55 protein-coding genes and 1 riboswitch (2 of these 56 only partly in view) are annotated in these 55,690 nt (G+C 68.8%); of the genes, 14 read left to right on the top strand and 41 right to left on the bottom strand.

Going from position 1 to position 55,690, the window contains the following annotated elements; genetic code table 11:
* The 5 genes in view from TSB10P1A_RS08480 to thiD are tightly spaced (at most 3 nt apart) and all read right to left on the bottom strand, a layout consistent with a single transcriptional unit that may run on beyond the window.
* Positions 1 to 228: the start of a thiamine phosphate synthase gene (locus TSB10P1A_RS08480; RefSeq protein WP_186387475.1), read on the bottom strand. 375 nt of this gene lie to the left of the window's left edge; the window shows 228 of its 603 coding nt (coding positions 1-228); its start codon is at positions 226 to 228; its stop codon lies off the left edge, out of view.
* Positions 225 to 998: a thiazole synthase gene (locus tag TSB10P1A_RS08475; protein ID WP_186387474.1), complete on the bottom strand. Its 774-nt coding sequence runs from the start codon at positions 996 to 998 to the stop codon at positions 225 to 227. The genes TSB10P1A_RS08480 and TSB10P1A_RS08475 overlap by 4 nt, the downstream gene beginning before the upstream one ends.
* A gap of 3 nt (positions 999 to 1,001) precedes the next feature.
* Positions 1,002 to 1,199: a sulfur carrier protein ThiS gene (thiS, locus tag TSB10P1A_RS08470; protein WP_097175695.1), complete on the bottom strand. Its 198-nt coding sequence runs from the start codon at positions 1,197 to 1,199 to the stop codon at positions 1,002 to 1,004.
* Positions 1,168 to 2,178: a glycine oxidase ThiO gene (gene thiO, locus TSB10P1A_RS08465; protein WP_186387473.1), complete on the bottom strand. Its 1,011-nt coding sequence runs from the start codon at positions 2,176 to 2,178 to the stop codon at positions 1,168 to 1,170. Before thiO ends, thiS begins: the two co-directional genes overlap by 32 nt.
* Positions 2,175 to 3,047, bottom strand: a complete 873-nt coding sequence (thiD, locus tag TSB10P1A_RS08460; RefSeq protein WP_371515080.1) for a bifunctional hydroxymethylpyrimidine kinase/phosphomethylpyrimidine kinase — start codon at positions 3,045 to 3,047, stop codon at positions 2,175 to 2,177. Before thiD ends, thiO begins: the two co-directional genes overlap by 4 nt.
* A 130-nt stretch (positions 3,048 to 3,177) precedes the next feature.
* A riboswitch (TPP riboswitch) is annotated at positions 3,178 to 3,281 on the bottom strand.
* Positions 3,282 to 3,422: 141 nt separating this feature from the next.
* Here thiD and TSB10P1A_RS08455 point away from each other — a divergent pair.
* Both TSB10P1A_RS08455 and TSB10P1A_RS08450 read left to right on the top strand, forming a co-directional pair.
* Positions 3,423 to 3,668 carry a type II toxin-antitoxin system VapB family antitoxin gene (locus TSB10P1A_RS08455; RefSeq protein WP_186387472.1) on the top strand — a complete coding sequence of 82 codons (246 nt, stop codon included), beginning with the start codon at positions 3,423 to 3,425 and terminating at the stop codon, positions 3,666 to 3,668.
* Complete coding sequence (locus tag TSB10P1A_RS08450) at positions 3,665 to 4,096, top strand: type II toxin-antitoxin system VapC family toxin (protein WP_244293050.1); 432 nt, start codon at positions 3,665 to 3,667, stop codon at positions 4,094 to 4,096. Before TSB10P1A_RS08455 ends, TSB10P1A_RS08450 begins: the two co-directional genes overlap by 4 nt.
* 11 nt (positions 4,097 to 4,107) lie before the next feature.
* On the opposite strand, the gene TSB10P1A_RS08445 is transcribed toward TSB10P1A_RS08450, so the two are convergent.
* The 13 genes from TSB10P1A_RS08445 to TSB10P1A_RS08385 form a co-directional block, all read right to left on the bottom strand.
* Positions 4,108 to 5,472: an HlyD family type I secretion periplasmic adaptor subunit gene (locus TSB10P1A_RS08445; protein ID WP_208984778.1), complete on the bottom strand. Its 1,365-nt coding sequence runs from the start codon at positions 5,470 to 5,472 to the stop codon at positions 4,108 to 4,110.
* Position 5,473: 1 nt separating this feature from the next.
* Positions 5,474 to 7,156 (bottom strand): type I secretion system permease/ATPase, encoded by a 1,683-nt coding sequence (locus tag TSB10P1A_RS08440; protein WP_208987045.1) that lies wholly within the window; start codon positions 7,154 to 7,156, stop codon positions 5,474 to 5,476.
* A gap of 180 nt (positions 7,157 to 7,336) precedes the next feature.
* Positions 7,337 to 10,357 (bottom strand): AMP-binding protein, encoded by a 3,021-nt coding sequence (locus TSB10P1A_RS08435; RefSeq protein WP_186387470.1) that lies wholly within the window; start codon positions 10,355 to 10,357, stop codon positions 7,337 to 7,339.
* A 323-nt stretch (positions 10,358 to 10,680) separates the two neighbouring features.
* The gene (locus tag TSB10P1A_RS08430) at positions 10,681 to 11,625 is read right to left on the bottom strand and encodes a Pnap_2097 family protein (protein ID WP_256376455.1); all 945 of its coding nucleotides are present in this window, start codon (positions 11,623 to 11,625) and stop codon (positions 10,681 to 10,683) included.
* A 57-nt stretch (positions 11,626 to 11,682) separates the two neighbouring features.
* Positions 11,683 to 12,492, bottom strand: coding sequence for a class II aldolase/adducin family protein (locus TSB10P1A_RS08425; protein WP_186387468.1), 810 nt, complete (start codon positions 12,490 to 12,492; stop codon positions 11,683 to 11,685).
* Between the two features lie 64 nt (positions 12,493 to 12,556).
* Entirely contained in the window at positions 12,557 to 13,582 is a 1,026-nt protein-coding gene (locus tag TSB10P1A_RS08420; protein WP_186387467.1) for a TauD/TfdA family dioxygenase, read from the bottom strand.
* A gap of 38 nt (positions 13,583 to 13,620) precedes the next feature.
* The gene (locus tag TSB10P1A_RS08415) at positions 13,621 to 14,046 is read right to left on the bottom strand and encodes a PaaI family thioesterase (protein ID WP_186387466.1); all 426 of its coding nucleotides are present in this window, start codon (positions 14,044 to 14,046) and stop codon (positions 13,621 to 13,623) included.
* An 82-nt stretch (positions 14,047 to 14,128) separates the two neighbouring features.
* Positions 14,129 to 15,928, bottom strand: coding sequence for a fatty acyl-AMP ligase (locus TSB10P1A_RS08410; RefSeq protein ID WP_186387465.1), 1,800 nt, complete (start codon positions 15,926 to 15,928; stop codon positions 14,129 to 14,131).
* A complete protein-coding gene (locus TSB10P1A_RS08405; protein WP_186387464.1) occupies positions 15,904 to 16,734 on the bottom strand; it encodes a thioesterase II family protein in 831 nt (276 codons plus the stop codon). The genes TSB10P1A_RS08410 and TSB10P1A_RS08405 overlap by 25 nt, the downstream gene beginning before the upstream one ends.
* Complete coding sequence (locus TSB10P1A_RS08400; RefSeq protein WP_186387463.1) at positions 16,731 to 18,023, bottom strand: cytochrome P450; 1,293 nt, start codon at positions 18,021 to 18,023, stop codon at positions 16,731 to 16,733. The genes TSB10P1A_RS08405 and TSB10P1A_RS08400 overlap by 4 nt, the downstream gene beginning before the upstream one ends.
* A 124-nt stretch (positions 18,024 to 18,147) precedes the next feature.
* The gene (locus TSB10P1A_RS08395) at positions 18,148 to 19,035 is read right to left on the bottom strand and encodes a cyclopropane-fatty-acyl-phospholipid synthase family protein (protein WP_186387462.1); all 888 of its coding nucleotides are present in this window, start codon (positions 19,033 to 19,035) and stop codon (positions 18,148 to 18,150) included.
* A 10-nt stretch (positions 19,036 to 19,045) separates the two neighbouring features.
* Positions 19,046 to 19,333 carry an acyl carrier protein gene (locus TSB10P1A_RS08390; protein ID WP_186387461.1) on the bottom strand — a complete coding sequence of 96 codons (288 nt, stop codon included), beginning with the start codon at positions 19,331 to 19,333 and terminating at the stop codon, positions 19,046 to 19,048.
* Positions 19,334 to 19,365: 32 nt separating this feature from the next.
* Complete coding sequence (locus tag TSB10P1A_RS08385) at positions 19,366 to 20,343, bottom strand: acyl-CoA desaturase (RefSeq protein ID WP_244293042.1); 978 nt, start codon at positions 20,341 to 20,343, stop codon at positions 19,366 to 19,368.
* Between the two features lie 350 nt (positions 20,344 to 20,693).
* On the opposite strand from TSB10P1A_RS08385, the gene TSB10P1A_RS08380 reads away from it, so the two are divergent.
* On the top strand, positions 20,694 to 21,317 hold the full coding sequence (locus tag TSB10P1A_RS08380; RefSeq protein ID WP_186387460.1) for a LysE family translocator: 624 nt from the start codon (positions 20,694 to 20,696) through the stop codon (positions 21,315 to 21,317).
* A gap of 108 nt (positions 21,318 to 21,425) precedes the next feature.
* Here the strand turns inward: TSB10P1A_RS08380 and hypE are convergent, their stop codons facing one another.
* The 21 genes from hypE to cbbR all read right to left on the bottom strand — a co-directional run bounded on the left by hypE (position 21,426) and on the right by cbbR (position 42,378).
* Positions 21,426 to 22,448 carry a hydrogenase expression/formation protein HypE gene (gene hypE, locus TSB10P1A_RS08375; protein ID WP_186387459.1) on the bottom strand — a complete coding sequence of 341 codons (1,023 nt, stop codon included), beginning with the start codon at positions 22,446 to 22,448 and terminating at the stop codon, positions 21,426 to 21,428.
* 47 nt (positions 22,449 to 22,495) lie between these two features.
* Positions 22,496 to 23,632 (bottom strand): hydrogenase formation protein HypD, encoded by a 1,137-nt coding sequence (gene hypD / locus TSB10P1A_RS08370; protein ID WP_186387458.1) that lies wholly within the window; start codon positions 23,630 to 23,632, stop codon positions 22,496 to 22,498.
* Positions 23,629 to 23,919, bottom strand: a complete 291-nt coding sequence (locus TSB10P1A_RS08365; RefSeq protein ID WP_186387457.1) for a HypC/HybG/HupF family hydrogenase formation chaperone — start codon at positions 23,917 to 23,919, stop codon at positions 23,629 to 23,631. The genes hypD and TSB10P1A_RS08365 overlap by 4 nt, the downstream gene beginning before the upstream one ends.
* Before the next feature lie 3 nt (positions 23,920 to 23,922).
* Positions 23,923 to 25,410, bottom strand: coding sequence for a sigma-54 dependent transcriptional regulator (locus tag TSB10P1A_RS08360; RefSeq protein WP_186387456.1), 1,488 nt, complete (start codon positions 25,408 to 25,410; stop codon positions 23,923 to 23,925).
* A gap of 13 nt (positions 25,411 to 25,423) precedes the next feature.
* Positions 25,424 to 26,362, bottom strand: coding sequence for a hydrogenase nickel incorporation protein HypB (hypB, locus tag TSB10P1A_RS08355; protein ID WP_186387455.1), 939 nt, complete (start codon positions 26,360 to 26,362; stop codon positions 25,424 to 25,426).
* Positions 26,362 to 26,703, bottom strand: coding sequence for a hydrogenase maturation nickel metallochaperone HypA (gene hypA / locus TSB10P1A_RS08350; RefSeq protein ID WP_050474652.1), 342 nt, complete (start codon positions 26,701 to 26,703; stop codon positions 26,362 to 26,364). Before hypA ends, hypB begins: the two co-directional genes overlap by 1 nt.
* Positions 26,696 to 27,589: a HupK protein gene (locus TSB10P1A_RS08345; RefSeq protein WP_186387454.1), complete on the bottom strand. Its 894-nt coding sequence runs from the start codon at positions 27,587 to 27,589 to the stop codon at positions 26,696 to 26,698. The genes hypA and TSB10P1A_RS08345 overlap by 8 nt, the downstream gene beginning before the upstream one ends.
* Positions 27,589 to 28,446: a [NiFe]-hydrogenase assembly chaperone HybE gene (gene hybE / locus TSB10P1A_RS08340; protein ID WP_186387453.1), complete on the bottom strand. Its 858-nt coding sequence runs from the start codon at positions 28,444 to 28,446 to the stop codon at positions 27,589 to 27,591. Before hybE ends, TSB10P1A_RS08345 begins: the two co-directional genes overlap by 1 nt.
* Positions 28,443 to 29,279 (bottom strand): hydrogenase expression/formation protein, encoded by an 837-nt coding sequence (locus tag TSB10P1A_RS08335; protein WP_186387452.1) that lies wholly within the window; start codon positions 29,277 to 29,279, stop codon positions 28,443 to 28,445. The genes hybE and TSB10P1A_RS08335 overlap by 4 nt, the downstream gene beginning before the upstream one ends.
* Complete coding sequence (locus TSB10P1A_RS08330; protein ID WP_186387451.1) at positions 29,276 to 29,707, bottom strand: hydrogenase accessory protein; 432 nt, start codon at positions 29,705 to 29,707, stop codon at positions 29,276 to 29,278. The genes TSB10P1A_RS08335 and TSB10P1A_RS08330 overlap by 4 nt, the downstream gene beginning before the upstream one ends.
* 5 nt (positions 29,708 to 29,712) lie before the next feature.
* The gene (locus TSB10P1A_RS08325) at positions 29,713 to 30,033 is read right to left on the bottom strand and encodes a HypC/HybG/HupF family hydrogenase formation chaperone (RefSeq protein ID WP_186387450.1); all 321 of its coding nucleotides are present in this window, start codon (positions 30,031 to 30,033) and stop codon (positions 29,713 to 29,715) included.
* Positions 30,033 to 30,650 (bottom strand): HyaD/HybD family hydrogenase maturation endopeptidase, encoded by a 618-nt coding sequence (locus tag TSB10P1A_RS08320; RefSeq protein WP_186387449.1) that lies wholly within the window; start codon positions 30,648 to 30,650, stop codon positions 30,033 to 30,035. Before TSB10P1A_RS08320 ends, TSB10P1A_RS08325 begins: the two co-directional genes overlap by 1 nt.
* Positions 30,651 to 30,919: 269 nt before the next feature.
* Positions 30,920 to 31,648, bottom strand: a complete 729-nt coding sequence (gene cybH, locus TSB10P1A_RS08315) for a Ni/Fe-hydrogenase, b-type cytochrome subunit (RefSeq protein ID WP_186387448.1) — start codon at positions 31,646 to 31,648, stop codon at positions 30,920 to 30,922.
* Positions 31,649 to 31,658: 10 nt separating this feature from the next.
* Positions 31,659 to 32,228, bottom strand: coding sequence for a HupE/UreJ family protein (locus tag TSB10P1A_RS08310; RefSeq protein WP_186387447.1), 570 nt, complete (start codon positions 32,226 to 32,228; stop codon positions 31,659 to 31,661).
* Between the two features lie 13 nt (positions 32,229 to 32,241).
* Positions 32,242 to 34,032, bottom strand: a complete 1,791-nt coding sequence (locus TSB10P1A_RS08305) for a nickel-dependent hydrogenase large subunit (RefSeq protein WP_186387446.1) — start codon at positions 34,030 to 34,032, stop codon at positions 32,242 to 32,244.
* 4 nt (positions 34,033 to 34,036) lie between these two features.
* On the bottom strand, positions 34,037 to 35,122 hold the full coding sequence (locus TSB10P1A_RS08300; RefSeq protein WP_186387445.1) for a hydrogenase small subunit: 1,086 nt from the start codon (positions 35,120 to 35,122) through the stop codon (positions 34,037 to 34,039).
* Positions 35,123 to 35,325: 203 nt separating this feature from the next.
* Positions 35,326 to 37,596: a carbamoyltransferase HypF gene (hypF, locus tag TSB10P1A_RS08295; RefSeq protein ID WP_186387444.1), complete on the bottom strand. Its 2,271-nt coding sequence runs from the start codon at positions 37,594 to 37,596 to the stop codon at positions 35,326 to 35,328.
* 18 nt (positions 37,597 to 37,614) lie between these two features.
* The gene (locus tag TSB10P1A_RS08290; protein ID WP_186387443.1) at positions 37,615 to 39,042 is read right to left on the bottom strand and encodes a nickel-dependent hydrogenase large subunit; all 1,428 of its coding nucleotides are present in this window, start codon (positions 39,040 to 39,042) and stop codon (positions 37,615 to 37,617) included.
* Positions 39,039 to 40,031, bottom strand: a complete 993-nt coding sequence (locus TSB10P1A_RS08285) for a HupU protein (protein ID WP_186387442.1) — start codon at positions 40,029 to 40,031, stop codon at positions 39,039 to 39,041. Before TSB10P1A_RS08285 ends, TSB10P1A_RS08290 begins: the two co-directional genes overlap by 4 nt.
* Complete coding sequence (locus TSB10P1A_RS08280) at positions 40,028 to 41,362, bottom strand: sensor histidine kinase (RefSeq protein WP_186387441.1); 1,335 nt, start codon at positions 41,360 to 41,362, stop codon at positions 40,028 to 40,030. The genes TSB10P1A_RS08285 and TSB10P1A_RS08280 overlap by 4 nt, the downstream gene beginning before the upstream one ends.
* Positions 41,363 to 41,430: 68 nt before the next feature.
* Positions 41,431 to 42,378 carry a LysR family regulator CbbR gene (gene cbbR, locus TSB10P1A_RS08275; RefSeq protein ID WP_186387440.1) on the bottom strand — a complete coding sequence of 316 codons (948 nt, stop codon included), beginning with the start codon at positions 42,376 to 42,378 and terminating at the stop codon, positions 41,431 to 41,433.
* Positions 42,379 to 42,476: 98 nt separating this feature from the next.
* Here cbbR and TSB10P1A_RS08270 point away from each other — a divergent pair, with 98 nt between their 5' ends.
* The 11 genes from TSB10P1A_RS08270 (at position 42,477) to TSB10P1A_RS08220 (ending at position 54,319) form a co-directional block, all read left to right on the top strand.
* A complete protein-coding gene (locus TSB10P1A_RS08270; RefSeq protein ID WP_186387439.1) occupies positions 42,477 to 43,487 on the top strand; it encodes a class 1 fructose-bisphosphatase in 1,011 nt (336 codons plus the stop codon).
* Positions 43,488 to 43,493: 6 nt separating this feature from the next.
* A complete protein-coding gene (locus TSB10P1A_RS08265) occupies positions 43,494 to 44,366 on the top strand; it encodes a phosphoribulokinase (RefSeq protein WP_186387438.1) in 873 nt (290 codons plus the stop codon).
* A 43-nt stretch (positions 44,367 to 44,409) separates the two neighbouring features.
* Positions 44,410 to 46,389 carry a transketolase gene (tkt, locus tag TSB10P1A_RS08260; protein WP_186387437.1) on the top strand — a complete coding sequence of 660 codons (1,980 nt, stop codon included), beginning with the start codon at positions 44,410 to 44,412 and terminating at the stop codon, positions 46,387 to 46,389.
* 87 nt (positions 46,390 to 46,476) lie between these two features.
* Positions 46,477 to 47,670 (top strand): phosphoglycerate kinase, encoded by a 1,194-nt coding sequence (gene pgk, locus TSB10P1A_RS08255; protein ID WP_244293041.1) that lies wholly within the window; start codon positions 46,477 to 46,479, stop codon positions 47,668 to 47,670.
* Positions 47,671 to 47,682: 12 nt separating this feature from the next.
* Positions 47,683 to 48,762, top strand: a complete 1,080-nt coding sequence (fba, locus tag TSB10P1A_RS08250) for a class II fructose-bisphosphate aldolase (RefSeq protein WP_186387435.1) — start codon at positions 47,683 to 47,685, stop codon at positions 48,760 to 48,762.
* A gap of 11 nt (positions 48,763 to 48,773) precedes the next feature.
* Positions 48,774 to 50,240: a form I ribulose bisphosphate carboxylase large subunit gene (locus TSB10P1A_RS08245; protein WP_186387503.1), complete on the top strand. Its 1,467-nt coding sequence runs from the start codon at positions 48,774 to 48,776 to the stop codon at positions 50,238 to 50,240.
* Between the two features lie 11 nt (positions 50,241 to 50,251).
* Entirely contained in the window at positions 50,252 to 50,641 is a 390-nt protein-coding gene (locus tag TSB10P1A_RS08240) for a ribulose bisphosphate carboxylase small subunit (RefSeq protein ID WP_186387434.1), read from the top strand.
* 86 nt (positions 50,642 to 50,727) lie between these two features.
* Entirely contained in the window at positions 50,728 to 51,666 is a 939-nt protein-coding gene (gene cbbX, locus TSB10P1A_RS08235; protein ID WP_186387433.1) for a CbbX protein, read from the top strand.
* Positions 51,663 to 52,367, top strand: coding sequence for a ribulose-phosphate 3-epimerase (gene rpe / locus TSB10P1A_RS08230; protein WP_186387432.1), 705 nt, complete (start codon positions 51,663 to 51,665; stop codon positions 52,365 to 52,367). Before cbbX ends, rpe begins: the two co-directional genes overlap by 4 nt.
* Positions 52,364 to 53,074: an HAD-IA family hydrolase gene (locus tag TSB10P1A_RS08225; protein ID WP_208987044.1), complete on the top strand. Its 711-nt coding sequence runs from the start codon at positions 52,364 to 52,366 to the stop codon at positions 53,072 to 53,074. Before rpe ends, TSB10P1A_RS08225 begins: the two co-directional genes overlap by 4 nt.
* Positions 53,075 to 53,248: 174 nt before the next feature.
* A complete protein-coding gene (locus tag TSB10P1A_RS08220; RefSeq protein ID WP_186387431.1) occupies positions 53,249 to 54,319 on the top strand; it encodes a D-alanine--D-alanine ligase family protein in 1,071 nt (356 codons plus the stop codon).
* A 207-nt stretch (positions 54,320 to 54,526) separates the two neighbouring features.
* Here the strand turns inward: TSB10P1A_RS08220 and TSB10P1A_RS08215 are convergent, their stop codons facing one another.
* Both TSB10P1A_RS08215 and TSB10P1A_RS08210 read right to left on the bottom strand, forming a co-directional pair.
* Positions 54,527 to 55,345, bottom strand: a complete 819-nt coding sequence (locus tag TSB10P1A_RS08215) for a metallophosphoesterase (protein WP_186387430.1) — start codon at positions 55,343 to 55,345, stop codon at positions 54,527 to 54,529.
* Positions 55,346 to 55,355: 10 nt separating this feature from the next.
* Positions 55,356 to 55,690, bottom strand: partial view of an HAD family phosphatase gene (locus TSB10P1A_RS08210; RefSeq protein WP_186387429.1) — the 3' portion only. It continues 352 nt past the right edge of the window; only the last 335 of its 687 coding nucleotides appear in the window; its start codon lies off the right edge, out of view — the gene reads right to left on this strand; the stop codon is at positions 55,356 to 55,358.

Below are 55,690 nucleotides of genomic sequence, written 5' to 3'. Positions count from 1 at the left end.
ATGGACGAAGCGGCAGCCCTCGTCGATGGCGAGTTGCCAATAGTCGTTGACCACCAGCAGGCAGTCATGCGCAAGGCAGGTCGCCTCGGCGGCGCGGATCTCAGCGCGCAGCTCCGCCGTGCTGCGGTCCTTGATCCGCAATTGCACGAGACGCACGCCGAGCGGCACGAGGCGGTCGATCCAGGCGGCGCTGTCGACGATGGGATAGAAGCGGTCGAGGGCGGTCATTCGAGAAATGCCTTTCCGAGCACCGGCGTGGAGGGGGCGGCCATGTCGCGCGGCTCCATCGCCCCGGCCGCAAAGGCAAGGCGGCCGGCCTCCACGGCCTTGGCGAAGGCGCTCGCCATGGCGACCGGATCGCCGGCCTTGGCGACCGCCGTGTTGAGCAGCACCGCGTCATAGCCGAGTTCCATGGCGGCGGCGGCATGGGAGGGCACGCCGAGGCCGGCGTCGACCACCAGCGGCACGTTCGGGAAATGCGCGCGCAGCGAGCGCAGGCCATAGACATTGTTGAGCCCGCGGGCCGAGCCGATGGGCGCCCCCCAGGGCATCAGGACCTCGCAGCCGGCCTCGATGAGCCGCTCGGCGACGCCGAGATCCTCGGTGCAATAGGGGAACACCTGGAACCCCTCGCCGGAGAGGATACGCGCCGCCTCGACCAGGCCGAACACATCGGGGGCCAGCGTCTCGGCATCGTTGATGACCTCGAGCTTGATCCAGGGCGTGCCGAAGACCTCTCGCGCCATCTTCGCCGTGGTCACCGCCTCGCGTACCGAATGGCAACCGGCGGTATTGGGCAGGACGCGGACGCCGAGGTCGCGGATGAAGCCCCAGAAGTCCTGCCCCGCGCGGCCGGAGCCGGACTCGCGCCGCAGCGACACGGTGACGATGTCGCAGCCGCTGGCGCGCACCGCCTCGGCCATGATCGCCGGGGAGGGATAGAGCGCGGTGCCGAGCAGCAGCGGGCTTTCGACGGTTTCGCCGTAGAAGACGGGCATGGGTCAGCCTCCCTGCATGGGGGCGAGGATCTCGACCCGGTCGCCGTCGCGCACCTGCGTGTCGGCGCGCTCCTCGGCCGGCACGAAATCGCCGTTGAGGGCGGTGGCGACGATGGCGTCGCCATAGTCGAGCGCCTCGAGGATCGCGGCCAGCGACCCCGGCGCAAGCTCAAGCGGAGCGCCGTTGACGGTTATGGCCATGGAAGAACTCCGGTTCGGTTTCAGGTTCGAGAAGCAGGGCCGCGACCTGCTGCGCCAGTGCCGGCGACAGCAGGTAGCCGTGGCGATAGGTGCCGTTGGCGCGCAGGATGCGGCCGTCGCGCAACAGGCGCGGCAGGTTGTCGGGGAAGGCCGGCCGCGCATCGACGCCGGTCTCCAGGATCTCGGCCTCGGCAAAGGCGGGGGTGAGCGTATAGGCGGAGCCGAGCAGTTCCATCATCGAGCGGGCGGTGATGCGCCAGCGCTCGCTGCTCTCGATCATGGTGGCGCCGACCATGAACACCCCCTCGCCGCGCGGCACCACATAAAGCGGGATGCGCGGGTGCAGCAGGCGCACGGGCCGCGACAGCGCAACGTCCGGCGCATGCAGCACCAGCATCTCGCCCTTGACGCCGCGCAGTTCCGGCACATCGGCCGCAGCGCCAAGGCCGCGGCAGTCGATCACTTGATCGCCCGGCGCATCCTGCGGCAGCATGTCCGTGTTGAAGCGCAGGTCGGCGCCGAGCCCTTGCAGCCGGGCGACGAGATCAGCGAGCGCCCGGCGCGGATCGAGGTGACCTTCGCCGGCAAAGAACAGACCCTGACGGAAGCGGCCCGCAAGGTCCGGCTCCAGTTCGGCGATGCGCGCGCCGTCGACGCTCTCGTGCCCCTCGGTCAGGCGGGCGAAGCGGCGCAGGTCCGCCGTGTCGCGCGGCGGGGCGACGACGAGGCTGCCGTTGAGGACGACGCCGCCGACGCGCTGCGACCACCAGGCGATGGCGTCGCGGCCGAGCCGGACCACCGGCTCCTCGGCGCTCTCGCCCTCACACCAGGGGGCGAGCATGCCGCCCGCCCACCAGGAGCAGGAGGCAGGGCCCGGTGCCTCGGCACGCTCGAACAGGATGACCTCCTGCCCGCGCTCGGCGAGCACGGTGGCAACGCAGAGGCCGACGACGCCGCCGCCGATGACGGAGATCTTCATCGCGCCTCCTCCCGCCACAGGGCATGGAAATGGTGCACCGGACCATGGCCCGAGCCGACATGCAGCGTGTCGGCCGCCGCGATCGCCGCATGCAGCCAGGAATGCGCTTCGGCGACGGCCGCCGCGAGCGGCAGGCCCCTCGCGAGCCCGGCGGCAATCGCCGAAGACAGCGTGCAGCCGGTGCCGTGGGTGTTGCGGGTCTCGATCCGCTGCGACGTGAAGGCGCGCGGCGGCTCGCCGGCAGCAAGCAGCAGGTCGGTGCACTGCGCCCCTTCGCCGTGCCCGCCCTTCATCAGGACGGCGGCCGGCCCGAGCGCCAGCAGGGCACGGCCCTGCCTTTCGGCCTCCGCCGGATCGCGCACCGGCGCCTCGCCGAGCAGGCTCGCGGCTTCCGGCAGGTTCGGCGTGATCACGGTGGCGCGGGGCAGCAACTGCTCCTTCAAGGCGGCGATCGCCTCCCCGCGCAGCAGCTTGGCGCCGGACTTGGCGACGATGACCGGATCGAGCACCACCGGCCCGGCATAATCGGCGAGCGCGGCGGCGACACAGGCGACGATCTCCGGCGAGGACAGCATGCCGATCTTCACCGCGCCGACGTCGAGATCGTCGAGAACGGCGGCGATCTGGCCGGCGACCACGTCGAGCGGCACGTCGTGGATATGCGTCACCGCGCGGGTGTTCTGCGCGGTGATCGCGGTGATGACGCTGGCGCCATAGACACCGAGCGCGGAGAAGGTCTTGAGGTCCGCCTGGATGCCGGCGCCGCCGCTGCTGTCGGAGCCGGCGATGGTCAGCGCAATGGCGGGGGCAATGGCCGCCCCTCTGCCCGCGCCGCCTGCGGCATGGTCCGGTTTCGTGTTGCTGGCCACGACGTTCCCGCTCGTGCTGGGCGCGCGCCCGGACAAGGGGAACGACGCCTGCGTCAAAGACACGATCCGGACAGCGGTTTTCGGGAGACGGATGGCCGCGATCTTGCGGCAAGGCCCGGCCTTGCGGCCGTTCGGGCTTGCATTCGTTCCCTACGCCGGCATGACCCGGATCAGGTTCAGTGGGTTGACGCGTTGCGCGTCTCTCAGCCGGTCAGGGCACCCCAACGAATTTTGCGGCACGATAGGAGGGAAGGACGGGGACGTCAAGCGGGCTCGAACGACGCGAAAATGGCATCGCAAACCGCTACGGCAGTTGTATATTCAAGGTGGATATACAATAGTGTCTCCTGGCGAGACCATCTGCCGGAGGCTTCGATGCCGCTCTACATTCGCGATGACGGTGTTGCCGCCCTTGCCGAGGAACTGGCGAAACTGACCAACGCCCCGAGCAAGACGGAAGCCGTTCGAACCGCCCTGCGCCACGAAATCGCCAGGCGGCGCAAGTCCGTGCCGCTGGCCGAAAGACTGGCGGAGCTGCAGGACCGGGCGAGCCGGCTGGGATTGCCCAATCCCGACTTCGACATGAAACGCTTCAGCGACGAGATGTGGGACGAGGACTGATGTTCGTCGACGCATCGGCCATCGTCGCCGTCCTCAACCAGGAGACCGGCTGGGAGCGGATTGCCCAGCGCATGGCCGACAGTCCGAGCCTGTTGCTGGCCTCCCCGCTCGTGCGGTTCGAGGCGGTTCTCGCGCTGGCGCGCGCCGCATCACGCGACAGAGGCGTCCAGCAGCGCTCCGATGCCGAAATGATCGCCGCCGCGCGGGACCTTGTCGACGACTTCCTGTCCGAAATCGGAGCAACCGAGGTTCCCATCACCCGCGAGATCGGAGAAGCGGCCCTTCTGGCGGCTGCGGCCTATGGAAAGTTGGTCGGCCATCCGGCGGCCCTCAACTTCGGCGACTGCTTCTCGCATGCCTGCGCCAGGGTCCACGGCACTGCCCTGCTCTACAAGGGTGAAGACTTTGCCCGAACCGATCTCGCCTGACCGGACCTCGCCTACCGCTCGCGCAGGGCGTGGGCGATCTGGTCGGTGACCGGGCGCACCAGATAGGAGAGGATCGTGCGCTCCTCGGTGGTGATGAAGGCTTCCGCCGGCATGCCGGGCACCAGCAGCCCGCCGTCGAGACGCGACAGTTCCTCGTCCGGAATGACCAGACGGACGATGTAATAGCGCGCGCCGGTGACGGCATCGCGGGCAAGGTCGGCGGAAATGGTGCGCACATGGGCGGCGAGTTCCGGCGTCGTGCGCTGGTCGAAGCCGGGGAAGCGGACGCGCGCCTGCTGTCCCGGCACGATCTGCGCGATGTCGCGCGGCTGCACCTGCGCCTCGATCACCAGAAGATCGCCCTGCGGCACGATCAACATCAGGGTCTCGCCGGAGGCGACGACGCCGCCGACCGTGTGCACGGCCAACTGGTGCACCGTCCCGGCATGCGGACTGCGGATCTCGACGCGGCGAAGCTGGTCCTCGGCGGCGATCTTCTGCTCCTCCAGCCGGGCGATGCGGGCGCGGGTGTCCTGCAACTGCTCCAGCACTTCGGCGCGGGACTGCTCGTCGATCTGCAGCATCAGGATGCGCCGCTCGCTGATCGCCTCGTTGACCTCGGCGATCTTGGCGACGAGCCCGCCATGCTCGCCCTGGAGGCGGGTGCGGTCCCGCTGCAGGGCGGTGACGCGGGCGCGGGCGACGAGACGCTTTTCGAGCAAGGCGGTGAGATCGACCAGTTCGTCCTCGATCAGGGCAATCTCCTCACCCTTGGCGGAAAGCTGCGAGTCCAGCCCCTCGATCTGGCTGCGATACTGGACGATCTGCTCGGCGAGCTGATCCTTGCGGCCGGCGATGGAGTTGCGCCGCGCCTGCATCAGGCTCGTCTGGCTCTCCTCGACCAGAGCCAACTGGTCGTCGTCGGCAAGGCCGCGGGCGCGCTCGTTGAAGGTGGCGACGTCAAGTCCGTCGCGCTCGGCGACAAGGCGGGCTTCCTGGGCATAGAGGTCGACGAGCTGGCGGGAGACCACGGCGAGATTGGCGCGGGTCACCGTGTCGTCGAGGCGCACGAGCAGGTCGCCGGCGGCGACGCGGTCGCCGTTCTCCACGGCGATCTCGCGGACGATCCCGCCTTCCTGATGCTGGATGCGGCGGACATTGCTCTCCACCACGACGGTGGCGGGCGCGACCACCGCCCCGGAAATCCGCGCCAGCGCCGCAAAGCCGCCGAAGCCGCCGACCAGTAGCACCGAGACCAGCAGCGCGGCCAGCAGATGGCGGCGCACGCTGCGGGTCAACTGGCGATCGACCGCGGAGGCGGTGCCTGACGCTGCGTTTGTCGTCCTGTCTGCCGCCCTGTCCATCGGGTGGGTCATCTCACGCCACCCCCGACTGCGGCACCGGGGCGACGACGCGCTTCAGCACCTCCTCCTTCGGCCCGAACGCGGCCATGCGCCCGTCGCGCAGGCACAGGACCTTGTCGACTGCGGCAATGGCGCTCGGCCGGTGGGCGATCACGACGACAATGCAACCGGCGGCGCGGATCTCGCGGATGGCTCTGGTCAACGCCGCTTCGCCGTCGGAATCGAGATTGGAGTTCGGCTCGTCCAGAACCACCAGGAAGGGCTTGCGGAACAGGGCTCGGGCCAGCGCGATGCGCTGCTGCTGCCCGCCCGACAGCATCATGCCTTCCGAGCCGATCAGCGTGTTGTAGCCCTCCGGCAGGCCGGTGACGAAGTCGTGGATGTCGGCCATGCGCGCGGCCTCGATCACCGCCTCGGCCTCCACATCGGGCTCGAAGCGGGCGATGTTCTCCGTCACCGTGCCGTCGAAGAGCTGCACGTCCTGCGGCAGGTAGCCGACGATGCGGCCACGGCGGGCCGGCGGCCATTGCGACAGTTCCGCGCCGTCGAGGCGCACCGCCCCGTGCAGCGGCGGCGCCAGGCCGACCAGGGCGCGGGCGAGCGTCGACTTGCCCGAACCGGAGGGGCCGATGATGCCGAGGCCGTCGCCGGCGGCAAGCTCGAAGGCGACCCCCTGCACCACCGGCCGGTTCATGCCGGCGGGGCCGCAGGCCAGGTGCTCGACAGTGAGCCCGCGCTGCGGCAGGGGCAGTTCCAGGCGCTCCATGTCGGCGTCGGCGAGCTTGGCGAAGACCTCGCGCAGGCGCCGGCGGCCGAGACGGGCGGCGGCGAAGGATCGCCAGTGGGCGACCGCCTGTTCCACCGGGGCGAGCGCACGGGAGGTGAGGATCGAACCGGCGATGACGACGCCCGGCGACACCTCGTGCAGGATGGCGAGCCAGGCGCCGAGGCCGAGCACCGCCGACTGCAACAGGAAGCGCACGGTCTTGATGGCAGTGGCGAAGAAGCCGGACCAGTCCTGCGCCCGGCGCTGTACGTCCAGGAAGGCCTCGTTCTCGCGCTCCCAGCGCTGCATCAGGGCGCCTTCCATCGCCATGGCGCCGAGCGCCTCGGCGTTGCGGCGGCCGGCTTCTTCCACCGCGGCGCGGCGGCTGGAGGCCCGCGCCGCCTCAGAGACCGGCTTGCGCGAGGTCGCCTCGTTGAGGCCGATCAGGATGCAGATCAGCACCGCGCCGCCGATGGCGAGCCAGCCGAGCAGCGGATGGAACAGAAAGAGCAGGGCGAAATAGACCGGCATCCACGGCAGGTCGAAGATCGCCGACGGGCCGGGGCCGGACATGAAGGTGCGGACCGCGTCGAGATCCTGCACCGGTCGCAGCTTTGCCGCGCCCGCGCCCAGGCGCAGCGGCAGCCGGCTGGAGACGATGAACGCGAGGCCCGACAGCCGCGCGTCGATGCGCTGGCCGATGCGCGAGAGGATGCGCGAGCGCAGGCCCTCCAGCAGGCCGAAGACGGCATAGAGCACAAGGGCGAAGCCGCTGATCACCAGGAGCGTGGGAACCGACCCGCTGGCGAGGACCCGGTCATAGACCTGCAGCATGTAGAGCGGGCCGGTCAGCATCAGCAGATTGACCAGCAGGCTGACCAGCGCGACACCGAACAGCGCTGAGCGCACCGCGCGGAAGACCCCGTCCACCGCCGTAGGGCCCGCAAGGGGATCCGTCCTCGATGTGTCCTTGCGCAAGTCTCAGTCCCGACCGCTGTGCATCACCTGATATCCGCTTGCCACGGCATCCTGCGGAAAACTAGCATTTTTCGCTGGCCCTGGGGCGATTAACGCGGTGCTCGGCAGGGATGCGCGGCGCTCCGGCCACCGTCAAACCCGCCGCACGGCGCAGAGGACCGCTTCCTGCGCTTGTGCCGCCTCCGCCAGTTCCTCCGCGATCGTCTCGCGCATGTGGCCGGCAATGGACCGGATATCGGCGTCGGAAAAGGCCTTGGAGCGGTAGAGGAACCGCAGCACGCAGCCGTCGCTATAGGTGCGGGCGAAGACCAGCGCCTCATGCGGCAGCGAGGCCCGGACGACCTGCGGGATCGCGTCGAGGGACAGGCCGGCCGGCATCGCCTCGCTGACGTCATAGCCGTCGAGCGCGAAGCTGATACCGGTGACCGGGTGGAGATGCGCGTCGTCCGGCTCGCCGATCAGGCGGGCGAGATCGCGGAAGCAGACATCCTGGTGCTCGCGGGCGGCCTCCAGCAGACGCGACAGGCCGGCGACGATGGCCGGCGTGCTCTGATCCGCCCCGTCGATCCGCAGCGGCACGGCGCTGAACAGCAGGCCCAGCGTGTCCAGCAGTTCGGGGCGGTAGCGCCCGTGGGTCGTCACCCGGATGATCAGGTCCGAGACACCGCAATGGGCGGCCATCGCCCGGTAGAAATGCGCCATCAGATAGGGAAAGACGCTGGCATTGAGCGCCCGGGCATGGGCCAGCAGGGCATCGTGATCGACGCCGAGCGGCACGGTGAGCATGCGTGCCGACAGGTTCTTCCGATCGAGGCCGGAGACGAAGCGCGGCATCGGCGGCGCGGCCGCGATCTGCGCATGCCAGAAGGCGGTGGCGCGGGCGCGGCTGTCGCCGGTCTCGGCGGTAAGGACCGAGCGGAACGACCCGCGCACCGGCACCGGCGCCCCGGCCAGCGCGTCCTCGATGTCGCGGCGAATATATTCGCGCGACATGCCGTCGCTGATGAGGTGGTGCATCGACAGGACGAGGCGGCCGGCACCCGACGGGCTGGTCAGCAGCAGGATCCGAAAGGGCCGCTCGCCGCCCAGATCGAAGGTCCGCTCGCCGAAGGCGGTGGAAAGCCGGTCGAACTCGGCATCGTCCGCCGCGACCTCCTCGAAATCGCCAGGACCGAAGCCGGTCGAAACCATGGTCTGCAGCAGCGTCTCGCCGTCGCGGCGGAAGCGCAGGTGGAAGCAGTCGTTGAGCTCGGTCAGGCGCAGCAGGACGCGCTTCAACCGCTCGGCCTCGGCGGCGCGGAACGGCATCTGCAGGATCATGTTGATGGCCGCGCCGAAAATGTCCTTGCAGAAGATGTCGAAGATCGTCTGCTGGCGGCTGGTGAGCGGCCGATAATCCTCTTCCGCCGCGTCCGGCAAGGCGGGGGCGCCGCCCGCATTCCCGTTGTCCGCAGTCTGGCGGAGCTGCCCGCCATTTTCGAGGAACCAGGCCGCAATCGCCCGCGGCGTGCCGGCCTCGTAGAAGCGCGGCTGAGGAATGGCGATGCCGAACGCGGTTTCCAGTTGCAGGGCGATCAGGCCGAACATCAGCGAATTGCCGCCAAGGCCGATGAAATCCGTATCGAGGCCGCAGGGCCGGCGCAGCACCTGCGAGATCACCTGCTGAACGTGACGCTCCGCCGGGTCGCCCTCACCCGTCTCGGCAAGGCCCGTCTGTTCCTCGGCAAGCGCCGCAGCCGCCTGCGCCGCGAGGGCTGCGCGGTCGACCTTGCCGTTCAAGGTGACGGGGAAACTCTCGATCCGCCGGTAAAGCGAGGGCATCACCGCCGGATGCAGGGCATCGGAGAGCCGCTCCCGCAGGGCCGGTTGCAGGTCCGGCGCGCCTTGCCAGAACAGGGCGAGCGTCTCGCCCGGCACCTCGGGCGGCGACAGCTTGACGGCAACCGCGCGCGTGACGCCCGCGCAAGCCTCGGCAAGGCGTTCCACCTCGCCGGCCTCGATGCGGATGCCGTTGATCTTCATCTGGGTGTCGAGGCGGCCGAGCAGGAAGAGATCGTCGCCGATAACCTCGCCCCGGTCTCCCGTGTGATAGGCGTACCAGCCCGGCCGGGCTTGCGGGAACGGATCGGCCGTCCCGTCACGGCGCCGGTAACCGTTGGTCAGGTAGGGCGACGCCAGCACGATCTCGCCGCTTTCGGCAAGGTCGAAGGACACGTCCTCGCCGATGGGACGGCCGACCGGATAGAGCGCGCCGCGCGTCGGGCAGCCTTCATCGATCAGGCGACAGAACTTCGCCATCGTGCCTTCCGAGGGGCCGTAGAGATTGTAGATGCGTCCGGCATAGCGGCGACGCAGAGCGGCAACGAGCGGCACCTTCAAAGGTTCGCCGGCAAAGAACAGGGCGCGGACGTCGAGCTGCGGCAGATCGCCGGAGGTCAGCCAGGCGGAAACGATGGAGGGCACCACATGGGCGATGTCGATCCCCTGCGCCGCCAGCCAGTGCCAGCCGGAAGCGATGTTGAACCCGGCCTCGACATCCGGAATGACCAGCGTGCCGCCGGTCACCAGCGGCAGCAAGAGGTCGCGATACATCACGTCGAAGGAGAGCGGCGTCAGCCAGGACACGCGCGGCGCGGTGCAGAAGCTGGCGACGAGGCCCGACTGCCAGGCCATGAAATGGTCGATGCCCTCCATCGTGCCCTCGATGGCCTTTGGCTCGCCGGTGGTGCCGGAGGTGAAGGCGATATAGGCCGCCTGACGCGCAGCGCGCGGCGCGATACCGCTCGAGGGATCCGGCAGCGGCACCTTGCCGTCGAGATCGGCGACAAGGGCGGCGATCTCCCGCTGGTCGCTCAAGCTGTCGCACCAGTCGAGCAGCGCCTGCTGGCGGGCGAGCGGCAGGCGCTCGTCGACGGGCACGGCGACATCGCCCGAGGCCATTGCGGCGAGAAGGCCGACGCCCGCCTCGATCGACGGGCGGCCGTTGATCCCGACAAGCCCGGGAGCGGAGCGGGCAAGGCCCTGGCGGCCGGCCCTGCGGATCGCCTCGTGCAGACCGGCATAGGTCAGTCGGCGCGGCCCCTCCTCCATCGCGACGCGGTCGCCCTGATCGAAGGCCAGTTCCTCGATCCGCCGCAGCACGGACTGTGTCATCAATATCTCCCACAGGGCGAGGCCGACCCACAGCCAGAACGGGACGAACGCAATATGGCCCGCAGCGGCCTGCCCGCTTCCGCCATCCGGACGGATTTGCCTTGAAACGGCATGAGCTTACAGAGTGTCCGCGGTTCGGTGGGACCAGGAGAGGGGTAGCACGACAACGTAGCGATGTAAAATTTGCAATGTGACAACCACGCAGGGAAATCGCGACTGACCGGACGCAAGATGGCGGGAGGCCGAGTACCCGAATACGCATGGCCGCGGGCCGCGCCGGCAATCTCCCAATGCCCTGTCCGGTCGCCCCGCCGGCGGTCGGCTCAGCCCGGGCAATCCGACCGGTCGCGGCACTCGACCTCCCGATGCGCAGGCGCGCGCCTCGAGCCGGCGACCTCGACGCGGCTGCGCACGCTCAGGACGTCGGCCATATGCTTGCCGTCGGTGGCGCGGGTGACACGGCCGCGATGGCGCCACAGCAGATCGTCGCGCTCGAAGTCGACGAGTTCGATGGAGATCGCCTCGCCGGGGTCGATGTTGGCGTGATAGGCGACGCTGCGCCAGCGGGTGATGGCGTTGCGGGCAAAGTCCGGATCGACGTTCCATTCCGCCCGGTCGACGAAGGCCGGCACATTGGCGAAATAGAGAAAGCCGGCGCCGTTGAAATCCTGCGAGGGACAGGGAAAGAAGAGCTGTGGCCGGTGATCGGCGGTGGCCGCAGCCCCGTCGTCCCAGATCCACAGGTTGCCGTCGACGCCCGACAGATCCGGTTTGCTGGCCTGCGAGACCGGCGGCAGACCCTGGATCTCGACCCGAACCACCGAGCGGTTCGAGGTCTGGCCGTTGCGATGCACGAAGACGGAGACCATGCGCACGATGCCGAGCAGCGCCCCGCCAATGCTGAGCCGGTGCTCGCTTTGCACCTGGGTGCGCGACAGGCGGAACAGGCTGGAGCGGATCACCAGCGTGTCGTTCTCCTTGGCAAGGTCGAAGCGCGCGCCCTCGATCCGCACCGAGCGGAAGGCGGCATAGACCGTGTGTCCCGCCTCGTCGTAGAAGTCGGGGAAGTCGTGCTCGGCCATGCGCGCAAGCTGGATCCAGTGGCGATGGCCCAGTTCCTTCAGCAACCAGGCTTCGGACAGGCCGCTGAAGGCCAGATGCGGCATGCCGAGATGGACCCGATGGGTACTCGCCCACCCTGCCGCCCGCTCCCGCTGGGACAGGGCCCCTGGACGGGTTGGGGGATTGTTTCTCTGTTGCAGTGACACGGGACCTGATCCTCCGCGATTTCGAGATCGGACTGTCTCGCCGACCACGGGCGCCGCCTATTCCAGCCGGTCGGTGCCGGTGTCCCTGGCCCAGAGCGGACCGCGGTCGCGCCGCACCTTGCGCATCATCGCGTCGAAGAGCTTGGCGGCGAAGGCATCGCCTGCGATCAGCTCTTCCGCCGCTGCCGCGCTGCGGTGGCGCACCTCGTCGGTGAGCGGGGTGTTGGCGCCGGGCAGCATGCCGGCCTGGCACTGGATCTCGGCCGCGCGCTGCGCGTTGTAGAGCAGCCAGAAGGTGCGCGGCACGTCGCGTTCGCCGACCGCGATGCCGTGGTTGCGCAGCACCAGGACGCTCTTGTCGCCGAGGCTCGCGACCATGCGCGGGCGCTCGTCGGCAAAGACCGTCACCCCCTCGAAGGCGTGATACCCGACCCGGCCGAAGAGCTGCGCCCCGTAGAAGTCGTCATAGGTGAAGCCGCCCTCCTTCAGCGCGATGGCCGAGATCGGCGTCGTGTGCGTGTGGGCGATGCAGTGGATGTCGTCGCGCGCCTCGTGGATCGCCCCGTGCAGGGCAAAGCCCGTCCGGTTGGCCGGATAGTCCGACGGCTCGACCAGGTTCCCCTCGACATCGACCTTGACGAGGTTGTCCGGGGTGATCTCCTCGTAGTGCAGGCCAAAGGGATTGACGAGGTAGTGACGGTCGGGGCCGGGCACGCGCAGCGAGATGTGGTTGAAGATCATCTCGGTCCAGCCGAGATAGGCGACGAGATGGTAGAACTCGGCAAGCTGCACGCGCAGCCGCCGCTCCTCGGCGGCGATCTCGTCCTGTGCCTCGCCGGACTTGGTGCTGGAAACCGTCTTCAGCATGGCTGTCTCCCGTTCGGATGGGGGCGGGTCCGGCGGACAGGCCACCGGGCCGCAGGCTCTCGTTTCAGTGGGCGTGCTGGATCAAGGCGGTGAGCACGCTGCGGTCGCCGGAAAAACGCTTGCGGCCATGCGCGACGAGGATGTTGTCGAGGACGAGCACGTCGCCCTTCCGCCACTGCACCGGCTTCTCGTTTTCCAGCAGCACGTCATAGATGTGCAGCACGTCCTCGGCCGAGATCTCGCTGCCATCGCCATAGCGCATGTGGTCGAGAAGCTGCGGCGCCTCCTCCAGCGCCCGCGCCAGCCGGTCGGCGGCCTCGGTGCGGCCGTCGAGCCGGGCCCATTTCAGCGCCGAGACGGGCGAGAAGATGTGGACCTGGTTGAACCAGACATCGTCGCCGGAGCGCGGATGCTGCCGGGTCGTCGGGCGCACCTCCTGCCAGAGCTGCATCGATCCGTCGTCGAGCCACTCGTAGCGCCAGCCGGACTTCGCCGCGACCTTCTCCGCCTCCTCGCGCCGGTCGGTGGCGAAGACCTCGTGCCAGGTCTTGGGCACGCCCGGCCGGGAGGCGACCTTCTCGGGCAGCGGCAGGTTGCGGCAGAGCTGGACACCGCCATGGGCCTCGAAGCGCTCGCGGACCTTCGGGTCGATCGCCCGGGTGATGGCGCGCATATCGCCGATGGTGGTCTGGCCACCCTCTTGCGGCGGACGCTCGCAGAAGAACGAGATCCGGTCCGGCGAATTGTCGGTGTAGGACATCTCCTGGTGCAGCGGGATCGAGTAGGAGCCGGGGATCTCGGTCGCGGTCATGATGCGGCCGTTGACGACCTTGCGCGGCGAGGTGCCGCCGACATAGTCCATCAGGTCGGGCGCGACCACGTCGAGCACCTTCTGATAGTCGCCGGAGGTGTGGACGCAATCGAACCCGCGCAGCAGGACGCCGCCGTTCTCGTCGAGCTGCGCGGAGATCCGGTCCTTGGCATCGGCCAGATAGGCCGTCAGCTCCGCAAGGCCGACCGGGGCACCGTCCGCGGGCGACCAGACCACGATCGGAATGTCGGGACCGAGAGTGCTTTCAACATGCTGCATGGCGCGAACTCCTGGTTGGGGTGGATCGGAAACTCGCTCTAAGGCTTGACCTGGAAGATCGTGGCGAGCGCGGTCGCCACCAGCTTCTTGCGCGAGCCGGCAAGGGCGTAGACATCGGCGCGGCAGACGGCATGGCGGCCGCCGTAGTGGAGCACCTGGCCGTGGCCGACGAGGGTCTGGCCGACGGCGGGCGCGAACATGTTCAGCTTGTATTCGGAGGTGACGACATCGCCGGCGACGGAGGCGGCCGCCCAGGCGCAGGCGCTGTCGGCCAGGAACCCGATGATCGCGCCGTGGCCGAAGCCGTGATGCTGGGTCAGTTCGCGGCGCATCGGGATGCTGATCTCGACCTCGCCGTGGCGATAGGTGTCGAGGCTCGCCCCGACCCAGATCGCAAACGGCGTCTTGCCGATCACCGCCGCGATCTCCTCGCGCGACATCACCGGCTGCTTGTCCTCCGACATGGTCCCGTCTCACCTCGCCTGGGTGCGAAGGTCGGGCGCCGCGGGCGGCCCCTCCCCCTCCTTCGCCTCATCGTCAGTTCCCTCAGTCGTCGCCGCTCACCGCCTTCGCGGGCTCGGTGTCGGAGGCCGGCGCCGCCCGCCTCATAAGGATCGCCAGCGTCTCGTCGAGATAGCGCTTGCGGGTTTCGGCCCGGCGGATCTTGCCGCTCGACGTCTTGGGGATGGAGCCCGGCTCCAGCAGGACGATCTTGTGGAAGGTCACGTCGGCCTCGCGCAGGATCTCCTGGCGGATCGCCCGCGTCGCCGCGTCGATGTCGATCGACTGGCGATTGCCCATCCGCACTTCCTGGGCGAGCACCAGCGTCTGGATGCCGCTGTCGGGGTCCTCGATCGCGAAGGCGGCGCCGGAATTGGTCTTGAGCCCCGGCCAGGCGCGCTCCGCCACATATTCGATGTCCTGCGGATAGACGTTGTGGCCGCGGACGATGATCAGGTCCTTGTGGCGGCCCGTCACATAGAGCTCGCCGTCGAGCACGAAGCCGAGATCGCCGGTGCGCAGGTAGCGCTCGCCGTCTTCCTCGCCGGCGATACGGGCATGGAAGGTGCGCTGCGAGACCTCCTCATTGTCGAAATAGCCGAGCGGCACATGCGGGCCGGCAACCCAGATCTCGCCGATCTCGCCATCGGGCATGGCGGCGAAAGTCTCCGGGTCGACGATGCGCAGCGTCTCGTCGCGCAGCGCCCGGCCGCAGCCGATCGCCTGCGTCTCGTCCTTCTCATCGATCGGCGCGAGGGCCGAGCCCCGCGCAAGGCCGGCGCGGCTGACCGGGCGCAGGATCGGCACCTCGGACCGGCTGCCGCCGGTGATCAGCAGCGTCGCCTCCGCCATGCCGAAGCAGGGATAGAAGGTCTGCGGGCGGAAGCCGATGCCGGCAAAGGCCTCGCTGAAACGCTGAAGCGTACCGGCGCGCACCGGCTCGGCGCTGTTGAAGGCGAGCTTCCAGGACGACAGGTCGAGCCCGGCATCGAGGATCAGGTCGCGGCGCTCGATACACAGGTCATAGGCGTAGTTCGGTCCGCCGCTGACCACCGCGCGATAGTCGCTGATCGCCTTCGGCCACAGCCAGGGCCGGTGGGCGAAGAGATTGGGCGACATCAGGATGCAGAACGTGCCGAGATAGAACGGCTCCAGCACGTTCGCGATCAGCCCCATGTCGTGATAGAGCGGCGCCCAGCCGACATAGGTCGGGCTGTCGTCATTGCCGAAGGCCTCGGCCATCATCTCCAGATTGGCGGCAAGATTGGCGTGGCTGACCATGACGCCGCGCGGCACCGAGGTGGAGCCGGACGTGTACTGGATGAAGGCGAGCTCGTGCGGCAGCGCCTCATGCGGGTCGGCCGTCGGCGCTGCGCCTGTCTCGTCGAGATCGATGGCGATGAAGGCGGCACCGCGATAGCTCGGCAGCGGGCTGAGCTGGGCATGGACCAGCGCGGCCTGGTCGAGATTGCTGAACACCACGGCGGCGGCCGCGTTCTCGGCGATGGCATGCACGGTGTTGCGCAGGCGCGCGCCCTTCAGCGGCACCATCGGCACCGGCACCACGCCGGCGAAATGGCAGGCGAAGAAGGCGACGACGAAGGCAAGGCCGGTCGGGAACATCAGGATCGCCCGGTCGCCGGGGCGGGTGTGCTGCCGCAGCCGCTGGCCGTAGATGCGCGCCAGCCGGTGCAGTTCGGCGTAGGTGAGCGCCTCCTGTTCGACATTCTCCGGCCCGAGATAGAGGAAGGCCCGGTCATCGGGCCGCGCGGCCGCATAGGCATCGAGAAGGCCCCACAGGGTGGGAACGCTGATGCTGCTCAGATCCCGGCTCTTGTCGAGCATGGTCTTACCTCCGGAACGGTGATGGGACGGGCGGGCATGCCGGTGGGGTCGAACTCGGCCCAGCGGGCCAGGGTCCTGACGAGGAGCGCCTCGAGGCGGCGCGTCCCGTCGGCATCGAAGAAATGCGCCCCGGGCAACTCGCCGCAGGTGAAATTGCCGGTGGTGTGGGCCGACCACTCGATGAGTTCGCGCAGCGACATGATCGGGTCGTCGACGCCCTTCACCGCCAGCATCGGACAATCGAGCGGCGGCTGGCCGGCATAGCGGTAGATGTCGGAGAGCCGCAGGTCGGCGCGGATCACCGGCAGCACCTGGCGCAGCCAGTCCTCCTTGCCGCGCATATGTGCCGGCACGCCGCCGAGGCGATGCAGAGCGGCGACGAGGTCGTCGTCGGGCAGGCTGAAGAGCTCGCCATGGCTCAGCTCGCAATGGGGCGCGCGGCGGCTGGCGACGACGAGACCGGCCGGCATCTCCTCACCGATCAGCCGCAGGAAGCGGGTCAGTTCGAAGGCGATCAGCGCACCCAAGCTGTGACCGTAGAAGACGAAAGGCCGCCGCGATCCGGCGCGCGATCGCAGGAAATTGCGGACGAGGCCGGGAACGAGCGCGCCGGCCCATTTCGGCAGGACGTCGCAGGTTTCCGCCGTGCGGCCGGGAAGCTGCACCCGGTGCAGGGCGACCTCGGCGGGAAACTTCGACTGCCAGGCGGCGAAGGAGTGGCGGCTGCCACCGGCATGGTGGAAGACGTAAAGGTCGACAGCGGCACGTGCCCGGTCGCTGGCAAAGATCTCCGCCTGCGCGCTCACGCCGTCCCCCGTTGGCTGGAGAAGCGGATATCGAGGCGCTCAGGGCCACGCAGGATCAGGCTGTTGGCCTGCCAGCGGCGCTCGGGATCGACCCGCTCAAGGTCGCCATAGCCGGCCATCAGCAGCTTGAGGAAGGCGGCGCCCTGGACGCGGGCGAGCAGACCGCCGAGGCAGGAATGCATGCCGAAGCCGAAGCCGATATGGGCCGTGCCCTTGCGGTCGAGACGCAACGCGTCCGCATCCTCGAACACCTCGCCGTCGCGATTGGCCGAGCCGAGGCAGAGCAGGATCTGCTCGCCGGCGGCAATGTCGATGCCGCCGACGGTGCAGTCCTCCACCGCAAGGCGCTTGGTGAACTGCAGCGGCGTCTCGTAGCGCGTCACCTCCTCGATCGCCGCCCGGATCGCGGCCTCGTCCTCGCCCAGGGCTTCGAACTGCTCGCGATGGTCGAGGATGGCATCGACGAGATTGCCGATGAGGCACTGGGTGGTCTCGGTGCCGGCGACGAAGGACATCACGCAGGCGAAGGCGATCTCCTCCTCGGTGAGGCCGGCGCCGTCGACCTGCGCCTCGCACAGGCGGGCGATGATCGTGTCCTTGCCCGACTTGCGGATGCGGGCCGCGTGCTCGGCGAAATAGCCGGTCAGCTCGCGCATGCTGCTGGCCGCTTTCTGGAAGGCGGCGCGGTTCATCATGCCGGGGTCGAGCAGGTAGCGCACGGCATGGACCTTCTCGGCAATGCCGGGGCGGGCCGCCTCCTCGACCGCCATCCAGTCGCACAGCACGTCGATCGGCAGCGGCGCGGCGATATCGGCCATGATATCGCAGCCGCCGCGCGCGGCATGGGCGGCGAGCAGCCGCTCGATCCGCTCTGTCAGGACCGGCAGGAGAGCGGCGATCGCCTCGTTGGAATAGGCCTGGTTGACCAGCCGGCGCAGTCGCATGTGCTCCGGATTGTCGGTGAAGACGATGGAGGTCTGCAGGAAGCGCAGCATCTGCCCGTAGTCCTCGAACCGCAGCCGGGCAGCCTGCTTGACCACCGTGTCGGGGATCAGGCGGACGCTGAACTTGCGGCTGCGCATGACGGCGAGCACGTCCTCATAGCGCGACAGGACCAAGGTGCCCTTGGTGCGCAGCACCGGCGCCTCGCGGCGCAGCCGCGCATAGACAGGATACGGGTCGGCGCGGAACGCCGGATCGAGCGGGTTGAAGACGATGTCCTGGCCGGCCGGCGCGCGGGCAGCGGCGCTGCCTGCACGGGGATCTGCTGCTGGGGCGGTGACGGTCATGACGCTGTTCCCTGATCCTGGACACGGGCAAGACGGAGACAAGGCGGGGGCGTCCGGCGGCACGGCTGGCGCCGCCGGTGGTGATGCCGATGCGGGCCGGCGAAGGACGCCGACCCGGCTCCCCTCACATCCTCGACAGTTCGGACACGGGCCGGTCGGTCGGGCGCAGCGAGATGCGCAGCAGCCCGATCTTGCCGGTGTAGAAGCCGATGGAGGTCTGCTTGAGATAGCGCTCGTAGCGCTCGGTGACGGTCTCGCCGACCAGCTTCACCGCCTCGTCGCGCCGCCGGCGCAGGTTGCGCGCCCAGGAATCGTAGGTGCGGGCATAATGCAGACGATGGTTGACCAGATAGGTCACCTCCATCACCCCGTCCGCCGCCGCGGCGATCTCGTCCAGCCGCGGCAGGTCGGCGGCCGGGAAGATCTCCTCGTTGATGAACTGGCTGGCTTCCTCGTTGCGCATGGTGCCGTAGACGAAGGTCTGCAGCGACATGCGCCCGCCCGGCGCCAGCCACGCGGCGCAGGTGGCGAAGAAGTCGCGATAGGTCGCGATCTTCACCTCGCGGCTGTCCTCGGGCTTGGCGAAATGCTCGAAGGCGCCGACGGAGATGATGCTGTCATAGGGCCGGTCCGGCTTGTGCTGGGTCCAGCTCTCCAGCCGCACCTCGATCTGCGGGATGCCGAAGCCGCGCACGTTGTCCGCCTGGTCCTCGCTGAGCGTCAGGCCGACGATCCGCTTGAGGCCGGAATAGCTGCTGGCCTTGCGCACCAGCGCACCCCAGCCGCAACCGACATCAAGCAGGGATTCCGCCCTCTCCACCCGTGCCTCGCGCAGGTGATGGTCGATCTTGCGCTGCTGGGCGGCGGCGAGCGTGTCGTCCTCGCCCTCCCACAGGGCGCTGGAATAGGTGAGCGATTCATCAAGCCACAGGCGGTAGAAGTCGCGGCTGACATCGTAGTGGTACTGGACAGCGGACATCGAGCCGCCGTAGTCGGGCTGTTCGGTCTTCATCGCCTGGCCCTCATCCTGCGGTGACGTGCTGGCGTTCGGCCTCGCGGGCGACGCCGGTGGCGATGTTGTCGAGCGTTTCCGCCTCGAACAGGATCGCGAGCGGGATCTCGACGCCGAGCCAGGTCTCCAGGTCCATCGCCAGCGCCGTGGTCAGGGCGGAGTCGAGGCCGAGGGAGTCGAGCCCGTCGCTGCCCTTGATCGATGCCTGGTCCATGCCGAGCACGTTGGAGATGTAGGTCTTGAGCCAGGCAAAGACGGCGGCCTCATCGACCTTTTCCGCAATCTGCACGTGATCCATGGAAACTCCTCCTCTTTCTTCGGTGCGCGGGGTCAGGCGCTGCGGATTTCCCGGCGCTTGATCTGCTCCTTCGACGGGACCTTGATGTCCCAGGCCTGACCGAGGAGAGCGAGCAAGCAGATGACCCAGTAGCCGGGATCGATGCGGTACCAGGCGAGCCCGAAGGACGCCGAGGCGGGAAAGGCGTGGTGGTTGTGATGCCAGGACTCGCCGAAGATGAAGGGGGCGAGCCAGCCGATATTGGTGCTCTGGTCGTCGGTGGCGAAGCGGCGCCGGCCGATCAGGTGGCAGAGCGAGTTGAGCGCGAAGATGCCCTGCTCGACCACGAACATGCGCACCATGCCGCCCCACAGGAAGCCCGTCAGCGCGCCCATCCAGCTCTGGGTGACGAGCCCGCCGATGGCGGTCGGGATCAGCAGGCCGAGCACGATCCAGGTGTAGTAGTGCCGGTTCACCCAGATGATCACGCGGTCCTTGAGCAGGTCCGGCGCGTAGTGGACGACATTGGGATAGGGATGCGCCACCATCCAGGTGAAATGCGCATGGATGAAGCCCTTCAGCTTCCCCTTCAGACCGCTGCCATGCAGGTTCGGCGAGTGCAGGTCGCCTTCCTGGTCGCCCAGTTCATGGTGCCTGCGGTGCATCGCCGTCCAGGAGATCACCCCACCCTGCCCGGCCATCGACCCGAAGATGCCGAGAGCCGCGCGAACCGGCGCCGAGGCCTTGAAGCTGCGATGGGTGAAGAGACGGTGATAGCCGATCGAGATGCCGAGCCCGCTCAGCGCCCAGAAAACGGCGAACAGCGTCAGATCCAGCACCGAGATCGGATGGAAGAACAGCAGCACGATCGCGCAGACGGTTCCGAAGATCGGCAACACGTCAAACAGGAAGAAGTGCATCCTTTGCATCTTGTGCAGATGCGGACTGTCGATGACCTTCTGGCGCGGCTGCCCGGGCAGTTGCGCCTCCAGGAACATCTCCTGAGCGATCTGTTCGCCTTTGTTCAACATGGCTCTTCCTCCAATCGCAGGCCGCGCTTCGCCGGAACGGACCGTCGGATGATCGGTAAAATCCAAGTATAGTCGTCGCCAATATCAAATAATTTGGCGGAAACATCGATCTATCACTTGTTATAAATTAGCATTATCAATATTCTTGACGAAATACTTTAAAAGTATCTTGTGAGTCACTTTGAATATGAAGGGCGTTTTCAGGATATATCCAGAGCGGCAACTGCGTAATTTTGTCGGGGCCTGATGGCGTCCTGCACAATCCACGCTTGCAAAATCCGACCGCGACACTGTAATGGGGCGCTCGCGCCTTCGCTGTCTTCCGGCCGGATCCAGAGACCCCATCGATCATGACACCCAATGAAGCCAACATGATCTCGGCGTTTGCGATCTATATCGTCGGGGCCGCGAGCCCCGGCCTCGGCAACATGACCATCGCCTCGGCCGCGATCAGCCAAGGCCGCCCGTCCGGCTTCGCGGTGATGGCCGGCGTCATGGCCGCAGGCCAGACCTGGGCGCTGCTCGCCGCCATCGGCCTGTCCTCGGTGCTGGTCACCCTCCCGGCCGCGATGATGGCGGTCGGGATCGTCGGCGGGGTCTATCTGGTCTGGCTGGCCTGGAAGACGCTTCGCAACTGGACGCCGTCGCGCGGACGGGACATGGGGCGCACGAGCCTTGCCGGACACTTCCGCCGCGGCTTTCTGATCCAGATCCTCAACCCCAAGGCCATTGTCGGCTGGATCCTGATCATCGCCGTCGGCGTGCGGCAGGGTTCGCCCTGGCATGCGCCGCTGGTGATCGTCCTCGGCTGCCTGGTTCTGGGGATCTGTATCTTCTCGGCCTATGTGCTGCTGTTCTCCTCGCGCATCCTGCAGCGGGAGGAGGTCGCCAACTCGGCCGGGTTCCGCTATCTGCTCACCGCCGTCTATGGACTGTCGGGCCTCTGGCTGATCGTCGACAGCATTCAGGCCTGAGCCGGCGCCCGCGCGCGATCTGCTCTGCCCGGCGCCAGGGCTTTCAGCAATCCGGTTGCTAGAGCATATTCTTGTCGATCAGGTGATTTCACCTGATCGGAAAGCGCTCTAGCAGATGCGCGGCAGTTGCTCGCCGACCAGCATGTCGACGATGCGCATCCCGCCAAAGGGCGTGGTCATGCGCACCTGCCCCGGGTGCGCGGCGCTCGCCCGGCCGATGGCGACCGCGCCGCGACCTTCCGGCCGTGCGCGCATGGCCGCAAGGGCGGCGGCGGCCTCCTCCTGCGGAACGAACAGGACAAGCGTTCCCTCATTGGCGAGATAGAGCGGGTCGAGCCCGAGGATCTCGCACATGCCGCGCACTTCCGCGCGCAGCGGCAGGGCCGTCTCCTCGATGACGATGCCGACGCCGGCCGCCGCCGCCATCTCGTTGAGCGCGGAGGCAAGGCCGCCACGGGTGCAGTCCCGCGCCGCGCGCGTTGCCGGCGCGGCGGCGATCACCGCCTCCATGAGATGGCCGAGGCCGGCACAGTCGGAGAGGATGTCGGTCGACAGGGCAAGGTCGCCGCGCGCCGCCAGGATTGCCGCACCATGGTCGCCGAGGACGCCGTTGACGATGGCGACATCGCCGGGCTGCAGGAGACTTGCGGCAAGCTCCCGCCCCGGCGGGATGACCCCGACCCCGGCCGTGGTGACGAAGACCCCGTCGGCCGCGCCGCGCCCCACGACCTTGGTGTCGCCGGTGACGATGCGCACGCCGGCCTTGTCCGCCTCCTCGGCCATCGCGGCGACGATGCGGCGCAGCAAGGCCACGTCCGTTCCCTCCTCGATGACGAAGGCCGCCGAAAGCCAGAGCGGCCGCGCACCGCCGACGGCAAGATCGTTGACCGTGCCGCAGACCGCCAGATGACCGATATTGCCGCCGGGAAATTCCAGCGGCGTGACGACAAAACTGTCCGTCGTGAAGGCGAGGCGGGCGCCCGGCTCGGCCAGGGCCGCATGGGTCAGGCGGGCCTGGTCCTCCATCCCCGGCGGGTCGAACACGCCGGTGAACACGTCCTCGATCAGGTCGCGCATGGCCCGGCCACCGCCGCCATGGGCCAGCGTCACATGCGTATCGCGAAGCGCCATTCCTGCTCCCGCCTTCCGGTCACTGTCTCATCTGTACGCCGCCCGCCTCAGGAGGCCAGCGCCCGCGCCCCGCCATACTGCCAATAGGCGGCACAGGCGCCTTCCGAGCTGACCATCAGGGCGCCGAGCGGCGTCTCCGGCGTGCACTGGGTGCCGTAATTGGGGCAGGCCGTCGGCTTGATCCGGCCGGTCATGACCGCACCGCAGGCGCAGCCTTCCGGCTCGGCGATGCGGCGGCTCGCTGCGCCGTATCCGACGCCGAACTTCGCCTCCGCATCATAGGCCGCATAGGCCGGGCGGATGCGCAGGCCCGAGGACTCGATCTCACCGAGGCCGCGCCACTCGAAACTCGGTCGCCGCTCGTAGACATCGGCGATGGCGGCGAGGCTGGCGGGATTGCCCTCGCGCGGGACGACGCGGGCATACTGGTTCTCCACCTCGGCCCGCCCCTCGGCGATCTGCCTCAGCACCATCAGCACGGACTGCAGCAGGTCGAGCGGCTCGAAGCCGGCGACGACGATCGGCTTGCCGAACTCCTGTGCGATGAACGCATAGGGCTCCAGGCCGATCACCATGCTGACATGGCCGGGACCGACAAAGCCGTCGAGCCGCATGTCCGGATCCTGCAGCAGGGCGCGAATGGGCTCCGGCACGGTGATGTGATTGCAGAAGACCGAGAAGTTCTCCAGCCGCTCCCGCGCCGCCTGCTGCAGCGCCAGCGCCGTCGAGGGGGTGGTCGTCTCGAAGCCGAGGCCGAAGAAGACGACCTCCCGGTCCGGATTGCGGCGGGCAAGCTCAAGGGCGTCGAGCGGCGAATAGACCATGCGGATATCGGCGCCGCGCGCCTTGGCCTGCAACAGGCTGCCACGGGAACCCGGCACCCGCATCGCATCGCCGAAGGTGGTGAAGATCACATTCGGCCGCTCGGCGATCTCGATACATTCATCGACACGGGTCATCGGCAGCACGCAGACCGGACAGCCGGGACCATGGATGAACTCGACCCCCTCATGCACCAGCTTGTCGAGGCCGTAGCGGAAGATCGCATGGGTGTGGCCGCCGCAGATCTCCATGATGTGCAGGGGGTTCTCCCGCGTGGCGCCGATCCGCTCGACAAGCCGGGCGATCTCGGCGAGCACGGCCCGCGCCGCCAGGGGATCGCGAAACTCCGAGGCAAACTTCATGTCCGTTCCTCCAGGGCGCGCTGGCCCTCCGCCATCGCATCGAGGGCTTCCTGCACCTCGCCGAGGTCGCGCAGGGCCGCAAGCGTCCGGGCTGCCTCGTCCTCGTCGATCAAGGCCATGGCGAAGCCGACATGGATGAGCACCCACTTGCCCACCAGGCTGTCGAGCGAGGTGCCCATGACGCAGGCGACATTGACCTCGCGCCGGACACCGGACACTTCGGCAAGCGCCATCAGCCTGGCGGGATCGGTGATCGCGACGATCTGTCCGGGAATGCCGAGACACATGGTCTAGTCCTCCTCTTCTTCGCCGCGCCCGCTCGGGTCGACGATGCCGTAGCGGTCGAGCTTGGCCCTGAGGCCGACCCGGCTGAGGCCGAGTTCCGCCGCCGCCCGGCTCTTGTTCCAGCGATGGCGGGTGAGGGTCTCGCGCAGGATGCGCGTCTCCACCTCCTCCACCCGTTCCTTCAGCGTCGTGTCGCCGGTCAGGACCATGTCGAGCGCCGCGTCGCGCTCGGCCTGGAGCGCGCCGGGCATTGCCTGCAGGATGTGCCGGGAAATCAGCTCCGCCCCCAGCACGTCGTCCTGGGCAAACACCAGCATGCGGGTGACCTCGCCGGTCAGTTCGCGCAGATTGCCGGGCCAGTCATAGGTCTCCAGGAACTCCAGCGCCGCATCGGTGAAGCCGCGCACCGGCTTGCCATGGGCGATGGAGAGATCGGCGGCGATCTGCTGCGCCAGGATGGCGATGTCGCAGCGGCGCTGGCGCAGCGGCGGAACGACGATGCGTCCGACGGCAAGCGCATGATAAAGGCCCGGCAGGAACTGGCCTTCCGCCACCCGTGCCGCCAGTTCGTTGGTCGCCCCCGAAATCAGGCGGACATTGGTGTCGATGAGTTCCTGCCCGCCGAGCGGCGTGAACGTGCCTTCGCCGACGACACGCATCAGCGCCAGTTGGATCTCGGGCGAGGCCGTCTCGAGCCCGCTCAGATAGAGCGTGCCGCGATCGGCCCGCTGCATCAGCCCGACGCGATAGGCGCCGCCCGGCAGCGCGCCGCGCTTGGCGCCGAACAGGTGCAGGGCCGCGAGGTCCGACGGCACGCCGGTCAGGTCGAACGTGTAGAACGGCTTGTCCGAGCGCAGCGAGCCCAGATGCATCGCCCGGGCGATCCGGCTCTTGCCGGTGCCGGCTTCGCCGGTCAGCAGCACCGGCAGGTCGAAGCTGGCATAGCGCCGCGCGTGATCGATCACCTGGTTCATCGGCGAGGCCGGGGCGCAGCTTATGGTCTCGAAGCCCGCACCCTCCCGCAGCGCCTTGCGGCGGCGCTCCAGCCGCTCCTTCGCGGTGTTGGTGAGGTAGCGCATTTCCAGCACCAGCCGCTCGTTCTCGCGGGCAAGCTGGAACAGGCGCACCGCGTTGCGCGCGGCGACCATCAGGTGGTCGGGATGCCAGGGCTTGGTCAGGAACTGGTGGATGCCGGCGTCGTTGATCGCCGCCATCATCGCGCCGGGATCGGTATAGCCGGTGATGATGACGCGCACCGTCTCCGGCCAGCGCTCCCGCACATCCGCCAGAAACTCGACGCCGGAGCGGCCGGGCATGCGCTGGTCGCAGAAGATCGCGTGCACCCACTCCTTTTCCAGCGTCTGCAGCGCCTCCTCGGCGCCCGGCGCCGTCAGGATGTCGAACTCGTCCTCGAGCGCCATGCGCATCGCGGTCAGCGAATGCGGCTCATCGTCGACGAGAAGCAGGGTTGGACGGGATGCGGGAGCGTTCATCTCGCGCGGTCCTTCACGAGGCCCTGGCCAGGCGCTTTTCGGCGCGGCGGGCGGCGAGCCAGGCGAGCCAGGCGTCCATCCCCTCGCCGGTGCGGGCGGAGACGAACAGCACCTCGATCAGCGGGTTCACCCGTTTCAGGTTCGCCTCATAGGCCTCCAGCGAGACGTCGCAATGCGGCGCGAGATCCGTCTTGTTGACCAGCGCAAGACGGGCGGCGGTGAACATGTCGGGATATTTCAGCGGCTTGTCCTCGCCCTCGGTCACCGAGAGGATCGCCACCTTGGCATCCTCGCCGAGATCGAAGGCCGCCGGGCAGACCAGGTTGCCGACATTCTCGATGAACAGCAGGCTATCGGGCGCGAGCGGCAGATCGTCCATCGCGTGACCGACCATATGGGCATCGAGATGACAGCCCTTGCCGGTGTTGATCTGGATCGCCCGCGCGCCGGTCTCGCGGATGCGGTCGGCGTCGTTCGAGGTCTGCTGATCGCCCTCGATCACGGCGAGCGGCGCCGTTCCGAGGTCGCGGATGGTGCGGCACAGCAGCGTCGTCTTGCCGGAGCCGGGCGACGACACGAGGTTGACCGCGTAGACGCCGAGCGCCTTCAGCACCCGCCGGTTGCCGGCGGCATGACTGTCGTTCTTCGACAGGATCGCGGTTTCCACCGCGATCAGCCGCTCCTGCGACAGGCCGGGCACGGAAACGCCCGCCGGCCCGGTGCCGTAGTGATGGTGGTCATGATCGTGAGCGCCATGGTGGTGATGATCATGGTCGTGGTGGTCATGAGGATGGTGATGGTGATCGTGATGGTGGTGACCATGACCATGCCCATGATCGTGGTCGTGGTCGTGGTCGTGGTCGTGATCGTGGGAATGGTCATGGCGGTGATGATCGTCGATCGGCACGCCGTCCTTCGTCACGCTGTCGCCGCAGCCGCATACCGTGCACATCAGTTCACCTCCAGATCCTTGATCCGCATTTCGTCCCCGCCGACAGGCAACAGCCGCCCGCCGCCACAGCGCGGACAGGGCGCCAGCCGGTCGTCGAGATCGACCTCGGCGGCGCAATCGAAGCAGGTGGCCCGGCCGGGCAGGTCGATGATCTCCAGCCGGGCACCGTCCGCGACCCCGCCCCGCATCACCACATCGAAAGCAAAGTCGAGCGCGGCCCGCTCGACGCCGGCGAAGCGACCGATCTCCAGCCGCACCACGGCAACGCGCGAAAAGCCATGCGCCTCGGCCTGCCCTTCGATCACCTGGCGGATGCCTTCGCAAAGCGACATCTCATGCATGGGCCGCCTCCTCCACCTGGAACCGCTCGCACGGGTTGAGCAGCCTGACCACCAGCGGCGCGAGGCACCGGTGCGATGGCGCGAGCCGCGCCAGCGCGCGCTCGATCGCCCCACTGGGCGCGGTAAGATCGTCCGTCGGCGTCAGCCGATCGAGCCCGGTCAGCAGACCGCCGCTCGCGGTCGCCGTCAAGGCATAGGTGCCGCGCGCGGCCGGCACCAGCGCGCAGGACGGGGCGGCCAGTCCGGCGGCGAGGTGTCCGGGCACCGCCAGCGCCAGCAGGTCGGCCACCAGGCCGAGCGCCTGCCACAGAGGCCCGTGACCGTGGCACCGGGCGGCTTCGGCCAGCATCGGATGCGTTGCCACCCGCGCCGCCGGCACATTCAGCGCCGCGCCGGGGCGCGGCGGCGCGCCGCGGCCGAGCGGCGGCAGGCCCGGATCGGCCTCCCCCGGCGGAAAGGCGTCGGCGATGCGCCGCATCAGCGGCGACACGCCCTCGGCCGACGCCAGCCATCCCGCCAGGTCACCTGCGGCAAAGCGCTCTCCCGCCCCGCCGAGCAGGGCGGCTTCGAGATCGCCGCGCGGCGGCGCCTGCGGTGCAAGCCCCAGCAGCGGCGGCAGATGAACGAAGAGCTGGGCGAGGTGATCGGTCCGGATTTCGGCCGCAAGATCGGCCGGATCGGGCGCGCCGAGCCCGAGAGCAAGGTCCAGCGCGCCCAGATGGGCACAGCGGCACAGGCCGAACAGGCGGCCAAGGAGCTGGCGCGCCTCGGCCACCGGGCGGCCGAGCAGCAGGGCCTCCACCGGCATGGCGGGCGCGCGGGCAAGACGGGGGTCAAACCCGTCCCCCCGCCGTCCCAGCACGATGGTCAGCCCCTGCCCGCTCATCACCCGTCGCGCTCCCCCGTTTCGGGCATCGCGGCAACAGGTGCGGGCTCGCCGGCAAGGCCGGCAGTGATCAGCCGACGCCGGCTCGGCGCCGTCTCCCTCACGCCCTGCGTCCCAGCGGGATCCTCCTCGCTCCCCGCCTCGGACGTCTCGGGCGGCGGCGCCAGTTCGGCCTCGCGCGCCGCCCGGATATCGGCCGCGCGGTTGGTCTCGTCCCGGTTGGCCGGATCGAACAGCGCCATCATCACCGCCCGCGCGACGTCCTGCGCCTGCATCTGGCTGTTGAAGTCGCCCATCGGCGAGAACAGCGAACAGGCCTTGTAGCCGCCGGTGAGATCGCGCCGGTTATGCAGGAATTCGTAGTCGCCGGAGGGGAAAGCGATCACCTCCTTCGTGCCCTGGACCAGCTCGCTCCAGTCCTCGCCCGGTCCCGGCAGCAGCACCAGGTTCATGAACCAGGGCGTGATCAGCACGCCGAGCGGCCGTCCCTCATGCAGGCGAAAGCCGATCGCCTCGACATGCAGCGCCTGATTGATCAGCGGCACGTCGCGCATCTTCGACAGCCAGACGTCCTTGAAGTCGGCGACCAGCATCGCCGTGCGTCCGGCAATGTCCTGCTCGGCCAGCAGGGCCGGCGAGCCGGGGTCCTCCCGCACCATGAACTGGTGCTTGGGGGCATCGCAGCCGGGACACTTCCAGTCCTCCGGCAGCGCCTGGAACGGGGTGCCCGGCAGCACCTGCCGCGTGTCGTCCCCTTCCGCCGGATCGTAGGGCGTCCAGCAGATCTTGCATTCCATGATCGCCAGCGGACTGATCCGGTCGTTGGCGCCGAGATAGGATCCCTCGAACCGGGTCATCGGATCGCCTCCAGAACCTCACGGATGCGCCCGCCGCTGTCGGCAAGGTCCTCCGGGGCGGCGAGCGCCACTTCGGGAATGGTCGTCACCTCGAACGTGTCGAGGATCAGCGCGTCCATCGAATTGAAGAACTGCACCCGCCAGACCTGCGGCAGGGCGCAGGCGCTGATCCGGCAGTTGCCGTAGCCGCGCGACAGGATGGTGACCGCCCCCTTGCCGAGCGCCGCATCCAGCCACAGGAGATCCTCCTCCGTATGCGGCAGCAGCGAGAGATTGACCACATGCGGCAGCCGGCCCGGCTGCCAGCTCGCCGACTGGTCCGCCAGTTCCGCCAGCAGGGCGGGCGCATTGACGACGCCGGCCGGGCGCGGCGCGGAGAGCATCGGCGCCGGGGCTCCGCCGCCATGGGCGCGCCGGATCGCCTCGGCCGGGACCGGTCCGACCTCGATGCGGTCGATGCCGGCCCCCGCCAGCATCCAGACCCCGGCGAAGACGCTTTCCTGGACCATCAGGGCCGGCACGCCCCTCAGCTTCATCGACACTTCGCCCTGGCCGAGCGTCTCGGCCATCAGCGCCCGGCTCGCCGGGTCCATGCCCGACAGGTCGAACTCGGCGCGCTCGCCGCCGGCGGCGGCGGCGATCTCGCAGGCTCCGGCGATATCGGCCAGCGTCTTCAGCGCCGGCGTGACCTGCGAGGGATCTCCCACCTCGGGCAGATGCGGTACATAGGTGCGCATGCCCGACGGCAGCGCCATATAGGACAGTTCCTCGTCGTCGTCGGGCTGGGAACCGGGTCCGAATCCGACCGGAGGAAACAGGAATCCGTTGCTCATTGCATCCGCTCCGGGGTTCTGAGGCCAAGCAGGCGCGGCAGGTGCACCATGTAGTCGTCCCAATCGCGGATCTTCTGGATCGATCCGAGATAGGTCCCTTCCGCAAAGAACAGGAAGCCCGGCGTCTTCAGGGCGTTGAAGGTCTCGCGCACCTGCGCCTCCACCGCGTCGTCGACGAGCGCGCAGTCGAACACGCCCTGAAACGCCATGCGCAGCTCCGGCAGGACCACCGCCGCATCGGCAGTCTCCAGGTTGCGGGCCGGATTGCCGGGAACGAGAAGGCAGTGGGTTCCGGGCCGCGCCGTGAAGGCCGAGACCTCGTCCAGGCTTGCCAGCAGCGGCCAGCCGAGATCGTCGACGAGGCGGCGCAGAAGCGGGTGCGAGAGAGAGGCGCCGGAGGCAAGGGCGGCGCCGGACGGATCGTGCATGAGGATCATCCCTGGCTGTGACCGGCCGCGAGAGCGGCCTGAAGATGGGGCGGCAGTTCGGGTTCCCGCGCGTCCAGGTCGGCAAAGGCCGCGCCCGGATCCTGGCCGGCCATGACCCGCCGCAGGCCCTCCAGCGCGGCGGCGACCGCCGCCGCCTCCTGCGCTGCGATGATCTCGCGGGCCGTGCCGAGAAAGCAGAGAAGCCAGTCGCCCGCCTTCGCGTCGGGCGTCAGCGAGAGGTCGATCAGGGTCTCCCGGCCGTCGATCGTCGCCGTGCCGGCGATCCCGTCGCGAGAGACGAGCCGCGCCGGCTCGCCGATGCACATCACAGGCTCCCGGGGAAGAAGCGGGCGTCGCCGGTGCGGCAGGCCTCCTCCGCCGAGGGACGCCCCTGCTCATAGGCGGTGCGGCGGATCGAGGGATCGGCAAGATCGGCCGCGCTGCGGCCGGCGGCAATCTCCACACCCCAGGCGGCCAGTTCGGCGCGGGCGAGGTCCAGCGCGCCGGGAATGGCCTCGGCGACCTGCGGCCGCAGACCGCCGCCGTAATCCTCCAGCTCCACCGGCTGGCAGCCGATCAGCGTGAGCTTGTGCGGACAGCGCCCGAGCAGTTGCGCGGTGGCAATCACGTCCTGGAAACCGGTCTGGTGAAGGCTCATCTTCCTGGCGCCCATGAAGGCGGGCACCTCGTCGTCGCGCACCAGCTTCAGCGTGCCGGGCTCCAGGCCGTAATCGATGGCATCGAAGACGAGAAGGGCATCCGCCTCCTCCAGAAACGGCAGGAGATAGAGCCCCTGCGTGCCGCCATCGAGCAGGCGGACGCGCTCCGGCAGGGCGACGGCGGAGGCCAGCGCCTCGACGCAGCGCACGCCGAAGCCTTCGTCGGCCCACAGGACGTTGCCAATGCCCAGAACAAGAATGGAAGATGGTTCGGTCGCTGGCATGTCCCCCTCCCCGGAACGGTGCTCGCATGCGGGCTTTTGCCCTTTGAGGGAAGACTAGGCCAACCGCCGGTTCGGCGGCAGGTTTTTCCGCGAACCGCTAATAAATATTATTTATCAATTGCTACAAGGAGATAGGCGGATTTTTCGCCCCTCGCGACAACAGTAAGCCGCAAATCACCCTTCCAAAAACGACAATCTATGGAAAGAAATCTTCCACCCTCTCGGCGTGAGTCGGGTGACGGCATTCCGCCGCCACCCGAACGGGACGTTCAGTCCATGCGGTCGTCCTTGAAGGTCCTGTGGCCGGAGATCATCGTCGAGACGATCGACTGCCGGCTCATGATGTCCTCGCGGATCGCGACATAGATATGCACGATCATGAAGATCACGATCCACCACATGCCGAGATGATGCAGCGTGTGGAGCCGCTGGGTGTTGCCGACAAGGCCGATGACCCAGCCGAACAGATCGTCGTACAGCGACCCCTGGCCCGCCCCTTCTGCGTAAAGCGCCATGCCGGTCACGATCATGAAGCTCACGCCGATCGTGATGAAGAAGAACATGGCGAGCTGGGCCAGCGGATTGTGGCCGACATATTTCTTCGGCTCGCTCTCCAGGAACAGATACCAGCGGATCTCAAACCAGATCTCGCGCCACCAGTGCCCGTTCAGCACCGGCAGATAGAAGAGCTGCCGGGCATGGTGATTGCCGAAGATCGCCCAGTAGATGCGGCCGAGAAACCCGACGGTCAGGATCATCCCCGCGGCGAAATGCGCGAAGCGGATATAGCCGAAGAGGAACTGGTCATAGGCCTCGTGCTGGCCGACCGAGGGCGGCGGGCTGCCGATGAAATACCCGGTCACGCACAGGACCAGGATCGCCGCCGCGTTCACCCAGTGCCAGATCCGTACCGGCGCCTCGTAGACATAGACCGATGACTGCCGCTGGGCCGAAGCGAGTTCCGCCTCCAGTTCGAGGGCATGGCTGTCCTTGTTCATCTCCGCCTCCTCATGATGCGGCCAGCAGCAGGCCGGCGACCGCGATGGCGCCGCCCAGGACGCGCTGCAGCACCAGCTTGCCGGCGATGCCGCGCGCGACGCCGATGCCCGCCACATGCAGGAGCGAGGTGGCGATCACGAAGCCCGCGACATAGGCGATGGCGCCGCCCTCCGCCTCGCTGGCATGGGCATGGCCGTGGCCGAGCGCGAAGAAGCCGATCGCGACGAGCGCCGCAACCGTGAGCGCGGCCGGCATGTCCGGCTTCGCCACCAGCACCAGGAGGCCGAAGATCACCACCGAGGCGAGGATCAGCGTCTCGACCGCCGGCATGGCGATCCCGGCGAAGGCGAGGCCCGCCCCCGCCAGCATGGCGCCGAGGAAGGCGGCCGCCCCGCCCCAGAGATGCCGGGGCAGGGCAAGGCCCGACCAGATGCCGACCGCCACCATCGCCAGCAGATGGTCGAGGCCGAGGACCGGGTGCAGGAGCCCGGCGAGGAGACCGGAGGTCTCGCCATGGCCGGTATGGGCCAGGGCCGGGGTCGACAGGAGCAGGGCTCCCAGAAAGACTGCGTAATTCATGGGGTTCCCTCCCTCAGCGGACCTTGACCGTGGTCAGCGTGTCGCCGTCGGGCGACATCACATGGGTGGAGCAGGCCAGGCACGGGTCGAAGCTGTGCAGCGTGCGCAGGATCTCCACCGGCTCGTCGGGGCGCTCCATGTAGGTGTTCATGAGCGAGGCCTCGAAGGCGCCGATATTGCCCTTGGTGTCGCGCGGGCTGCCGTTCCAGGTCGTGGGAACGACGCATTGGTAGTTGTCGATGCGGCCGTCCTTGATCCTGATCCAGTGGCCGAGGGCGCCGCGCGGCGCCTCCGTCATGCCCACGCCCTTGGCCTCTTTCGGCCAGGTCTTCGGGTCCCATTTCTCGACATTGGCCGTCGACTGGTCGCCGTTCTTGATGTTGGTGACCAGCTTGTCGAAGAAGTATTTCTGCAGGCGCCCGCAATATTCGGACTCCAGCGCGCGCGCCGCGGTGCGTCCCAGGGTCGAGAACAGCGCGGAGACCGGCAGGTTCATCGTCCTGAGCAGGCCGTCGACCTGGTTCTTGATGTCCTCGTGCCCCTTGGCGTAGCCGACGACATAGCGGGCCAGCGGGCCGACCTCCATGGCATGGCCGCGCCAGCGCGGCGCCTTGATCCAGCTATACTTGGCGCTCTCGTCCAGTTCCTCGATGTTGGTGCGGGTGCCCTTGGCCTTCGGGCCGAGCTCGTATCGCGGCTCGGTGACGCCGTCCCAGGGATGCAGGCCCTTGCCGGGCTCGGCATAGGTGTACCAGCTATGGTCGACGAACTCCTGCACCTGCTCGGGATCGCGCGGGTCGACGTCGTGAACCTCGTTGAGGTTGCCGTTGATGATGGCGCCGCGCGGCAGGTGCAACTGCCCCGCATCGAAATTGTTCGGATGCTCGGGGATGTCGCCATAGGCAAGCACCGCCTGGCCCGACAGGCCGCCGCCATAGAGCCAGTTCTTGTAGAAACCGCCGATGGCGATCACGTCGGGGATGTAGACGTTGCGGTTGAACGTGTTGCACAGGTCGATGATGGAACTGACCATGTTCAGCCGTTCCATGTTGATCGCCCCGACCGCGCCGACGCCGTCGATGTTGATCGGACAGGGAACGCCGCCGACGAGCCAGTTCGGATGCGGGTTCTTGCCGCCGAAGATGGTGTGGACCTTGACGATCTCCTTCTGCAGGTCGAGCGCCTCCAGATAGTGGGTCGTCGCCATCAGGTCGGCTTCCGGCGGCAGCAGATAGGCCGGATTGTCCCAGTAGCCGTTCTTGAACAGGCCGAGCTGGCCGGATTCGACGAACTTCTTCAGCCGGTTCTGCACGTCGCGGAAATAGCCCGGCGACGACAGCGGATGGCTCGGGCTGACCGCCTGCTGCAGCTCCGACGTCGCCTTCGGGTCGGCCCGCAAGGCATTGATCGGGTTCACCCAGTCCAGCGCGTGCAGATGGTAGAAATGCACCACGTGATCGTGGATCTGCAGGTTGAGCTGCATGATGTTGCGGATCGAGTTGGCATTGTCGGGGATGGTGATCCCCAGCGCGTCCTCGACCGCGCGCACGCTGGTCAGCGCATGGGTGCCGGTGCACACGCCGCAGATGCGCTCGGTGAAGGCCCAGGCATCGCGCGGGTCGCGTCCCTTGAGGATGACTTCGAGGCCGCGCCACATGGTGCCGGTGGACACGGCGTTGCGGATCACGTTGCCTTCGTCGACATTGACCTCGCAGCGCATGTGACCCTCGATGCGGGTCACCGGATCGACGACGATGCGCCGGCCCGAGGTGTCGAGGTTGAAACCGTTCGGAGTTGCGGTCATCGTTTCAAGCCTCCACCTTGTCCTGGGTCTTCTTCTGCGCGCGCTTCAGCGCCGAGACCGCCGCATGCACCGCCACGGCGCCGCCGACGACGCCGGCGGCCGTCATGCCCACCTGATCGGCATTCGCCTCGACCCCGAACTGCTTGATGTTGGTCAGCCGGTCATAGAAGCTGCCCTGATCCCAGAACCCGTCCTCCGAGCAGCCGATGCAGCCATGGCCCGACTGGATCGGGAAGGAGACACCCTCGTTCCAGCGGATGGTGGAGCAGGCGTTGTAGGTGGTCGGTCCCTTGCAGCCCATCTTGTAGAGGCAGAAGCCCTTGCGGGCGCCTTCGTCGTCCCAGGTCTCGACGAACTGGCCGGCGTCGAAATGCGGCCGGCGATAGCACTTGTCGTGGATGCGCTGGGAATAGAACATCGCCGGGCGCCCCTGACGGTCGAGCGTCGGTAGCCGGTCGAAGGTCAGCATATAGGTGATGACGCCGGTCATCACCTCGGCGATCGGCGGGCAGCCCGGCACCTTGATGATCGGCTTGTCGAGGATGACCTTGTGCACCGGCGTCGCGCGGGTCGGGTTGGGCGCCGCCGCCTGCACGCAGCCATAGGAGGCGCAGGCGCCCCACGAGATGATCGCCTTGGCATGCTCGGCCGCATGGCGCAACTGGTCGACGAACGGCTTGCCGCCGACGATGCAGTACATGCCGTCCTCGTTGAGCGGCGGATTGCCCTCGACGGCGAGGATATAGTTGCCCTTGTACCGGTCGATCGTGTCCTGCAGCGCCGCCTCGGCCGCATGGCCGGCCGCCGCCATCAGCGTGTCGTCATAGTCGAGGCTGATCATCGACAGCACCACATCCTTGGCCAGCGGATGGGCCGAGCGGATGAAGCTCTCCGAGCAGCAGGTGCATTCCAGGCCGTGGATCCAGATCACCGGCGTGCGCGGCTTGGTCTCCATCGCATGGGCGATCTTGGGAACGAAAGACGGGCCCAGGCCGAGCGCGGCCGCCGTCAGGCTGCAGTATTTCATGAAGCTTCGCCGGGTAATGCCCTGGCGCCGCATCACGTCGTAAAAGGTTTCGACTTGCGACAAGGTGTCCTCCCTCGGTGCGTGAAATGTCGTGTTTCGACCGTACCGAGAGGATGATGTCGTGCCGCGCCCTCCCCGCGCCTGCAGAAAAACACCTGACGCAGAAATAAAAATTACCTTTTTGATATCAACAGCTTGATCCGATTTTTCGGATTTTTCGCGTCCGACGCATGTCAAGCCCCTGACCGCCGGACAGAGCCAGGCGGTCAGCCCGCTTCCGCCCCGGCGCGGGCAAGGCAGACGAGGGCCTGGCCCAGGGCAAGGCCCCCGTCATTGGCCGGCACCTGGCGATGGACCAGCACCGGCAGGCCGGACAGTTCGGCCTGACAGGCCTCGAGCAGCCGGGCATTCTGGAAACAGCCGCCGGTGAGCGCGACCGCCCGCGCCCGCCCCGTTTCGACGAGATCGCGAGCCGGCACGCAGAAGGCGCGGGCGAGCCCCGCATGGAACGCGCCGGCGATCCGTGCCGGGGAGGTGCCCCCCGCCAGATCCGCAAGCAGGGCGCGGATCATCGGCGCGGGGTCGATCTCCCCCCCGCTCACCGCGAACGGATAGGCGGGCGCGCTCACCGCCATCGCCTCCAGCCGCATCGCCGCCTCGCCCTCGTAGCTCTGCGCGTCGGGGCAAAGGCCGAGCGCGGCGGCAACCGCATCGAACAGACGCCCGGCGGAGGAGGACAGCGGCGCGTTGATCCCCGCGCGCAGGGCGGCGCGCAGTTGCTCCACCGGCCGGCCGGCCATCAGCCGCTGCGCGAGATCGTCCGCGCCTCCCGCGAGTTCCGCCTGGTCGAGGCGCGCCAGCAGGTTGCGCCAGGGCTCCAGCGCGGCGCGGTCGCCGCCGGCCAGCGGTGCGGGGCGCAGCCGGCAGATCCGTTCGAACTCGCCATAGTCGCCGAGCAGCACCTCGCCGCCCCACAGCGTGCCGTCGGTCCCAAGGCCGGTGCCGTCGAGCACGATCCCGGCCACCGGCCCGGCATCCGACGGCCAGAGATTGTCGGCAAGGCAGGCGGCGAGATGGGCGTGGTGATGCTGGACGCGGGTCACCGGCAGGCCCGTCGCCTCGCCCGCCTGGCTTGCCCGGTAGTCCGGATGCAGGTCGATGGCGACCCGCTCGGGCCGATGGTCGAACAGCGCCGTGCAATCGGCGATGGCCTTGTGGAACTCGTCCAGCGTCAGGGCATCGTCGAGGTCGCCGAGATGCTGCGACAGCAGCGCCTGGCCGTTCTTGACGAGGCAGACGGCGCCCTTCATCTGGCCGCCCAGCGCCAGAACCTGCGGTCCGGCGCCGAAACCGAGCGGCAGGGGCAGCGTGCCGGGAACCCGGCCGCGGGCGCGACGCAGCACCATCGGCGGCTCGGCCCGCTCCACCCCATCGTCGAGACGGCGCAGGATGTCGCGGTCATGCAGCAGGAACCCGTCGGCAAAGGCGGCAAGCTTCTCGCGCGCCTCGTCGTTGCCGATCACCTGCGGCTCGCCGGAGAGGTTGCCGGAGGTCATCACCAGCACGCCGCCGAACGCGGCGAGCAGCAGGTGGTGCAGGGGCGTGTAGGGCAGCATGACGCCGAGCGAGGTCATGCCCGGCGCCACCGCTTCGGGCAGCACCCGGCGGGAGGGGACCAGCACCACAGGCGCGGCCGGATCGCGCAGCAGCGCCAGCGCCGCCGGCGACAGATCGGCCACCGCCGCAAGATGCGCCTCTGCGGCCATCAGCGCGAAGGGCTTGGCCGGGCGGCGCTTGCGCCGGCGCAGCAGGGCGAGACTGTCGGCATTGCCGGCGTCGCAGGCCAGGTGAAAGCCGCCAAGCCCCTTGACCGCGACGATCCCGCCCGCCCGCAGCCGCTCCACCGCCAGCGTCAGGGGATCGCCGGGACGCTCGCGCCCGCCCTCCTCGTAGCACAGCCTCGGCCCGCAGGCCGGGCAGGCGATCGGCTGGGCGTGGAAGCGCCGGTCGGCAGGGTCGGAATACTCCGCCACGCAATCCGGGCACATGGCAAAGACCGACATGGCGGTGCGGGCGCGGTCATAGGGCAGGCTGCACAGGATCGAATAGCGCGGACCGCAATGGGTGCAATTGGTGAAGGCATAACCCCGGCGGCGGCCCGGCTCGACGATTTCCGCCGCGCAGGCGGCGCAGGTTGCCGCATCCGGCGTCACCCGGGTCTCGGCGCCCGAACCGGCCGAGGCGCGGATCTCGAAGGTCGGCGGCAGGTCGTCGAAGCGGGCCGGCCGGCACTCGACCGCGTCGACGCGGGCGAGCGGCGGCGCCTGCGTCCGCAACGCCAGAGCGAAGGCATCGAGACCCGGCCCCTCGCTGTCCGGCTTGTCGATGCCCGGTCCGGCGGCATGGATCAGCACCCCTTCCGGATCGTTCAGCACGAAGCCGCGCAGGCCGTGTCGGCGGGCCAGCGTCCAGACGAAGGGACGGAAGCCGACCCCCTGCACCTGGCCACGCACCCGGATGATCCAGCCTTCGACCATGACCGCCTCCCGCTAGCCTCAGTGCACGGTGCAAACCATGCAGGGATCGAAGGAGCGGACCACATGCTGGACCGCGACCGGCGTGCTCTCGCCGTCCTCCACCGGCGTGCCCACCAGCGCCGCCTCCAGCGGCCCCGGAATGCCGGCGGCATCGCGCGGGCTGAAGTTCCAGGTGGTCGGGGCGATGATCTGGTAGCCGACGATGCGGCCGCCCTCGATCCGCAGCCAGTGTCCGAGCGCGCCGCGCGCCGCCTCGACCAGGCCGACGCCGACAGCGCGCTGCGGCAGGCGGCCGGATACCATGAAGCCCGCACCCGGCTCGATGGCGGCGACCAGGTGCTCCATCAGGATCTGGGTGCGGGCAATCTCCAGTAGCCGCGCCGCCACCCGCGCCAGCACGCCCCCCTGGTGCGCCAGATCGAGCGCCAGCGGATGGCCGTCGACCACCTGCCGCGCCAGCGCTCCCGTTTCCATCGGCTGCCCCGACAGGCGCGGCGCCTTGCACCAGCTATAGGCGTCCTCGCGCATGTCCTCGTCGGGAAGGGTCGCGCCGGCCAAGGGGTGCGCGGCGTCGCCCAGCATCCAGGCATGGCTGACATCCTCGATCACCGCGCCCGTATCGAGCGGCCTCAAGCCGCCCTCCCAGACGCCGGGGCGGAACCCGTAGCCGCCCGCCAGCGGATAGGCGCCGAAGCTGAGATAGCGGCCGGCACCGCGCCCCAGCCCGGCAAGCTGCGTGTCGGCGGCGATCTCCAGGAACAGGCCGGCATCGCCGCCGGTCCAGCGCATCAGCTCGTCGGCGGAGGCAAGGTCCGCGAAAGCCTCGACATCAGCCCCGAACACCACCGTCTCCAGATAGCGGCGGAAGGCGCGCAGATGGGTTGCCAGCCGCACCTTGTCGCGCGGGCCGGGCGCGCGGGTGACCCCGCCCGGCTGGATCGCCAGCGTGTGCGGCCACTTGCCCGCCAGCATGCCGAGGATGTGCATCAGCCCCGCCCGCGCCTCGACCGCCGCCCGCTGCGCGCTGCCCTCCATCGCCGTGAAGCGGGAGACCGCCTGCCCGTGCCAGGGCCGCGCCGCATAGGCCGGGCGGGTGAAGTCCGGCATGAAGAACAGGTTGAAATGGGTCAGGTGGTCGCTGACATTCTCCACCGCATGGATCAGTTGCGCCACCAAAAGGCCCTGCGGCGAGGGGGCAAGGCCCATCGCGTCCGCCAGCGCCCGGGCGGCGGCGGCCGACTGGCTGATCGAACAGATGCCGCAGATGCGCGGCGTGATGGTGAGCGCATCGCGCGGGTCCTTGCCCTCGAGCATCCGCTCGAAGCCGCGATAGAGCGGGGCGTTGACGCGGGCGCTGCGCACTCGCCCGTCGGCCAGGTCGAGATGCACCTCAAGGTCCCCCTCAACCCGGTTGAAGGGACCGACAATCAGGCGTCCTTCGCTCATCTGCGCGGCTTGCGGATCGTCGGAGGAACCATGACGCGGTCGGCGACCGCATTGCGGGCGATGCGCTGGGGCGTTGCCGCCTTGGACAGCGAGGCCAGCGCCATGAACCAGGCCTTGGGCATGTCGGAGGGCAGGCCGACAGGGATGCCGGCGATCTTCGGCGTCTCGGTGAAGGGGTGGCGCGGCTCCTCGAATTCCGGCGCGGTGCAGGCGATGCAGGGATAGCCGCCGCGCGTGCAGGAGCCCTCCCCGTTCCACGGCCGGATGTTGCAGTCGCCGACCGCCTGGGTGCCGACGCAGCCCAGATGCTCCATCATGCAGCCGATCTCGGACAGCTCCCGCGCGCTCGCCTTGTACTCGTAGAACTCGTTCTTCGGGCAGCCGTGATGGACCAGATGGTCGGCATAGAACCTCGGCCGGCCGAGCGCGTCCATGTCGCCGGCGCCGAAGACGCCCGCCTTCAGCAGCAACAGGGTCTCGCTCACCCAGTCCGGATGGGTCGGGCAGCCGGCGACGTTGATCACCGGAAGGCCGAGCCGGCCCCGGAAATCCGGCGCCAGGATGCCGCCGGCATGGGCGCCCTCGTATTGCAGCCCGGCCGCGTCGGAGGGGTTGCCGCCGGCAGAGGTGATGCCGCCATAGGCCGCGCAGGAGCCGACGGCGACGACATGACCGGCAAGCGGGGCGAGCTGGCGCACCCAGTCGAGCATGGAGACGCCCGTGCCCGAGAGCATCTGGTAGCGGCCGGTGCCGCGCGGCCCGCGCGCGATGGCCCCTTCCACGCAGAGGATGTCGAGCGCCAGGCGCCCCTCGACGATGTCGCCGAGCAGCGACCTCACTTCGGCGCCCGTCTCCAGGCTGAGCGCGGGATGCCACAGCACCCGCAGGCCCGCGTCGGACAGCAGCTCGAAAACGTTGGGATTTTCCGCGCAGAGCAGCGACATGGTACAGCCGCCGCATCCCGCACTTTGCAGCCAAAGGAGGTTCATCGCCCGCCTTCCTCCGCCGGGGTCAGATCGAGTTGAAAACAGGCGCCGCGGCTCGCCGGACACAGGCGCAGGCGACCGCCATGCTCTTCGGCGATCTTGTGGCTGATCGACAGGCCGAGCCCGGTGCCGCTGCCGACCGGCTTGGTGGTGAAGAACGGGTCGAAGATCTCGTGCTGCAGGCTCGCCGGCACGCCCGCGCCGTTGTCGCTGACGCTGACCCTGGCGTAGCCGTCGACCAGTTCGTGGCGGATCTCGATCCGCGCGTCCGCCTGCCCCTCCAGCGCGTCGACCGCGTTCTGGACGAGGTTCATGATCACCTGCTGGATGTGCCCCGGCCGGCCGACGGCCATCAGCCGCTCGCGGCCGGAGACCGCCACCGCGACCGGCCGGCGGGCACCGCGCAACACCCAGTTGGCGGCAACCGCCGTCGTCTCGACCAGATCGAACGGCACCATCTCGCCCGCGCCGTCGGCGGACAGACGCCGCAGGTCCTCGACGATGTCGCGCACGCGCTCGGCCCCCTCGCGCGCGCCCTGCACCGCCTCGCGCAGGTTGCGCACCTCGCGGTCGAGCCGCAATTGCTCGCGCAAGGCGACGAGTTCCTCGCGCCCCGCCCCCTCCTGGACCCGCTGGAAATAGGTCTCGAACTTGCCGGTGTAGCGCTCCAGCGCATGGGCATTGGCATAGACGAAGCTGATCGGATTGTTGAGCTCGTGGGCGACGCCGGCGAGCAGGCGGCCGAGCGAGGCCAGCTTCTCGTTGCGCACCAGTTGCGCCTGGGCGGCTTTCAGCTCGTCATGGCTGCGGGCCAGCGCCGAATAGGCCTGCCGGAGCTCGCCGACGGAGCGGCCGGACAGGACGAGACCGGCGAGCCGGCCGCGCTCGTCGAGGCGCGGGGCAAGGTTCAGCTCCAGCGGCATCGCGCCGGCCTCAGCCACCAGATGCGCCTCGATGGTCTCCGGCTGGCGGGTCTGCATCACCCGCGTCATCGCGCCGGCCAGCGCCGCCTGCTCGTCGCGCACGAAGAGGCTGGCCACCGGACGCCCGGTCACCTGGTCGTGCTCGACGCCGAGATGACGCAGCAAGGAGGCCGAGGTCTCCTCGATGTCGCCGTTGCGGTCGAGGATGATCAGCACGTCGGACACGGAGGCGAGGATCGAGGCCAGGAACCGGCGCATCGCCTCCAGCTCGGCGTTCTGCCGCTCCAGCCGTTCCTGATACTCGACAAGGTCGGCATAGGTCCGGTCGACGGCGGACAGCACCTCCATCCAGACCTCGTCGCTGAGCGCGTTCGGGCGCTGCGCCGGATCAAGTGTTATCTGCTGGGCCATCGTTTCCTCCAGGCGGCACCTTACCCCTCCGGCGCGGTCGTGGAAATGGGCACCGTGCGCCGCTCCCGTCAGCCGTCATCCGAAAGCCCGTGGACGGCCGGCAGATAGGTGCCCTTCAGCCCGAGCACGGCCTCGGCGACGGATTTTGCCGCCGGCCGGAGCGGATATTCCGCCCGGTGCACCAGGAACCAGTGGCGCAGGATCGGCAGTTGCGGCGCGGCCAGCATGACCAGTTGTCCGTGGCGCAGTTCCTCCGTCACGGTGTGCAGCGACAGGAACGCAAGTCCCAGCCCCGCCATCACCGATTGCTTGATGGTCTCGTTGGAGCCCATCTCCACCAGGCGGAACACCTGCCCGTCGCCCAGCCGGTCGAGATAGCGCGTCATCAGGATGCGGGTTCCCGACCCCGGCTCGCGGGAGATCAGCGTCTCGCCGAGGAGATCTGCGGCGGACAGGGCCGGGCGTCCGGCAAGCGGATGGTCCGGCGGCGCGATCAACCCATGCGGATGCTCGCCGAGCGCCGACGCCTCGACCAGCGGCTGGCGCGGCGGGCGCCCCATGATGGCGAGATCGACCGCCCGGTTCTCCAGGTCGCGGATGACCTGGTCTCGGTTGCCGACGCGCAGCACCAGCTCGATGTTGGGGATCAGCGTGTGCAGGGTCTTGACCAGCCGCGGCGCGAAATACTTGCCCGTCGAGACGACCCCGAGGGTCACCCGCCCGGCCAGCCCCTCCGACAGGGCGCGAATCTCCTGCGCCGCCTGCGTCAGCGCCGTATCGATCCGCACATGGGCTTCCAGCAACACCCGCCCCTCTTCCGTCAGGCTCGATCCGGCGGCGTCTGAACTGCGCTGCAGCAAGGCAAGGCCAAAGGCCTGTTCCAGCGCCTTGAGCTGGCTGTGCACCGCCGGCGGGGTCAGGCCGAGCGCGGCGCCGGCCGCCGCCATGCTGCCGTGGCGATCGACGGCAGCCAGCGCCCGCAACTGCTTCAGCGTCACCGCGTCCAGATGGTACATTCAAAAAATCCTTCTCCGAAATAAGAATTATTAAATTTTCACGAAAGACCCGGCAAGGCAAGACTGCACGACCAAGGCAGCATATCTGGGAGGAAACGATGCGGCCCGAGGAGCAGATCCTGCCGACACTCGCCGTGTCGGCGGCCTTGCAGGACGTGCTGGAGCGTCTTTGCCGCACCGGCGCGGCCCTGTCTCGCCTCATCGCTGCCGGAGACGCGGCCCGCGATCTCGGCTCGAATTCCGGCGAGGAGAACGCCGGCGGCGACCGGCAGAAGCTGCTCGACGTGATCGCCGACGAGGCCTTCATCGACGCCCTGCGCGGCTCCGCCATCCGCTACCTCGCCTCGGAAGAGCAGGAGGACATCCTGGAGATGTCGGACGGCGGCAGCCTGGCGCTCGCCATCGACCCCCTGGACGGTTCGTCGAACATCGACGTCAACGTCTCGATCGGGACGATCTTCTCGATCTATCCCGCCGAGGGCAGCGCCGAGGCGAGCTTCCTGCGCCCGGCAAACGAGCAGATCGCCGCCGGCTACATCATCTACGGCCCGCAGACCCTGCTGGTCGTCACCCATGGCGAGGGCGTGCTGAAGTTCACGCTCGACCGGGAGCGGGGCTGCTTCCGTCCGGCCGCCGCGAAGATGACGATCCCGCCCCGGACCAGCGAATACGCCATCAACGCCTCGAACTACCATCACTGGGACGCGCCGATCCGGGCCTTCATCGACGACATGGTGACCGGCGCCCTCAGCCGCAACGGCCAGGGCTTCAACATGCGCTGGGTCGCCTCGCTGGTGGCCGAGGCGCATCGCATCCTCACCCGCGGCGGGGTGTTTCTCTACCCGGCCGACCGGCGCAAGGGCTACGAGAAGGGCCGGCTGCGCTTCCTCTACGAATGCGCGCCGATCGCCTTTCTGGTCACCCAGGCCGGCGGCAGCGCCACCGACGGCATCGACGACCTGATGCGGCAGTCGGCCGCCGGCCTGCATGCCCGCACCCCCTTCGTTTTCGGCAGCGCGGAGAAGATCGCCCGCGTCACCGCCTATCACGACCTTGCCGAGGCGGGCGATGCCGCCCTGTTCGGCAAGCGCGGCCTGTTCCGGAGCTGACCATCCATGAGCCAGAAGCATCCCATCATCTCGGTCACCGGTTCCTCGGGCGCCGGCACCTCGACGGTGAAGACCACCTTCGACCAGATCTTCCGGCGGGAAGGCATCACCGCGGTGTCGATCGAGGGCGACGCCTTTCACCGCTACAACCGCGCCGACATGCGCGCGGAACTGGAGCGCCGGGTCGCGTCGGGCGACTTCACCTTCTCCCACTTCTCGTTCGAGGCCAACGAGCTCAAGGAGCTGGAGAGCGTCTTCCGCGAGTATGGCGCGACCGGGCGCGGGCGCACCCGCACCTATGTCCATGACGAGATCGAGGCTGCGAAGACCGGCGTCGCGCCGGGCAACTTCACCGCCTGGGCGCCGTTCCGGGACCAGAGCGACCTGCTGTTCTACGAGGGGCTGCACGGAGCCGTCGTCGCCGAGGATATCGACATCGCCCGCCATGCCGACCTGAAGATCGGCGTCGTGCCGGTGATCAACCTCGAATGGATCCAGAAGATCCACCGCGACCGCGCCCATCGGGGCTACTCGACGGAGGCGGTGACCGACACGATCCTGCGCCGCATGCATGCCTATGTGCACTGCATCTGCCCGCAGTTCACCCAGACCGACATCAACTTCCAGCGCGTGCCGGTGGTCGACACCTCGAACCCCTTCATCGCCCGCTGGATCCCGACGCCGGACGAAAGCCTCGTGGTCATCCGCTTCAAGAATCCGCGTGGCATCGATTTCCCCTACCTGACGACGATGATCCACGGCTCCTGGATGAGCCGGGCCAACTCGATCGTCATTCCAGGCAACAAGATGGATCTCGCCATGCAGTTGATCCTGACGCCGCTGATCGAGCGGCTGATCCGCGACGCCAAGCGGGCCTGACCCGCCGGACGGCTGCCGCGCCCTTTTTTGAAAAGGACAGACGATGACGACCCAGCTTCTGCGGGCCGACGAACGGCTCATGGCCAATGCCCTGCGCGCCCTTGCCATGGACGCGGTCCAGGCGGCCGGCTCCGGCCATCCCGGCATGCCGATGGGCATGGCGGATGTCGCGACGGTGCTCTTCAACCGCTTCATCACCCTCGATCCGGCGGCCGCCGACTGGCCGAACCGCGACCGCTTCGTGCTGTCGGCCGGGCACGGCTCGATGCTGCTCTACGCGATCAACCATCTGCTCGGCTATCCGGACATGGGGATGGACCAGATCCGCGCCTTCCGGCAGCTCGGCAGCCGCACCGCCGGCCATCCGGAATACGGCCATGCCCTCGGCGTCGAGGTCACCACCGGCCCGCTCGGCCAGGGGCTTGCCACCGCCGTCGGGATGGCCCTGGGCGAGCGGATGGGCGCCGCCCGCTTTCCTGATCTCGTCGACCACTGGACCTATGTGATCGCCGGCGACGGCTGCCTGATGGAAGGGATCAGCCACGAGGCGATCGACATGGCCGGCCATCTGCGGCTCGGCCGTCTCGTGGTGCTGTGGGACGACAACCGCATCACCATCGACGGCGACACCGACCTCTCCACCTCCACCGACCAGGGCGCCCGCTTCGCCGCCGCCGGCTGGCACGTGGTCCGCTGCGACGGACACGACCGGGAGGATATCGCGCGCGCCATCGAGGCGGCCCGTGCCGACCCGCGCCCCAGCCTCGTCTGCTGCCGCACCGTCATCGGCTACGGCGCGCCCAACAAGCAGGGCAGCCACGACGTGCACGGCGCCCCGCTCGGGCCGGACGAGATCGCCGCGGCGCGCCAGGCGCTCGACTGGCCGCACGCGCCCTTCGAGATCCCCGCCCATGTCTACTCGGCCTGGGGCGGGATCGCGGCGCGGGGCGCCGGTGCCCATGCCGACTGGCGCGGCCGGCTGGCCGGTTCGCCGAACCGCGACGCCTTCGCCGCAGCCCTTGCGCGCGACACCGGCGCCCTTGCGGCGGCGATGCGGGAGCACAAGCAGCGGCTGCTCGACGAGCGGCCGGCGGTGGCGACGCGCAAGGCCAGCGAGATGGCCCTTCAGGTCGTCGCCGACGCGCTGCCCTTTGCGGTCGGCGGCTCGGCCGATCTGACCGGCTCCAACCTGACCCGACCGAAAGGCATGGCCGCCATCCGGCCCGGCGACTATGCCGGCCGCTACATCCATTACGGCATCCGCGAGCACGGCATGGCCGCCGCCATGAACGGTCTCGCGCTGCACGGCCTGGTGCGTCCCTATGGCGGCACCTTCCTTGCCTTTGCCGACTATGCCCGGCCGTCGATCCGTCTCGCCGCGCTGATGGGCGTGCCGGTCATCCATGTCATGACGCACGACTCCATCGGCCTTGGCGAAGACGGGCCGACCCATCAGCCGGTCGAGCATGTCGCCAGCCTTCGCGCCATTCCGGACCTTCTGGTCCTGCGGCCCTGCGATGCGGTGGAGACCGCCGAGGCCTGGGAGATCGCGCTGGCCCAGACGCGGCGGCCGAGCCTGCTGGTGCTGTCGCGCCAGGGGCTGCCGCTGCAGCGCGACAGCGCGGCGGTCAATGCCAGCGCGCGCGGTGCCTATCTGCTGCGCGCGCCGGTGCGGCGCGACGTGACGCTGATCGCCACCGGCTCGGAGGTGGAGATCGCGATCGGCGCCGCGGACCAGCTTGCCGCTGCGGGCATCGCCGCCGCCGTCGTGTCAGCCCCCTGTTTCGAGCTCTTCGCCGCGCAGGACCCCGCCTATCGCGCCGAGGTGCTCGGCGAGGCGCCGCGCGTCGGCATCGAGGCCGCCATCCGCCAGGGCTGGGACGGGACGATGCTGCGGCCGGGCGACGCCTTTATCGGCATGAGCGGGTTCGGCGCCTCGGCCCCGGCCGCCCGGCTCTACGAGCATTTCAACATCACCGTGCCGTCCGTCGTCGCGGCCGCGCGGCAGCTTGGGAGGGGATGAGATGAGCGCAAGGACTGCAACCGCCGGGCTCGGCCGCGCCGGATCGGCATGTCGGCCCTTCGAGCCGCACCTGCCGGGGAGGCGGCCGTGACCATCGCCGCGATCACCGAGGCCGATGTGGCCGGCCGGCGGCTCGTGGTGCGGGCCGATCTCAACGTGCCGATGGCCGGCGGACGGGTCAGCGATGCGACACGCCTCACCCGCTTCGCCGACGGAATGCGGCCCCTCTTGGCTCGTGGCGCGGCGCTGGTCGTGCTGTCGCATCTCGGCCGGCCCACGGGCCGCGACGAGAGTGCGTCGCTGGCTCCGCTTGCCGGCGATCTTGCGGCGGCACTCGGCTGCGCCGTCGACTTCACGACGCTCGACGAGGCGGGCAAGGCCGCGGCCCGGCTGCGGCCCGGCGAAGCGCTGCTGGTGGAGAACATCCGCTTCGAGGAGGGCGAGGCGCGCAACGATCCGGTGCTGGCGGCGCGTCTTGCCGCGCTCGGGGATCTTTATGTCAACGACGCCTTTTCCTGCGCCCACCGCGCCCATGCCAGCACGGCGGCGATCGCCGGCCTGCTGCCGGCCTTCGCCGGGCCGCTGATGATGGAGGAGCTCGCCGCGCTCGCCGCCGCGCTCGAGGCGCCGGCGCGTCCCTCTGTCGCCATCGTCGGCGGGGCGAAGGTGTCGAGCAAGATCGCGGTGCTGAAACACCTCGTCACCCGCCTCGACCATGTGATCGTCGGCGGCGGCATGGCCAACACCTTCCTGTTCGCCGGCGGCATGCCGATGGGCCGGTCGCTGCACGAGCCCGACCAGACCGGCACGGTGGAGGAGATCCTCGCCCTCGCCGAGGCGCATGGCTGCCGCGTCCACCTGCCGCTGGATCTGGTGGTGGCGCGCGAGTTCCGGGCCCATGCGCCGACGGAGACCGTGCCGGCGGACGCCTGTCCCGCCGATGCGATGATCCTCGATGCCGGCCCCAAGGCCTTCGCCGCCTTCAGCCGGGTGCTCGATACCGCGCGCACCATCTTGTGGAACGGCCCGCTCGGCGCCTTCGAGATCGAGCCCTTCGACCGGGCGACCCTGGCGCTCGCCCGCCTCGCCGCCGGCCTCACCGAGGCCGGGCAGGCGGTGACCGTGGCGGGCGGCGGCGACACGGTCGCCGCGCTCAACGCGGCCGGGGTCGCGGAGAGCTTCACCTATGTCTCCGCCGCCGGCGGAGCCTTTCTGGAGTGGCTGGAAGGGCGCCCGCTTCCGGGCGTCCAGGCCTTGCTGCGCGCCGATGCGGCGGCTTGACGGGAGGACGACATGGCACTGATCACCCTGAGGCAGCTCCTCGACCATGCTGCAGAGCATGGCTACGGCGTGCCCGCCTTCAACATCAACAACATGGAGCAGGGACTGGCGATCATGGAGGCGGCGCAGGCCGTCGACGCGCCGGTGATCCTGCAGGCCAGCCGGGGCGCCCGCGGCTATGCCCGCGACATCATGCTGGCCCGCATGGTCGAGGCGCTCGCCGCGCTCTATCCGGACATTCCCCTGTGCCTGCACCAGGACCACGGCAATGACGAGGCGACCTGCCTCTCGGCGATCCGCCACGGCTTCACCTCGGTGATGATGGATGGCAGCCTGATGGCCGATGCCAAAACGCCGGCGTCCTACGACTACAACCTCGCCATCACCGCCAGGGTGGCGGCGATGGCGCATGCGGTCGGCGCCAGCGTCGAGGGCGAACTCGGCGTGCTCGGCAGTCTGGAGACCGGCGAGAGCGAGGCCGAGGACGGGCATGGCGCGGAGGGCAAGCTCGACCATTCGCAGCTCCTGACCGACCCGGACCAGGCGGTCGATTTCGTCGCCCGCACCGGCGTCGACGCGCTCGCCATCGCCTGCGGCACCTCGCATGGCGCCTACAAGTTCACGCGCAAGCCCGACGGCGACATCCTCGCCATGGACGTGATCGAGAAGATCCACGCGCTGCTGCCGGACACGCATCTCGTCATGCACGGCTCCAGCTCCGTGCCGCAGGAGATCCAGGACATCATCAACGCCCATGGCGGCGAGATGCCCCAGACCTTCGGCGTGCCGGTGGAGGAGATCGTCCGCGGCATCCGCCACGGGGTGCGCAAGGTCAATATCGACACCGACTGCCGCATGGCGATGACCGCCGAGTTCCGCCGCGTCGCGGTGACGAACCCGCGCGAATTCGACCCGCGCAAGTTCCTCAAGCCGGCGATGGACGCGATGCGCGACCTGTGCCGTTCCCGTTTCGAGGCCTTCGGCACCGCCGGCCATGCCTCGAGCATCAAGGTCGTACCCATGGACGACATGGCCCGGCGCTACGCCTCCGGCGCGCTCGATCCACGGCGTTCCGCCAGCAAGGCAGCATGAAGGAGCAGATGATGGCCGACGACAGCAAGACCCGGATTACCGACACCTCGAAGCGCTACAAGGCCGGCGTCCTGAAATACGCCCAGATGGGCTATTGGGACGGCGACTACGAGCCGAAGGAAACCGATCTCCTCGCCCTGTTCCGCATCACCCCGCAGGAGGGCGTCGACCCGATCGAGGCGGCGGCGGCGGTGGCCGGCGAAAGCTCCACCGCCACCTGGACCGTGGTGTGGACCGACCGGCTGACGGCCTGCGACCAGTACCGGGCCAAGGCCTACAGGGTCGACCCGGTGCCGGGCACGCCCGGACAGTATTTCTGCTATGTCGCCTACGACCTGATCCTGTTCGAGGAAGGCTCGATCGCCAACCTGACGGCCTCGATCATCGGCAACGTGTTCTCGTTCAAGCCGCTGAAGGCGGCGCGGCTGGAGGACATGCGGCTGCCGGTCGCCTATGTGAAGACGTTCCGCGGGCCGCCGACCGGCATCGTCGTGGAGCGCGAGCGGCTCGACAAGTTCGGCAAGCCGCTGCTCGGCGCCACCACCAAGCCGAAGCTCGGGCTGTCGGGCAAGAATTACGGCCGGGTCGTCTACGAGGGCCTGAAGGGCGGCCTCGACTTCATGAAGGACGACGAGAACATCAACTCGCAGCCCTTCATGCATTGGCGCGACCGCTTTCTCTACGTGATGGAGGCGGTCAACAAGGCCAGCGCCGAGACCGGCGAGGTGAAGGGGCACTATCTCAACATCACCGCCGGCACGATGGAGGAAATGTACCGCCGGGCGGAGTTCGCCAAGCAGCTCGGCAGCGTCATCGTCATGGTCGACCTGATCGTCGGCTGGACCGCGATCCAGTCGATCTCGGAATGGTGCCGGCAGAACGACATGATCCTGCACATGCACCGGGCCGGCCACGGCACCTACACGCGGCAGAAGAACCACGGCATCTCGTTCCGCGTCATCGCCAAGTGGCTGCGGCTCGCCGGTGTCGACCACCTGCACACCGGCACCGCCGTCGGCAAGCTGGAGGGCGATCCGATGACGGTGCAGGGCTACTACAATGTCTGCCGCGAGACCCGCAACGAGGTCGACCTGCCGCGCGGCCTGTTCTTCGAGCAGGACTGGGCGGACCTGAAGAAGGTCATGCCGGTGGCCTCGGGCGGCATCCATGCCGGCCAGATGCACCAGCTTCTCTCGCTGTTCGGCGACGATGTGGTGCTGCAGTTCGGCGGCGGCACCATCGGCCATCCGATGGGCATCCAGGCCGGCGCCACCGCCAACCGCGTCGCGCTGGAGGCCATGGTGCTCGCCCGCAACGAGGGCCGCAACATCGATGTCGAGGGGCCGGAGATCCTGCGCGCGGCGGCGAAATGGTGCAAGCCGCTGGAAGCCGCCCTCGATACCTGGGGCAACATCACCTTCAACTACACCTCGACCGACACGTCGGACTTCGTCCCGACGCCCGCGGTCGCCGTCTGAGGAGCAAGACCATGCGCATCACCCAGGGCTGCTTTTCCTTCCTGCCCGACCTGACCGACGAGCAGATCGCCGCACAGGTCGACTACTGCCTGTCGCGCGACTGGGCGATCGGGCTCGAATACACCGACGATCCCCATCCCCGGAACACCTACTGGAATATGTGGGGCAACCCGATGTTCGACCTGCGCGACGCCAAGGGCGTGATGATGGAGCTTGAGGCGTGCCGCAAGGCGCATCCGCAGACCTACATCCGCATCAATGCCTTCGACAGCACGCGCGGTTTCGAGACGGTGACCATGAGCTTCATCGTCAACCGGCCCGATGAGGAACCGACCTTCGTCATGCGCCGGACCGAGGCCGACGGCCGCGCGATCCGCTACACCCATGACGTGATCCGCTGACCTCCCAAGCGCAAGACCGGCAGGGGACGGCCCACCGCCGCCCCCTGCCCTCGCTCCACAAAGGTCCAGCCAGGAGGAATTGTCCGATGGATGCCGACACCGCCCCGCCGCCCGCGACGGTCGACCTGCGCGGGGAGTTCGAGAGTTCCGGCGTGAAGGAGCTGCTCGACGAGCTCGACCGCGACATGATCGGCCTGCGGCCGGTGAAGCAGCGCATTCGCGAGACCGCCGCACTCCTCCTGGTCGAGCGGGCGCGCCGCTCGCTCGGGCTCAGCCACGAGACGCCGACCCTGCACATGTCCTTCACCGGCAATCCGGGCACCGGCAAGACCACCGTCGCGCTGAAGATGGCCGGCCTGCTGAAGCGGCTCGGCTATGTCCGCAAGGGGCATCTCGTCAGCGTCACCCGCGACGATCTGGTCGGCCAGTATATCGGCCATACCGCGCCGAAGACCCGCGAGGTGCTGAAGCGGGCCATGGGCGGCGTGCTGTTCATCGACGAGGCCTATTACCTCTACCGGCCCGACAACGAGCGCGACTACGGCCAGGAGGCGATCGAAATCCTGCTTCAGGTGATGGAGAACAACCGGGACGACCTGGTGGTGATCCTCGCCGGCTATGCCGACCGGATGGACCGGTTCTTCGGCTCCAATCCCGGCTTCCGCTCGCGCATCGCCCACCATATCGACTTTCCCGACTATACCGACGAGGAACTGCAGCGCATCGCCCGGCACATGATGGCCGAGCAGAATTACCGGCTGTCGGAGGCGGCGGACGCGGCGCTCGCCGACTATATCCGCCTGCGCCGGACCCAGCCGCATTTCGCCAATGCCCGCTCGATCCGCAATGCCTTCGACCGGGCGCGGCTGCGCCAGGCCAACCGGCTGTTCGACGGCGCCGACGGGCCGCTCGACGCGCAGACGCTCAGCCTGATCGAGGAGAGCGACATCCGCGCCAGCCGGGTGTTCCGGGGCGGCCTCGACATCGCGCCGGCGGGCCAGGCCGGCGAGGGAGCGCAGCCATGAGCTTCGACCGCCGCATCCGGATCGCGCCGTCGATCCTCTCCGCCGACTTCGCCAATTTCGGCGCCGAGTGCCGCGCCATCGAAGCGCAGGGCTGCGACTGGGTGCATGTCGACGTGATGGACGGGCATTTCGTGCCCAACATCACCTTCGGCCCCGCCACGGTACGGGCCCTGCGCCCGCATGTCGGCGGCACCCTCGACGTGCATCTGATGATCGCCTCGGTCGATGCTTATCTGGCCGACTTCGCCGAGGCCGGCGCCGACATCCTCACCGCCCATGTCGAGGCCGGCCCCCATATCCACCGGACGCTGCAGGCGATCCGCGGCCATGGGGTGCGGGCCGGGCTCGCGCTCAATCCCGGCACGCCGGCGGAGGCGGCCGCGCCGTTGCTCGACATGGTCGACCTCGTCTGCGTGATGACGGTCAACCCGGGCTTCGGCGGGCAGGAGTTCCTCCACTCCCAGGTGGAGAAGGTGCGCAGCCTGCGCCGCCTGATCGGCGACCGCCCGATCCATATCGAGGTCGACGGCGGCGTTACCCGGCAGACGGCTCCCCTTGTCGCCGCCGCCGGCGCGGATGTGCTGGTCGCCGGCTCCGCCGTCTTCAAGGGCGGTTCGGTCGAGCGGCCCGACGTCTATGGCACCAATATCCGGGCCATCCGCGACGCCGCGACGGCAGCCCTTGCCGAGGCGGCAGGATGAGCGATGGCATGGGTGGGGGCCGGCCGGGTCCAGCGGCGCTGATCTTCGATGTCGACGGCACGCTGGCGGAGACCGAAGAGCTGCACCGGGCCGCCTTCAACGCCGCCTTCGCCGCCCATGGGCTCGGCTGGCACTGGGACAGGCCGACCTATGGCGCGCTCCTCGCCGTCACCGGCGGCAAGGAGCGCATCCGCGCCTATCGCGACCGCCATGCCTTCGCCCTGCCGCGCGAGACCGACATCGCCGGCCTTCACGCCGACAAGACCCATCGCTACGGCCGGATGGTCGCCGAGGGCGCGCTGTGCGCCCGGCCCGGCGTCCTCTCCCTCGTCGCCGAGGCGCGCGGCCACGGCCTGCGGCTTGCGGTCGCCACCACCACCAGCCCGGACAATGTCGAGGCCCTGTGCCGGGCCCTGTGGCAGCGGCCGGCGGGCGAGGTCTTCGACGTGATCGCCGCCGGCGACGAGGTCGGCGCCAAGAAGCCTGCGCCCGACGTCTACCTGCTGGCGCTGGCGCGGCTCGGGATTGCCTGCGAGGCGGCCCTTGCCTTCGAGGACAGCGCGGTCGGCCTTGCCTCCGCGCGCGCCGCCGGCCTCAAGGTCGTCGCCTGCCCGAGCCTCTACATGAGCGGCGACGACTTCGCCGGCGCCTGGTGGCTCACCCCGAGCCTCGACGGCGCCTGGCGGCACATCGCCGCCAGCTTCTGAGCCGGACGGGCACGACCGGGCGCGTTCGGGCGCGGCATTGACATTCCCGCCGCAACGTCCGATGCAGCGGGATCGCAAGCGGGGCGCGTCGCCGCCTTGCAATTGACCCGATCGGCCGACACCCTCGCCGTCCGCACGATTAGCGCCCGCTCACCTCAACGCCTGGAGCCGCAATTGAGATCTTCTTCGGACAAGCTGCGCATTGCCGTGCTCTTCGGCGGACGGTCGGCGGAACATGACGTGTCGATCCTGTCGGCCACCAACGTCATGGGCGCGCTCGACGCGGCAAGATACGATCCGGTGCCGATCTTCGTCACGCGCGAGGGGCTGTGGCTGCTGAGCCGCGTCGAGAATGGCGCCCTGGCGCGGCCCGAGCGGGGCACCCAGGTGAGCCTCGTTCCCGGCGGGCGCGGGCGGATGCTGGCCCTGCCCGAGGACGGCGCCGCCTTCGACCTCCCGCGCATCGACATCCTGTTTCCGGTGCTGCATGGGCTGCACGGCGAGGACGGCTCGGTGCAGGGACTTGCGGAGGTCGCCGGCGTGCCGCTGGTCGGCTGCGGCATCCTCGGCTCGGCGACGGCGCTCGACAAGGACATCGCCAAACGGCTGTTCCGCGAGGCCGGGCTGCCGGCCGCCCGCGCGCTCACCCTCCAGCCCGGCGCCGTTCCCGCCTTCGCGGAGGTCGTGGAGGCCCTCGGCCTTCCCGTCTTCGTCAAGCCGGCGCGCCAGGGCTCGTCCGTCGGCGTCAGCAAGGTCGCGACCGAGGCCGATTACGACGCTGCGCTGGCCGAAGGCTTCCGCCACGACCGCACGCTGCTCGCCGAGGAATTCATCAAGGGTCGCGAGATCGAATGCGCCGTGCTGGAGCAGCCCGACGGCACGCTCTTCGTCTCGCGGCCGGGCGAGATCGTGCCGGCGCAGAGCCACGGCTTCTACAGCTACGATGCCAAATATATCGACGAGGACGGCGCGGCCCTGAAGGTGCCGGCGGAGCTTCCCGCCGCCGTCGAGGCCGAGATGCGCGAGATGGCGGCGCGCGCCTTCCGCGCGCTCGGCTGCGACGGCATGGCCCGTGCCGACTTCTTCGTCACCGCCGACATGCGGATCCTCGTCAACGAGCTCAACACCATTCCCGGCTTCACCGATATCAGCATGTATTCCAAGGTGATGGCCGCAAGCGGCATCGCCTATCCGGAGCTGATCGACCGGCTGGTGGCGCAGGGGCTGGCCCGCGCCGGCCGCTAGTCACCCGAATCTGAAGTTCGTCACATTTCTCGGCATGCTCTGAACGAACTTCAGATTCAAAAGGGTGACTAGCAAGTCTATGTTTCTAGTGTGGTTTTCGAATTTGAAATACGCTCACCGGCACGCTGCAAAAAATGAGGCGTATTTCAAATTCACCACACTAGGGTCCGCGCCCCACCGGCCGCGCGTTTGCAGGCAGCGCCTTGCTCAGGCCCGCACGAAATGCTCCTGCGGCATCACCACATGCCGGTCGAGGAACTTCTCCATGTGAACGACCGTCGCATCCGCGTCGCTCAGCACCACGGCGAGTTCTCCCGGTCCCTCGCGCCGGGCGACCGGGGCCGGCAGCGGGCCGGACCGGCTTTCCAGCGTCGGCTCGATCGAATAGTGGCAGCCGGCCAGGGTGCAGAACGGGACGCCCTTGTAGGTGCCGGCCACCGTCATGTGAACATGGCCGGAAATCACCTGGCGGATGTCCGGATGCGAGGCGACGATCCCGGCGAACTCGGCGCAGTCCCGCAGGATGATGAAGTCGTTCTGGGTGTGGAACTTCGTGATGTTGTGATGCAGGACGATGATCACCGGCCGGTCGCGGGCTTCATCGAGGCGGGCCTGCAGCCAGTCGAGCTGCGTGCGTTCGAGCAGGCCGCTGCCGCCGGCCGCCGGGTCGGACGAATCCAGGACGATGACGCGGTGGCCCTTGATGTCGATGACATGGTCGACATTGCCGGTCTCGCTGGCATGATCGGCGCCGAAATGCTGCAGGAAGGTCGGCCGGTGGTCGTGGTTGCCGAGCGTCAGGTAGCGCGGCAGCGTCAGCCGTTCGACCGCCGCCTCGAAACGGGCATAGGCCTCGGGCTCGCCGCGATCGGCAAGGTCGCCGGCGAAGACGACGAAATCCGCGTCGGCATGGGTCTCGTTGACGAAGTCGATGGCGGCGTTCAGGCGGCTGGTGGTCTCCAGCCCGTTCGACAGGCGCCCCGCCGGAACGATGTGAATGTCGGCGAGCACGATGAATTTCAACATGGAATTGCCTCTATCTAAGGGCCGCGAGCGGGCCGGCAAGCGGCAGGGAGATCAGCATCGCGCCGGCGATCAGGTCCGGTGCGACGAGGTGGCCCAGCCGCAGGAAGTCGGGGGTGGGGTGTTTCAGGTCGGGGATCTGCACGGTGGTCATGCCGGCCGCCATGGCGGCGCGCACGCCGTTTTCGGAATCCTCGAAGGCGGCGCAGCGCTCCGGCCGGGCGCCGAGACGCGCGGCGGCTTCGAGATAGATGTCGGGGGCGGGCTTGCCGCGAGGCACCTGGTCGCCGCCGACGACGATGTCGAAATGCCGGCCGATGCCGGCCGCCGCCAGATGCCGCAGCGCCG

Origin of the sequence: Stappia sp. TSB10P1A, from assembly GCF_900185725.1 — a bacterium.
GTDB lineage: Bacteria > Pseudomonadota > Alphaproteobacteria > Rhizobiales > Stappiaceae > Stappia.
This window is presented reverse-complemented; position numbering and strand designations above follow the sequence as displayed.

Bases quoted from the DNA above. Each gene is read 5' to 3' on its own strand.
- TSB10P1A_RS08475 (WP_186387474.1), bottom strand. From the start codon at position 998: ATGCCCGTCTTCTACGGCGAAACCGTCGAAAGCCCGCTGCTGCTCGGC.
- thiS (WP_097175695.1), bottom strand. From the start codon at position 1,199: ATGGCCATAACCGTCAACGGCGCTCCGCTTGAGCTTGCGCCGGGGTCG.
- thiO (WP_186387473.1), bottom strand. From the start codon at position 2,178: ATGAAGATCTCCGTCATCGGCGGCGGCGTCGTCGGCCTCTGCGTTGCC.
- TSB10P1A_RS08455 (WP_186387472.1), top strand. From the start codon at position 3,423: ATGCCGCTCTACATTCGCGATGACGGTGTTGCCGCCCTTGCCGAGGAA.
- TSB10P1A_RS08445 (WP_208984778.1), bottom strand. From the start codon at position 5,472: ATGACCCACCCGATGGACAGGGCGGCAGACAGGACGACAAACGCAGCG.
- TSB10P1A_RS08435 (WP_186387470.1), bottom strand. From the start codon at position 10,357: ATGACACAGTCCGTGCTGCGGCGGATCGAGGAACTGGCCTTCGATCAG.
- TSB10P1A_RS08425 (WP_186387468.1), bottom strand. From the start codon at position 12,492: ATGCTGAAGACGGTTTCCAGCACCAAGTCCGGCGAGGCACAGGACGAG.
- TSB10P1A_RS08420 (WP_186387467.1), bottom strand. From the start codon at position 13,582: ATGCAGCATGTTGAAAGCACTCTCGGTCCCGACATTCCGATCGTGGTC.
- TSB10P1A_RS08415 (WP_186387466.1), bottom strand. From the start codon at position 14,046: ATGTCGGAGGACAAGCAGCCGGTGATGTCGCGCGAGGAGATCGCGGCG.
- TSB10P1A_RS08410 (WP_186387465.1), bottom strand. From the start codon at position 15,928: ATGCTCGACAAGAGCCGGGATCTGAGCAGCATCAGCGTTCCCACCCTG.
- TSB10P1A_RS08400 (WP_186387463.1), bottom strand. From the start codon at position 18,023: ATGACCGTCACCGCCCCAGCAGCAGATCCCCGTGCAGGCAGCGCCGCT.
- TSB10P1A_RS08395 (WP_186387462.1), bottom strand. From the start codon at position 19,035: ATGAAGACCGAACAGCCCGACTACGGCGGCTCGATGTCCGCTGTCCAG.
- TSB10P1A_RS08390 (WP_186387461.1), bottom strand. From the start codon at position 19,333: ATGGATCACGTGCAGATTGCGGAAAAGGTCGATGAGGCCGCCGTCTTT.
- TSB10P1A_RS08385 (WP_244293042.1), bottom strand. From the start codon at position 20,343: ATGTTGAACAAAGGCGAACAGATCGCTCAGGAGATGTTCCTGGAGGCG.
- TSB10P1A_RS08380 (WP_186387460.1), top strand. From the start codon at position 20,694: ATGACACCCAATGAAGCCAACATGATCTCGGCGTTTGCGATCTATATC.
- hypE (WP_186387459.1), bottom strand. From the start codon at position 22,448: ATGGCGCTTCGCGATACGCATGTGACGCTGGCCCATGGCGGCGGTGGC.
- hypD (WP_186387458.1), bottom strand. From the start codon at position 23,632: ATGAAGTTTGCCTCGGAGTTTCGCGATCCCCTGGCGGCGCGGGCCGTG.
- TSB10P1A_RS08365 (WP_186387457.1), bottom strand. From the start codon at position 23,919: ATGTGTCTCGGCATTCCCGGACAGATCGTCGCGATCACCGATCCCGCC.
- TSB10P1A_RS08360 (WP_186387456.1), bottom strand. From the start codon at position 25,410: ATGAACGCTCCCGCATCCCGTCCAACCCTGCTTCTCGTCGACGATGAG.
- hypB (WP_186387455.1), bottom strand. From the start codon at position 26,362: ATGTGCACGGTATGCGGCTGCGGCGACAGCGTGACGAAGGACGGCGTG.
- hypA (WP_050474652.1), bottom strand. From the start codon at position 26,703: ATGCATGAGATGTCGCTTTGCGAAGGCATCCGCCAGGTGATCGAAGGG.
- TSB10P1A_RS08345 (WP_186387454.1), bottom strand. From the start codon at position 27,589: ATGAGCGGGCAGGGGCTGACCATCGTGCTGGGACGGCGGGGGGACGGG.
- hybE (WP_186387453.1), bottom strand. From the start codon at position 28,446: ATGACCCGGTTCGAGGGATCCTATCTCGGCGCCAACGACCGGATCAGT.
- TSB10P1A_RS08335 (WP_186387452.1), bottom strand. From the start codon at position 29,279: ATGAGCAACGGATTCCTGTTTCCTCCGGTCGGATTCGGACCCGGTTCC.
- TSB10P1A_RS08330 (WP_186387451.1), bottom strand. From the start codon at position 29,707: ATGCACGATCCGTCCGGCGCCGCCCTTGCCTCCGGCGCCTCTCTCTCG.
- TSB10P1A_RS08325 (WP_186387450.1), bottom strand. From the start codon at position 30,033: ATGTGCATCGGCGAGCCGGCGCGGCTCGTCTCTCGCGACGGGATCGCC.
- TSB10P1A_RS08320 (WP_186387449.1), bottom strand. From the start codon at position 30,650: ATGCCAGCGACCGAACCATCTTCCATTCTTGTTCTGGGCATTGGCAAC.
- cybH (WP_186387448.1), bottom strand. From the start codon at position 31,648: ATGAACAAGGACAGCCATGCCCTCGAACTGGAGGCGGAACTCGCTTCG.
- TSB10P1A_RS08310 (WP_186387447.1), bottom strand. From the start codon at position 32,228: ATGAATTACGCAGTCTTTCTGGGAGCCCTGCTCCTGTCGACCCCGGCC.
- TSB10P1A_RS08305 (WP_186387446.1), bottom strand. From the start codon at position 34,032: ATGACCGCAACTCCGAACGGTTTCAACCTCGACACCTCGGGCCGGCGC.
- hypF (WP_186387444.1), bottom strand. From the start codon at position 37,596: ATGGTCGAAGGCTGGATCATCCGGGTGCGTGGCCAGGTGCAGGGGGTC.
- TSB10P1A_RS08290 (WP_186387443.1), bottom strand. From the start codon at position 39,042: ATGAGCGAAGGACGCCTGATTGTCGGTCCCTTCAACCGGGTTGAGGGG.
- TSB10P1A_RS08285 (WP_186387442.1), bottom strand. From the start codon at position 40,031: ATGAACCTCCTTTGGCTGCAAAGTGCGGGATGCGGCGGCTGTACCATG.
- TSB10P1A_RS08280 (WP_186387441.1), bottom strand. From the start codon at position 41,362: ATGGCCCAGCAGATAACACTTGATCCGGCGCAGCGCCCGAACGCGCTC.
- cbbR (WP_186387440.1), bottom strand. From the start codon at position 42,378: ATGTACCATCTGGACGCGGTGACGCTGAAGCAGTTGCGGGCGCTGGCT.
- TSB10P1A_RS08270 (WP_186387439.1), top strand. From the start codon at position 42,477: ATGCGGCCCGAGGAGCAGATCCTGCCGACACTCGCCGTGTCGGCGGCC.
- TSB10P1A_RS08265 (WP_186387438.1), top strand. From the start codon at position 43,494: ATGAGCCAGAAGCATCCCATCATCTCGGTCACCGGTTCCTCGGGCGCC.
- tkt (WP_186387437.1), top strand. From the start codon at position 44,410: ATGACGACCCAGCTTCTGCGGGCCGACGAACGGCTCATGGCCAATGCC.
- fba (WP_186387435.1), top strand. From the start codon at position 47,683: ATGGCACTGATCACCCTGAGGCAGCTCCTCGACCATGCTGCAGAGCAT.
- TSB10P1A_RS08245 (WP_186387503.1), top strand. From the start codon at position 48,774: ATGGCCGACGACAGCAAGACCCGGATTACCGACACCTCGAAGCGCTAC.
- TSB10P1A_RS08240 (WP_186387434.1), top strand. From the start codon at position 50,252: ATGCGCATCACCCAGGGCTGCTTTTCCTTCCTGCCCGACCTGACCGAC.
- cbbX (WP_186387433.1), top strand. From the start codon at position 50,728: ATGGATGCCGACACCGCCCCGCCGCCCGCGACGGTCGACCTGCGCGGG.
- rpe (WP_186387432.1), top strand. From the start codon at position 51,663: ATGAGCTTCGACCGCCGCATCCGGATCGCGCCGTCGATCCTCTCCGCC.
- TSB10P1A_RS08225 (WP_208987044.1), top strand. From the start codon at position 52,364: ATGAGCGATGGCATGGGTGGGGGCCGGCCGGGTCCAGCGGCGCTGATC.
- TSB10P1A_RS08215 (WP_186387430.1), bottom strand. From the start codon at position 55,345: ATGTTGAAATTCATCGTGCTCGCCGACATTCACATCGTTCCGGCGGGG.